The organism is Mesorhizobium sp. WSM3859 (assembly GCF_002295065.1).
Taxonomy (GTDB): Bacteria; Pseudomonadota; Alphaproteobacteria; order Rhizobiales; family Rhizobiaceae; genus Mesorhizobium.
The window spans coordinates 1-55,447 of the sequence record NZ_NSGG01000010.1; the positions used below are offsets into that span (position 1 = coordinate 1).

Below are 55,447 nucleotides of genomic sequence, written 5' to 3' on the forward strand. Positions count from 1 at the left end.
GCGCGAGCCACCACGAAAACGCAAGTTTCAAGCCATGCCAAAGCTATCTTAGCGCATATGCCCTCAAGGGGGAGATTAGCAGTTTCGGCGCCGCCCTCATCCTACGACGTTAGTGACTGGCGAAAGCGGCGGCGATAGCTGATCTCCCCCCTTGCGGGGGAGATGTCCGGCAGGACAGAGGGGGGTGTGACGGATCTCGGCGCTTATTGTGCAGAGCGCTCCTACGCCGCCGCCATAATCTCCGCATAGGTGCTGAAATCGACATTGCCGCCGGACAGCACGACGGCAACAGTTTTGCCGGCGAGGTCGATCTCGCCGGAGGAGAGCGCGGCAAGGGCGACGCAGCCGCCCGGTTCGACCACCAGCTTGAGATGGGCCATGGCGTCGCGCATCGCCTGGGCGACGGCCTCGTCGGAGACGGCTATGGCGCCGGCGAGATTGCGGCGGTTGATCTCGAAGGTGATCAGGCCCGGCTCCGCGGTGAGGATCGCGTCGCAGATCGAGCTGTGGCCGGGTTCGTTCGCGACCCTTTCGCCCTTGGCCAGCGAGCGGCGCGTGTCGTCGAAGTGCTCCGGCTCGACCGCCCAGACTTGGGTGTTCGGCGAGGCGTCCTTGACCGCGACGGAAATGCCGCTCGACAGGCCGCCGCCGCCGCAAGGCACGACGACGGCGTCGAGCGTCACGCCCAGCGCCTTCGCCTGCCGCATCAATTCCAGCCCGATCGTGCCCTGGCCAGCGATGATGGCCGGATCGTCGAAGGGCGGCACCAGCGCCATGCCCTGTTCGATATAGGGGCGCACGACCGTCATGCGGTCATCCTTGAAGCGGTCGAACGGCACCACCTCGGCGCCCATCCTGCGGACATTGCCGATTTTCATCGCCGGCGCGTCGGCCGGCATGGCGATCACCGCCTTGACGCCGAATATCGCGGCCGACGCCGCCACCCCCTGCGCATGGTTGCCGGAGGAGAAGGCGACGACGCCGCGGCTGCGCTCTTCCTCGCTGAGCGACGACAATTTGTTATAGGCGCCGCGGATCTTGAAGGAACCGGTGCGCTGCAGCGTCTCCGGCTTGAACAGGATGCGCACGCCATGGCGCTTGTTGAGCTCGGGCGATTCGATCAGCGGCGTTTCGACGATCAGGCCGGAAAGCCGCGCGGCGGCGGCGCGGATGTCGGAGATGCCGGGCAGGGTGGTCATGGTGTGCCTCGTGATCTGAGCGCGTCTATGTGCACGCAAACCGAGGCGGCGCGCGAACGAAAAAATGTGATGGAGACAAGGTTGGTTGGCAGTTTTGGAAGTTGGCGTTCCTTCGCGCCCCCCTCTGTCCTGCCGGACATCTCCCCCACATGGGGGGAGATCAGACGTCACGCCGGCTTTCGCCAATCTCCCAGGTCGCAAGAATGGGCGGGCGCCGAAACAGCTAATCTCCCCCCTCGTGGGGGAGATGGCCGGCAGGCCAGAGAGGGGTGCTGTCCCGCCGACATATCAGCCGTTCAATGCTCAGCACGCTTGCAAGTTGCTGGCTCCTCCAGGTTTTCCGGAAAGGCTGGCGTTCCTTCACACCCCCCTCTGTCCTGCCGGACATCTCCCCCGCAAGGGGGGAGATTGGCAGCTTCCGCGCCGGCGCCATTCGCAGCAAAGGCCATGCTAGCGATTTTGCCGTGAGAACCTCCTCTGATCCTCCAACGAACCGCCCCCTACCCCAGCAGCGTCGGTGCCCGCTTCTTGCCGCCGAGGTTGCGCCAGGTGTTGAAACGGTGGGTGGCGGCGGCGAAGGATATCTTCATCTGCTGGGAAACCGTGTAGCGCGACTTGCCTTCGTCGAACATGCGGTAGCAGCACTCAGCGCCTTCCTCGGTCAGCTTGCCGTCCGGCGTCTTGTTGTGCGGGTTGGCCGGATCGAATTTCTCGAGCTGTTCTTCGACCAGGCCCTTCAGGCGCTGCAGGTCGGCCTCGATGCTGGCGATGAGATCGAGCACCGGTTTGGCGTCGAATGCGTGCGGCGGTTTCTTCTCCGTCATTGCGTTGGTCTCCTTCGATTTCGGCTGTCGCGTCTATATAGGCTAACATTCGGCAATAATGAAGGGCCGGTCCGATCACGCCCGGTCATCCATTTTCGCGCGCGGCCCGTGGCGTTCGCAATTGACGTTGGGCGCTTGAAACCATAGTTTAGAATTATTCTAAACTAGAGTGATCCCATCATGCTTTCCCGTGTTTTCGGCTTCGGCCGCCGTTCCTTCGATTCGCTGTCGGAGCAGGAAATCCTGGCGCTGGCGATCTCCTCCGAGGAGGATGACGGGCGCATCTACCGCGCCTATGCCGATGGCCTGGCGCAGGACTTTCCGCAATCGGCCAAGGTGTTCGAGGCGATGGCCGAGGAGGAGGACGGCCATCGCGACTCGCTGATCGAGCTTCACCGCAAGCGCTTCGGCGACCGCATTCCGTTGATCCGGCGCGAGCATGTGAGGGGCTATTACGAGCGCAAGCCGGACTGGCTGGTGCGGCCGCTCGGCATCGAGCATGTGCGCCGGCAGGCCGAGGATATGGAGCGGCAGGCCTACCGCTTCTATGTCGAGGCCGCCAAGCGCACCACCGACGCCTCGACGCGCAAATTGCTCGACGATCTCGCTTTGGCCGAGCAAGGCCATGAGAGTTCGGCGCATGAACTGGAGCAGGAGCATGTTCCGGGCGAGGTCAAGGCCGAGGAAGCGAGCGCCGAGCAGCGCCAGTTCATCCTCACCTATGTTCAGCCGGGGCTGGCCGGACTGATGGACGGCTCGGTCTCGACGCTGGCGCCGATCTTCGCTGCCGCTTTCGCAACCCATGCGACATTCCAGACTTTCCTTGTCGGCCTCGCCGCCTCGATCGGCGCCGGCATCTCGATGGGCTTCACCGAAGTGGCCTCCGACGACGGCAAGCTTTCGGGGCGCGGTTCGCCGATCAAGCGCGGCTTGACCGTCGGCATCATGACGACGCTGGGCGGGCTCGGCCACGCGCTGCCCTACCTCATCCCCCATTTCTGGACGGCCACGATCGTCGCCGCGGTGGTTGTGTTTTTCGAGCTCTGGGCGATCGCCTTCATCCAGAACCGCTACATGCAGACGCCGTTCTGGCGCGCCGCCTTCCAGGTGGTGCTGGGCGGCGCGCTGGTGTTCGGGGCGGGGGTGCTGATCGGGAACGCGTAGGCGCCGCGTCCTACTGCGTCAGCACGGTTTGCGACGGGCGCTGGTTATAGTCGCACTTGCCGGTGGTAGTGTAGAAGAAGTCGGCGTTGCTGACATCGGCGGGCACCGGGTTGCCGCCGTCTTCCCAGGCCTGGTAGCCGGTCTGGCCGCAGGGCACCGCGGTGAAGATGTTGACGGTCTGGCCGGTCGCCACCTCCGGCATGTTGGTGTCGCTGGCGCCGATATAGAGCCGGTTCGAGGTGGAGGGATCGTTCGACTTCAGCACCTTCGGATTGCCTGACGGCACATCCATCTCGAGATAGAGCTGGTCCATCTGGCTGACGTCGATCACAGCGCCGGCGCTATTGGCGGGACTGAACGTGCTGGTGCAGGTGGTGTTGAAGTAGATCGTCTTGCCGGTTCTCTTGTCATAGGTGCTGCCGGGGATAGATCCGGCCGGCGGGTTGCTGAAAGCGCTGGTCGAGCCGGTCGTGTTGCATGTCTGCCGCTGGACCTGCGTCTGCGTGCTGCCGTTCACCGTGGAGACGGTGGTGGTTCCGTAGCCCTTCGGCTCGCTCACCGTATAGCTGGTGTTGCCCACCTTGTAGGTATAGTTGAAGGGAACGTAGGTGTAGTCGATCTTCATCAGGTTCTGGGCGCTCGCCTGGGCGAACTTGTTGCCGTAGAGATACATGGTCTTGTTCCAGTAGCCTGACACCTTCGTCACCTTGAAGGTGGACTGCACCAGTGCCGGCGTCTTGCGCACCGCGGAGGCGACGCCGACCTGCACCGTGTTGATGCGGGCGATCTGCATGAAGTTGGTCGGCATCGGATAGCTGGCCGTGGCGCCGAAGGTCGCCGAGCCGTCGGCGGCGACATTGACGCTGGTGAGCGTCGCCGTGCCTTGCCCGCTATTGGCCACATAGGCCTGTTGCAGCGACGTCTGCCGGTCGGCAAAAGCCGTGGTGGTGGGCAGCGTGGTGATCGAGATGATCGCGGCGTCGAGCGCGTTCTGCATGTCGCTGCGGGTCGTCACCGCCGAGGTGTAGTCGACCGAAAAGCCGACTGCCGTCACCAGCGGGATCGTCAGCAGTACCATCATCGGCATGATCGAGCCGTCGCGGCTGGCGAGGAAGCGCCTCGCCGCTCCGGCCACCCCGGCCGGGCTGAACTTTCGGACTGAACTGGGCATGCTTAAGGCCTTCATCATCGCGGCATCGAGCCGGTTTACCATCCGGGCGCGGAGCATGCCCTAAAGCGGTGCACGAATGTTTAAGCGCATTTGAATGTTTTGGGAGCGGGGCGCCATCTTCCCTTCCCCCCTTGTGGGGGAAGGTGGCCGCGCAGCGGCCGGATGAGGGGTGCTCCAGGGAATGCAGACCTCTCACTCCGCTGGAACACCCCTCATCCGTCTCGGCGCTGGCGCGCCGAGCCACCTTCTCCCACAAGGGGAGAAGGAAAAGAGGCTACGCTTGCCCCTCAACCCCGCCCCTGCTAAAGCGCGCCGCATGACGACGCCCCTCGACCACATCCGCAATTTCTCCATCGTCGCCCATATCGACCATGGCAAATCCACGCTTGCCGACCGGCTGATCCAGCTCACCGGCGCGCTGGAGGAGCGCGACATGAAGGAGCAGGTGCTGGACTCGATGGATATCGAGCGCGAGCGCGGCATCACCATCAAGGCCCAGACCGTGAGGCTCAACTACCGCGCCAGGAACGGCGAGGACTATGTGCTGAACCTCATCGACACCCCCGGCCATGTCGACTTCGCCTATGAGGTGTCGCGTTCGCTCGCCGCCTGCGAGGGCTCGCTCTTGGTGGTCGACGCCAGCCAGGGCGTCGAGGCGCAGACGCTGGCGAACGTCTACCAGGCCATCGACAACAACCACGAGATCGTCGTGGTGCTGAACAAGGTCGACCTGCCGGCGGCCGAGCCCGAGCGCATCCGCGAGCAGGTGGAGGAGGTGATCGGCCTCGACGCCTCCAATGCCGTGCTGATCTCGGCCAAGACCGGCCTTGGCGTGCCGGACGTGCTGGAGGCGATCGTCCACCAGCTGCCGCCGCCGCGCGAGGGCGACATCGCGGCGCCCTTGAAGGCGATGCTGGTCGACTCCTGGTACGACGCCTATCTCGGCGTCATCGTGCTGGTCCGCATCATCGACGGCGTGATGAAGAAGGGCCAGACCATCCGCATGATGGGCACCGGCGCGAAATATCTCGTCGAGCGTACCGGCGTGTTCAAGCCGGCCCGCGTCAATGTCGACGAGCTCGGCCCCGGCGAGTTCGGCTTCTTCACCGGCTCGATCAAGGAAGTGGCCGACACCCGCGTCGGCGATACCATCACCGAGGACCGCCGCCCGACGCAAAAGGCGCTGCCCGGCTTCAAGCCGGCGCAGCCGGTGGTGTTCTGCGGCCTGTTCCCGGTCGACGCCGCCGATTTCGAGGATCTGCGCGCCGCCGTCGGCAAGCTTCGCCTCAACGACGCGTCCTTCTCCTATGAAATGGAAACCTCCGCCGCGCTCGGCTTCGGCTATCGCTGCGGCTTCCTCGGCCTGTTGCATCTGGAGATCATCCAGGAGCGGCTGGAGCGCGAGTTCAACCTCGACCTCATCGCCACCGCGCCTTCCGTCGTCTACCGGCTGCTCCTGAACGACGGCACGGTGAAGGAACTGCACAACCCGGCCGACATGCCCGACGTGGTGAAAATCTCGGCGATCGAGGAGCCGTGGATCCGCGCCACCATCCTCACCCCTGACGACTATCTCGGCGGCATCCTAAAACTCTGCCAGGACAGGCGCGGCATCCAGGCCGATCTTTCCTACGTGGGAAAACGCGCCATGCTCACCTACGACCTGCCGCTCAACGAGGTCGTCTTCGATTTCTACGATCGCCTGAAGTCGATCTCCAAGGGCTACGCCTCCTTCGACTATCATTTGACCGACTATCGCGAGGGCGACCTGGTGAAGATGTCGATCCTGGTCAACGAGGAGCCGGTCGACGCGCTCTCCATGCTGGTGCACCGCACGGCAGCCGAAAAGCGCGGCCGCGCCATGTGCGAGAAGCTGAAGGAGCTGATCCCGCACCATCTGTTCAAGATCCCGATCCAGGCCGCGATCGGCGGCAAGGTCATCGCTCGCGAAACCATCTCGGCGCTGCGCAAGGACGTCACCGCCAAATGCTACGGCGGCGACGTGACCCGCAAGCGCAAGCTGCTCGACAAGCAGAAAGAGGGCAAGAAGCGGATGCGGCAGTTCGGCAAGGTGGATATCCCGCAGGAGGCGTTTATCCAGGCGCTGAAGATGGGGGATTGAGAGAGAAACGTGTTCCTGTTATGTTCTGGGTGAAATGAGCTACGACGCCCGCGAAATCGCCAACGTCTTTCTGGATATGGCTGAAGTCAAAGGCCATCGCCTGACGTCTATGGCGTTGCTGAAGATTCTCTACTTCGCGCACGCCTGGCATCTGGCAAAATATAAGGAGCCGCTGGTAGGCCAGAAGTTCGAAGCCTGGAAGCATGGCCCCGTCAATAGGGTCGTTTATGATCAAATCAAGCGATTTGGAGCGGGGCCGATCACAGAACGCTTGCAGAAGTTGGATGTTTCGACTGGCGCTTTTATAGAAGCGAAAGCCGCAATTTACGGAGACCGACTCGTATTTCTGGAGAACGTATTCGCCTATTATTCTGAGTTCCACCCATACAAGCTATCAGATCTAACACACGAGAAAGGCACGCCTTGGGATATCGTGTGGAATGCCGCTGAAAAGAACGCGGTCCCGGGCATGTTGATCCCTGACAAACTGATTCTTGAATGGTTTGAAAAAACCGGAGGAAGGCTCTATCGTTCGGGAGAACAAGGAGCGAACACATGATTCCCCTTACCAATCCCCCGCTTGTCGAAATCCTGCGAGCCGACACTACGAACGTACAGACTGCAGTGCGGTCGCTGCTAGAGTTTTACAACCCGATAGATGGCGGCAAATTCAACTATTTGCGCGCTGTGAAGGCTGTACGGAAAGCATACAAAGGGCTTCATCGGATAGAGCAACTTTTGGCCGCGCCCCTCTCTGTCCAAGAGCGTGTCGGCTACAAGCCCAATCAGGATGTTATCGCTCTCGCAAGCCCTTTGGCGTTTGGTCGAAAGACTCAAGTTTTCGATCTAAACGGCCGCCGCTTTCCTTTCGCTCGGGATAGGTTCGCAACGTATAGAATACCATTCTTCTTCACTGAGGGTGGCGTTGTTAAGCTTTATTTTCTTCAATACAGAAAATCTTTCTTGCTTTCGGAAGATGTCTACTGCGGTATGCTTACGGTGCACAGGAGGTTTCTCCTGGAGCAAGAGTTTTATGGCGAAACCTGCGACGTCGAATACGTTGACTGCTCGTCGGACGAAGAGGGTGGCTCACGAAATCGTAAGACGTATTCTTCGGCGAGTTTGGACATGTGGTCAGAGGAGCGGCTTAGAGATCAACTCGGCATAGTGGCGTCCGCCATGGATGAGATTGAAAAGCGCGATCTGAAAGTGAAACGGATCAGACCACTTCGAGATGCGGAACTGCCACTGTTTGATTGAGAGGCAAGGCCCCTCTCACTCGGTCGAATGAGTTTGTCTCGCCGTGCGAGACGCGCAACGGCCTTCATAACAATTTCATTGGCAAATCCGGCGGGCATCGCGCATGCTTGCCAGAGTGATTTGCGTTTGCCAGTTGGGCGATAGGCGCAGGAGGTATCTATGACTGAGGCACTGAAAAAACTGATTGAAGCCACCAAAACGCTTGATCAGTCAAAGACCGACAAGGAACAGCAACGCCGAAGCTTTGCTTATGGAAACACGAAGTTTGAAAACGAGAGGATAACTCGTGAGATGATCGATAAGCAGGCCGAGCTTTTGAGCAAGAACCTAAAAAGGTAGTTAGCGGCCAAAGGTAATTTATTGTGACTGATTCCGTTCAACGCCACAGCAGGGCTTTTGAAGCTGATCTAATATCAGATCCGGAGCTTAAGGCAGAGGCGGAGGCAAGAAACGGCCTAAAGCAGTATGACTATGGCATTCAGACCGTTCATCAGGCGTTAGAGCGTGGCAACTTCAAGCTTAGGCCCTCCTTGATCCTTGCTCTGCAGCGAGAGGCATTAGCAGGCATCAGTGCCTACGCAGGCAATTTTCGGCCAGCGGGTGTAGAAATAGTTGGCAGCAAGCACAAGCCAGCCGAAGCGCATCTCGTTCCAGAATTGATTGAAGATCTCTGTGACTACGTGAACGAAAATTGGGAGAAAGCAACGGCTATCCATCTGGCGGCCTACATAATGTGGCGGCTTAATTGGGTGCACCCTTTCGCGGATGGAAACGGCAGGACATCGCGCATACTGTCTTACGTCGTATTATGTATCAAAGCGGAGACCGTGTTTCCAGGAACACCAACTATTCCGGAACAAATCGTAGAGAATAGAAATCCATACTTCGATGCGCTGGACGAAGCCGATGCTGCATCCAAGGAAGGGCGTATTGATCTTTCTCGTATGGAGGAATTGCTGTCTGGAATGCTGGCGCGTCAACTAACAAACGCCTATGAGAAAGCCGGCGGCCGAGCTTAGAGTCGCTGGTTCGCAGTCTCCTTTGGACTGTCCCTCTGCCTTCCGCTTTTCGGGCTCCCTGTTTGGCCTTTTGGGCCGCCCCACCTCGTTGTATCCTGCTCCCCGGCTTGGGGAGACACCACATGCGCTCCACCTCAGACACTATCTCCGCGATCGGTCTCGCCATCGGCGGCGTTGGGCATGGCGGGCACGTTCGTTGGCAGCGATGCGCTGCGCGAGACGCTGTGGACCATCGACGGCGTGGGCGTCGTCGTCGCGGCGGCACTCCTCACCATGAAATACCAGCGGCTCGGCAATGATCTCGTCGCGGCCGGCTTCCTCACCTTCCTTGCCGGCGAAAGCCTGCTTCTGGCCGGCAATGCGGCGGGGTTGCAGGCGAGCGTGCCTTCCTATGCCGGCGGCATTGCGCTCTGGGCGGCGGGGCTGGTGATGGTCAGCGCGCAGGCCACTTTCGCGCTGTGGATGCGGCTCACGGCTTTCGTCGCCGCCGCGCTCTTCACCGTCTCGGTCCTGATGATCCTTTGGGGCGCGCCGCTGCTGCCCACCTCGTCGCCGCTGCCGGCGCTCGGCTATCCGTTCCTGGTGCTTACCTTCATCGGCTGGATCTGGACTCTGCTGAAAGCGGAGCGTTGAGTGCCAAGGCCATGGCCGCGCCGCTCGAACTCCGCAACAGCCCGTCGGGAAAGATTTTTCCGGCGCTCGGACCGTTCCTGATCGGCGGCGTCTTCGGTTTCGGCGCGCTGCAGGGCGTGGCCTCGGGCGCGGATGGCGGGCATGTGCTGTGGATCACGCTGCTCGGCGCCGCCTGTCTCGCGCTCGGCGCCTTCATCGCCCGCGGCGCCTTCGACACTTCGGTCAAGGTGATCCTTGACCAGCGCGGTTTCCGCGATAGCCGCGCCGGCGACGTGCTGGTGCCGTGGAGCAAGGTGCGGAGCGTGCGCCTTGCCGCCGGCGGCAAGGGCGCGGCGATGCTCAATTTCGAGCTCACCGGGGAGCCGCCCGACGCGATCAAATATTCCTCCGCCAACGCCTTCGGCCTGATGCCCTTCGGCAGGAACACCGTGCATATGGAGATCTCCTCGCTCGACGTGCGCGGCCAAGACCTTGTGGATGCGGTGAAGAAATTTGCGCCGCATGCGGTGGTAAGGCGCTGATTCTTCCTTCCCCCCTTGTGGGGGAAGGTGGCCGCGAAGCGGTCGGATGAGGGGTGTCCCAGCGGAGTGAGCGTTGGCGATGCACACATCTGTAGCGAACGCCCTTGCCAAGCTGGAGCACCCCTCATCCGTCTCGGCGCTGCGCGCCGATCCACCGCCCGGCCCTTCGCAGGCTCAGCGCTTTCGTCGCTCGGAAAGCCAAGCAATTGGCTTCCCGTCCGCTACGCGGACCGCTCCTCAACCCCCACAAGGGGGAAGGGGAGGTCGCGCCTCGCCTCCACCCATGCTCTACTCCCGTCGGGGACACTCGCCATGATTCGCGCTCTGCTCGCCTTCCTTCTCCTCGCCACGCCAGCCTTCGCCGCCGACATGTCCGTCTTCGTGCGCAACCAGCGTTCCGACGGCGTCGCGCTGGAGCTGTTCAGCCGCGACAGCCAGAAAGTCTGGCCGGGCGGCGACAAGGTCTTTCTCATCCGGCCGAAGACGCGAAAATCCGTGCCGATCTCCTGCGAGCCCGGCGAGCATATCTGCTGGGGCGCCTGGGTGGAGGGCGACGACCAGGTCTCCGCCGGCGTCGGCCCCGACAACGACCAGCCCTGCGACACCTGCTGCTTCATCTGCACCGAGCATTCGACCGAGACGGTGGACCTGGCGGAGTAGGGCTCTTCCCTTCTCCCCTTGTGGGAGAAGGTGGATCGGCGCGAAGCGCCGAGACGGATGAGGGGTGCTCCAGCGGAGTGCGACGCCGGATGTTCAAGTCCACCACATTGGCTAATCTTCCACCATGCCGCACCAACCCGTAACCCCGGCCAAACGCAATTTCGCCCGGTCTATGCGCCGTGAGCCGACAGAAGCGGAAGACCGCTTGTGGCAAGAATTGCGCGGCCGGCGACTCGAAAATATCAAGTTCAAGCGGCAGGTGCCGATTGGTCGTTTTGTGGCGGACTTCCTCTGTGCCGAGGCAAAACTCATCGTCGAAATCGACGGCAGCCAGCATGCGGAGTCGCGCCATGACCAGGAGCGCGACGCCGCATTGAAGGTGAGGGGCTTTCGCGTGCTGCGGTTCTGGAACGATGATGTGCTGAAGGAACTGGATGCGGTGTGCGATACGATTATCGCTTATGTGCGGGACGAGAGTCTGCAGCCTTGGCGGTAGTGGTGCATCGGCTTCTTTGCCAAGCTGGAGCACCCCTCATCCGTCTCGGCGCTGCGCGCCGAGCCACCTTCTCCAACAGGGGGGGAAGGGGAAGTCGCGCCAAATTCCCTCAGCTATTTTCCTCCCCACCCCTTGGCATCGCCCCACGCCATGCCATCATCCACCCATCGGCCGTGGGGGCCGATTCTATCTCGGGGGTTCTCATGTCCATTCTTTCCGCGCGCCGCGTTGCCGCTGCGCTTTCGCTTGCCGTCCTCATCGCGCCCGCCGCCCGTGCCGGCGACGTCACCTTCCAGATCAAGAACAGCCATCCCAACGCCATGCGCGTCGAACTCTACAGCCAGGACCGCGACTATGTCTGGCCGGGCGACGGCAAGGATTTCTATCTCGATGACGGCGAGACCAAGCAATTGCCGATCTCCTGCAACGAGGGCGAGAAGATCTGCTACGGCGCCTGGGTCGACGGCGATGAAAGCACCTATTGGGGCGTCGGCCCCAACAACCAGGAAACCTGCGAGGACTGCTGCTACACCTGCAGCGGCGGGCAAACGGAGGAGATCGACCTGGAGGAGTGAGCGCCTCTTCCCCTTCTCCCCTTGTGGGAGAAGGTGGATCGGCGCGATAGCGCCGAGACGGATGAGGGGTGTTCCAGCGGAGTGAGACGCCGGCTGTTCAAGTCCACAACATTGGCTAATCTCGCGCCATGCCGCATCAACCCGTCACCCCGGCCAAACGCAAATTCGCCCGGTCGATGCGCCGTGAGCCGACAGAGGCGGAAGACCGCCTGTGGCACGAACTGCGCGGCCGGCGACTCGACAATATCAAGTTCAAGCGGCAGGTGCCGATAGGCAGGTTCGTCGCGGATTTCGTCTGCGCCGAGGCTCGGCTCATTGTTGAAATCGATGGCAGCCAGCATGCGGAGTCGCGCCATGACCAGGAGCGCGATGCGGAATTGAAGGCCAGGGGATTTCGCGTGCTGCGGTTCTGGAATGACGACATCCTGAGAGAACTGGATGCGGTCTGCGACACCATTATCGCTTATGTGCGGGACGAGAGTCTGCAGCCCTGGCGGTAGCGAGGCTCAGGCGCTTTGGCCAAGCTGGAGCACCCCTCATCCGTCTCGGCGCTGCGCGCCGAGCCACCTTCTCCCACAAGGGGAGAAGGGGGAGCTTGTCGCTTGACGCCCCTCGCACCTGCGCCCTAAGCCTTGTCTCCACCCCAACAGGAGACCCACCCAAATGGCAGGCACGGTCGAAGGCGAGAAGATCGACGTTTCCTTCAGAGGCAAGCGCTGCATCCATTCGCGCAATTGCGTGCTCGGCAACCCGCATGTCTTCGTGCCCAATGCGCCGGGCGAGTGGATCCATCCGGAGGCGGCCAGTGTCGAGCAGGTGGTGGCGCTGGCGCAGAACTGCCCATCGGGCGCGATCACCTATCATCGCAAGGATGGCGGGCCGCAGGAAAAGCCGCCGGTGGTCAACACGGTGCGCGTCCGCGAAAACGGCCCGCTGGCGGTGCATGCCGAGATCGTGCTGGGTGACGAGACGTTCTTCCGCGCCACGCTCTGCCGCTGCGGCGCCTCGCAGAACAAGCCGTTCTGCGACAACAGCCACATCAAGGCCGGTTTTTCCGCCACCGGCGAGCCGCCGCTGAAGGAAGCGCAGGTGCTGGAGGCGCGGGATGGCCCGCTGACGGTGACGCCCACCGTCAACGGCCCGCTCAAGGTCGAAGGCAATGCCGAGCTCGTCACCGGCACGGGGCATACCATCGCGCGCACCACCAAGGTATTCCTCTGCCGCTGCGGGCATTCGGCGAACAAGCCGTTTTGTGACGGGAGCCATAAAAGGGTGGGGTTTGTGGGGTAGTTAGTTGCGAAGGCCGGCGCGAGGCCCCCCTCTCTGCCCTGCCGGGCATCTCCCCCTCAAGGGGGGAGATTGGCAGCTTCGGCGCCGGCACTCTCCTTGCAACGTTGGCGATTGGCGAAAGCGGCGGCGACATCTGATCTCCCCCCTTGAGGGGGAGATGGCCGGCAGGCCAGAGAGGGGGGCCTCGCGCCGACGTCTCACAACTTGGGTTCCTCGCCCCCGCCAGAGGCGGGGGCGAGGTGTCCGCGAAGCGGACGGAGAGGGGGCCTTCGTAGGGCGCTCCCCTCTCCGTCTCGGCTTTGCCGAGCCACCTCTCCCCACTTCGTGTCACTTCGTGGGGCGAGGAACTTGCGCCCCTTGGCCCACCCCTCTCTTCTTTATCCGCCAGCCCGTATCGGCTAAGGGCTTCGCGACAAAGCCCTTGACCCCGGACTGCCCACTCATGACCGCCAAGCCTCACCCCCTCTTCCTCGGCATCGACACCGGCGGCACCTACACCGATGCGGTGCTGTGGTCGGAGGAGGGCGGGCCTAAGGGAAAAGTTCTGGCCAAGGCGAAGTCGCTGACGACGCGCCACGATCTCGCCGTCGGCATTTCCGGCGCCGTCGACGCGGTGCTTCAGGAATCCGGCACCGACCCGGCCGCCATCAAGCTCGTCTCGATGTCGACGACTTTGGCCACCAACGCGCTGGTCGAGGGCCAGGGCGGACGCGTGGCGCTGGTCATGATCGGCTTTTCCGAGGCAGACCTTGCCCGCGACGGGCTGAAGACGGCGCTCGGCACCGACCCGGTGGTGTTCTGCCCCGGCGGCCATGACGTGCACGGCAATGCCGCCAAGCTCGACCTGTCCGGGCTCAAGGCGGCGCTGCCGGAACTGGGGGGCTCGGTGTCGGGCTTCGCCGTCTGCGCCTATTTCGCCACCCGCAACCCGGCGCATGAGCTAAGCGCGCGGAACCTCATTCGCGACATCACGGGCCTGCCCGTCACCGCCAGCCACGAGCTTTCGGCCAAGCTCGGCGGTCCGCGCCGCGCGCTGACAACGCTGCTCAACGCAAGGCTGATCTCGATGATCGACCGGCTGGTCGCCGCGACCGAAGGGTTTCTCACTAAGCGCGGCATCGCGGCGCCCCTGATGGTGGTGCGCGGCGACGGCGCGCTGGTGTCGGCGGCCTTCGCCCGCCAGCGGCCGATCGAGACCATCCTGTCCGGCCCGGCTGCCTCACTTGTCGGCGCCCGCCACATGACCGGGCTGGACGACGCCATGGTGTCCGATATCGGCGGCACCACGACCGACGTCGCCGTGCTCGATGGCGGCCGCCCGCGCCTCGATCCGGAAGGCGCGACCGTCGGCGGCTTCCGCACCATGGTCGAGGCGGTCGCCATGCGCACCTTCGGCCTTGGCGGCGACTCGGAAGTGGCGCTGGAGGACGGCGCGCTCGATCCAAAAATCCTGCTCGGGCCGCGCCGACTTGTGCCGCTGGCGCTGGCGGGCATGGTGCATGGCGAGGCGGTGACGTCGGAGCTGGAGCGCCAGCTGCGCGCGCCGAATCCCGGCCGCATGGACGGGCGCTTTGCCCTGCGCACCGGCGTGCCGGATCGGCTCGCCGCCGGCCTGACCGCGCCGGAAGCGAAGCTTTACGAGGCGATCGGCACTGTCCCGCTGGCGCTCGACAGGCTGCTCTCGTCGAATGCGCAGAACGCCACGCTGAACCGACTGGTCGCGCGCGGCCTCGTCCACATCTCAGGCTTCACGCCGTCCGACGCCGCCCATGTGCTGGGCAAGCAGGCCAACTGGGACGCCGCCACCGCCCGCCTCGGCGCCGAGCTTTTCGCCCGCCGCCGCGACGGCCGCGGCCAGGCGATCGCCGCGACGCCGGAAGCGATCGCCGAGCGCGTGCTGGTCACGCTCACCCGCTGGTCCGCCGAATACATCCTCGAAACCGCCTTCGCCGAGGACGGCCTGGACGGCGCCGCGACCGTGGCGCACGCGCTGGTGCAGCGCGCGGTCGATGGCCATCCCGGCATCGCCCGCTTCACCGTCGCGCTCGACCGTCCGGTCATCGGCCTCGGCGCCTCGGCGCCGCTGCATTATGCCGGCCTGCCGCCGCTGATCGGCAATGGCTGCATCGTCCCGGAAGACACCGACGTCGCCAACGCGCTCGGCGCCGTGGTCGGCCAGGTGCGCGTCTCGGCCGAAGCCCGCGTCAGCCAGCCCAAGGAAGGCCTGTTCCGCCTCGCCTCCGGCCAGACGGTGCGCGACTTCACCGACGAGGCCAAGGCGATCGAGGCGGCTGAAGCGGACGTGCGGGCGATCGCCGCCGAGCGTGCGAAGGACGCCGGCACCGACAGCGCCGAGATCGACATCGCCACCGAGTTCAAGGTCTCGACCATCGAGGGCCAGCGCATGTTCATCGAAGCGCATGTGGTCGCGGTGGCGTCGGGACGGCCGCGGATTGCGGTGTAGCGCGACTTCCCCCTTCCCCCCTTGTGGGGGAAGGTGTCGCCGAAGGCGACGGATGAGGGGTGCTCCAGGGAAAGCCAGCGTCTCACTCCGCTGGAACACCCCTCATCCGTCTCGGCGCTACGCGCCGATCCACCTTCTCCCACAAGGGGAGAAGGAGAAAGCCGCCGCCTCCCTACATCCTAAGCTGAATTGACCCTCGGCCCCCAAACATGCCAAAGCCCCCGGCAAGCCTACCTATCTGGAGACGTGCAGATGACCGACCGCATCGAGATCGCCGGGTTGCGGATTGCCCGGGAGCTCCATGACTTCGTGGCCGAGGAGGCCGCGCCGGGCACCGGCATCGACCCGGAAAAGTTCTGGCAAGGCTTTTCCGTCATCGTCCACGACCTCGCGCCGAAAAACCGGGCGCTGCTCGCCAAGCGCGACGCCATGCAGGAAAAGCTCGACGGCTGGTATCGCGAAAACGGCGCGCCGATCGACATAGAGCCCTACAAAAACTTCCTGAAGGAGATCGGCTACCTGGTGCCGGAAGGGCCGGCCTTCAGCGTCTGGACCGAGCATGTCGATCCCGAGATCGCCGTCGTCGCCGGGCCGCAGCTCGTCGTGCCGGTGATGAATGCGCGCTATGCGCTCAACGCCGCCAACGCCCGCTGGGGCTCGCTCTATGACGCGCTCTACGGCACCGACGCCATTCCCGAGACGGGAGGCTCCGAGAAGGGCAAGGGTTTCAACCCCGCGCGTGGCACGAAAGTCATCACTTGGGCGAAGGATTTCCTCGACCAGTCCGTGCCGCTGACCACCGGCAAATGGGCCGGCGTCAACGGGCTATCGGTGGCGAACGGCGCGCTGAAGGCGGGCGAGGGCGCCGGCGCCACCACGCTCGCCGACCCGAAGCAGTTCGCCGGCTATCGCGGCGATGCCGAGAATCCGGAAGCCGTGCTCCTGGTCAAGAACGGCCTGCATATCGAGATCGTGATCGACCACGCCAACCAGATCGGCAGGACCGATCCGGCCGGCATCGCCGACGTCATCCTGGAATCGGCCTTGACCACCATCCAGGACTGCGAGGATTCGGTCGCCGCCGTCGATGCCGAGGACAAGGTCGTCGTCTACCGCAACTGGTTCGGCCTGATGAAGGGCGATCTCGCCGAGGAGATCACCAAGGGCGGCAAGACCTTTGTCCGCAAGCTCAATCCCGACCGCCGCTACACCGCACCCAATGGCGGCCAGCTTCTGCTGCCGGGGCGCTCGCTGATGCTGGTGCGCAATGTCGGCCACCTGATGACCAATCCGGCGATCACCGACCGCGAGGGCCATGAGGTGCCGGAAGGCATCATGGATGCCGCCATCACCGCGCTGATCGCGTTGCATGATGTCGGCGAGAACGGCCGCCGCGCCAATTCCCGCGCCGGCTCGATGTATGTGGTGAAGCCGAAGATGCACGGGCCGGAAGAGGTCGCCTTCGCGGTGGAGATCTTCGACCGCGTCGAGGCGCTGCTCGGCATGGCGAAGAACACCATCAAGATGGGCATCATGGACGAGGAGCGGCGCACCACCGTCAACCTCAAGGAAGCAATCCGCGTCGCGAAGGAACGCGTGGTGTTCATCAACACCGGCTTCCTCGACCGCACCGGCGACGAGATCCACACCTCGATGGAAGCCGGCCCGATGATCCGCAAGGGCGACATGAAGCAGGCCGCCTGGATCTCCGCCTACGAGGCCTGGAATGTCGATACGGGCCTGGAATGCGGGCTCGCCGGCCATGCCCAGATCGGCAAGGGCATGTGGGCGATGCCGGATCTGATGGCGGCGATGCTGGTTGAGAAGATCGCCCATCCCAAGGCCGGCGCCAACACCGCCTGGGTGCCGTCGCCGACGGCGGCGACGCTGCACGCCACGCACTATCACAAGGTCGACGTGCACGCAGTCCAAGCGGCGCTGAAGAGCCGGCCGAAGGCGAAGCTCGAGGACATATTGTCGGTGCCGGTCGCCGTGCGGCCGAACTGGACGCCGGACGAGATCCAGCGCGAGCTCGACAACAACGCGCAGGGCATCCTGGGCTATGTCGTGCGCTGGATCGACCAGGGCGTCGGCTGTTCGAAAGTGCCCGATATCAACGATGTCGGCCTGATGGAGGACCGCGCCACGCTGCGCATCTCCTCGCAGCACATCGCCAACTGGCTGCGCCACAAGGTGTGCTCGGAAATCCAGGTCAGGGATTCGCTGCAGCGCATGGCCGCGATCGTCGACCGCCAGAATGTCGGAGACCCGCTCTACCGGCCAATGGCGCCCGACTTCGACAATTCGATCGCCTTTCAGGCCGCCTGCGACCTGGTGTTCAAGGGCACGAGCCAGCCTAACGGCTATACCGAGCCGGTGCTGCATGCACGGCGACTGGAGCTGAAGGCGAAGGGCTGAACGCATCGGATCGAAGCGGGTCGTGTCAAACCGGCCATCTTGGGTGCATCGATCCTCTTTCGTCGGTCGGCGCCGCCCCTCATCCGCCTGCCGGCACCTTCTCCCCGTAAAGTGACGGGGAGAAGGAAGATGACCGCAACCTCGGCGCTCTTTCTGAGGCGCTGGAGATTGGCGAAACCATCGGCGAGGGCCTTTCTTCCCGTCACTATACGGGGAGAAATGCCCGGCAGGGCAATGAGGGGCGGCGCTGCGTGTGGTCGATTTGCAAACCACACCGAAGCCCACGAATGAGATGTCGAGCTGATTGGCGATGGGGCGCGCCCGGCCTGGTTTGCGGGCCGCCGGCAGCGGCACCCTCAAGCGCCCGGGACCTCCCGCGACAGGAACACATCCGTGTGCCTGACATGCGCCGGGGTGTCGCGAAAGGGCGCGCAGGGCCTGAAGCCGAATGCCTCGTACACGGTGATCGCGCTTTCCATATAGAAGGTCGTGTGGATCAGCACCGTGCGGGCCGGGCCTTTGTCGATCTCCGCCAGAACCGCGCCCATCAGCGCGCGGCCTATGCCTTGCCCCCGGAAAGCGGCGTCGACGAAGAACCTGTGAAGTTCCACCATGCCCTCGCCGAACGGATCGAAGGCGAGGCAGCCCGCCGGCAGGCCTCCGGATCTTGCGATGAACGCCATCGCATCCGGCGCGCCGAACTGCGCGGCCAGCTGCGGGCCACTTGTTTCGGGATGGAACAGAGCCCTCAGATCCGCGGCCGAAACGCCATGCGGTGCCGAAGCGTCGACATCCCATTGCGCGAGCCTGCGGCAGAGCCCTGCCAGTGTCTCGAAATCTTCGGCGCTGCGCGCCGGCAGAACTGAAATCATCCCCATGCCCCCGACCAGATCCGCGCCACCGTATCACGGGCGACCTTCGGGCGCGAAACGGCCTTTGCCCAGGGCAAGCAAGTGCGCGCCGATCACATAAATGAGATGTCGAGGTGATCGCCGGCACCTTGACGACCCGCCATCTACCTACTAGTTGGTAGGTAATCCAAACGAGAGAACTCATTATGTCTGCACAAATGAATGATCAAAGCCTGTCTTCAAACGCATGGCTCAAAAGCTACTATTACCTGCGGTTTGCCGTATCGGCGGCCTGGGTCGCGCTGGCCTTCACCGTCGCGAAAGACAGTCCACCACTCGCCGCGGTCATGCTTGTCGCCTATCCCCTGTGGGACGCGCTTGCGAACTATCTCGATGCGCGGCGCAGCGGCGGGCTCGGCCCCAACAGGTCACAACTGCTCAACTTCGTCGTCAGCATCGTCACCGCGATCGCGGTCGCCATCGCGCTTGGCCACAGCATGAAGGCGGTGCTCACGGTCTACGGCGTCTGGGCCGTTTTCTCCGGCGTGTTTCAGCTCCTGACGGCGGCCCGTCGCTGGAAGACCAACGGCGCCCAGTGGGCGATGATCCTGAGCGGCGCCCAATCGGCGCTGGCCGGTCTCTTCTTCGTCAAGATGGCAGGCGGCACCGAGGCCATCGGCATCGCCAACGTCGCGCCCTATGCCGCTTTCGGCGCCTTCTATTTCCTGGTGTCCGCCGTGTGGCTTTCGGTGAGCGATATGCTTCGCAAGTCGCCGCAGGCCGCGCGTTGAGATTTCTTCCGCCGGAGGTTAGAGCAATTCCAGGAAAAGTGTGCGCGGTTAGGCTCGGGGTCTTCGCCGGAGCCTTCCGTCAGGAATTGCGTCAAAACAAGGAGATAGAGCGTTTCGCCGTTTCTGTGAAACGGTGAAACGCTCTAGGCATGTCCATGAACAAGCCTTCGAACACCGCCGATGACATCCTGGCCGCCGCGCGACGCTTCATCGTCGCCGGCGGCTATAACGGGTTCAGCTACGCCGATATCGCCGAGGTGGTCGGTATCCGCAAGGCGAGCATCCATCATCATTTCCCGAGCAAGGTCGATCTCGTGCAGACCCTGGTGAGGCGCTACCTCGAGGATGCAGTGACGGGCATGACGGAGCTCGAGCGCAATGTGCCTGAACCGCCCGAGCTGCTGCGAACCTATGCCGGCTTCTGGGCCCAGTGCATCGAGGACGCGAGCAGGCCGTTTTGCGTATGCGCGTTGCTGGCGAGCGAGCTTCCGGTCCTGCCGCCGGAAGTTGCCGTGGAAGTGCGGGCCTATTTCCAGTTTCTGTCGGGCTGGCTGACAGGCGTGATCGAGCGCGGCGCCGAGCTGGGAACATTGACGATCGCCGCTCCGCCGCGCGTCGAGGCCGAGGCCTTCATGGCGACCGTGCACGGGGCGATGCTTTCCGCGCGGGCGTATGGCGACGTCCTGACCTTCGGCATGATCCTTGCGCCGACCCTGCAGAAGCTGATCCCGGCAACCGATTGACGTGAAATCGGTCAGGGCGGACCCGGCGTGGCTGCGAACGCCTTCCGACTCACGCCGCCTGCGCCATCCGCTCGGCACTCATGCGATAGGAAATCGCTTCGGCGAGATGGATGCGGCCGACGGTCTCGCTGGCGTCGAGGTCGGCCAGCGTGCGCGCCACTTTCAGCACCCGGTGATAGGCCCGCGCCGAAAAGGCGAGCTTCTCGCTGGCGTCCTTGAGCAGCGTCAGGCCGGCGCCATCGGGCCTGGCGATCTCCTCGATGATCGAAGGCGGGCAGTGCGCGTTGGTGGTGGCGCCCGCGCCCAGTTTTTCGAGCCGTTCGCGCTGCATGGCCCGCGCCCGCGCCACGCGCTGCGCCACCGAAGCACTCGTCTCGGCCTTGTCCGGCCGGATCAGGTCGCTCGCCGAGACCGCCGGCACTTCTATCCGAAGGTCGATGCGGTCGAGCAGCGGGCCGGAGATGCGCGCCTGGTATTCGGTGCGGCAGCGGTCGCCGCGCAGGCAGCGATAGCCGGGCTCGCCCGACATGCCGCAGCGGCACGGATTCATCGCCGCCACCAGCTGGATGCGCGCCGGATAGGTGACGCGATGGTTGGCGCGCGCGATCATGCAGTCGCCCGTCTCCAGCGGCTGGCGCAGCGCATCGAGCGTCTGCGGCGTGAACTCCGGAAACTCGTCGAGGAACAGCACGCCATGATGGGCAAGCGACACCTCGCCCGGCCGTACCCTCAGGCCGCCGCCGACCATCGCCGCCATCGAGGCCGAGTGGTGCGGGGCGCGGAACGGCCGCCGGTCGGTGAGCTTGCCCTCGCCGAGCTCGCCGGCGACGGACGCGATCATCGAGACCTCGAGCAGCTCCTTGGGCGCCAGCGGCGGCAGGATCGAGGGCAGCCTTTGCGCCAGCATCGACTTGCCTGAGCCCGGCGGTCCTACCATCAGGAGGTTGTGGCCGCCTGCCGCCGCGACCTCCACCGCCCGCTTGGCGCTTTCCTGGCCCTTGATGTCGGCGAGGTCCGGCAGGTCGCGCGCGGCGAGCTGGATGCCGGCTTCGGGCCGCGACAGCACCTGCGTGCCGCGGAAATGGTTGGCGACGGCGATCAGGCTGCGCGGCGCCAATATGTCGAAATCCTTGCCGGCCCAGGCCGCCTCCGGCCCGCAGGCGAAGGGGCAGATCAGGCCCTTGCCTTCGGCATTGGCGCCGATCGCCGCCGGCAGCGCGCCGGCCACGCCGGCGATCGTGCCGTCGAGCGACAATTCGCCCAGAACCACATAGCCGGCGAGCATATCGCCGGGGATGGCGCCCAGCGCCGCCATCAGGCCGAGCGCGATCGGCAGGTCGTAATGGCTGCCTTCCTTGGGCAGGTCGGCCGGCGCGAGGTTCACCGTCACCTTCTTCGACGGCATCGACAGGCCGGATGCATGCAGCGCCGCCTGCACGCGCTCGCGGCTCTCGGCCACCGCCTTGTCCGGCAGGCCGACGATCTGCATGCCAACCTTGCCCGGCCCGACCATCACCTGGACATCGACCGGCAAGGCCTCGATGCCCTGGAAAGCGACCGTGCGAACCCGCGCCACCATTTGTCCAACACCCCCGGCCTCAACGCGCCCGCATCCACCATCGGGCCGCGAGCGCGTGCAGTCCAGACAACCATAGATTTTCAAAACACGCAAGAACATTACAGGAACATCTATCCACGAAGATGATGGATTTCGGCCAAGGCTCCTTCTGAAGGCCGATGCGCCGCCCTCGGCGACGAGCACTTGAATGCGGTTTTCCGGTGGGCGCCATTCGGTTAAGGTGCGACGGACGCAAAATCGGACCTGGAGAGGCCACGGGGGAATTCGATATGCGCACCGGCTGGCGCGCTATGGGGAGAGCTAAGGCGGATACGGCTCTCTGCGAACTGCGGCAATGTCGATCATCTACTCCCGGAAACGCGTACTCCCCCAGGGTCAGCTGGTGGCGACTCGTTGCTGTTCTTGACTCGTGAAACCGTATGCCTGGCCCGCTGCCGGTTTGCAGGTTTCCCGGGAAGCGTAACCAAGATTCGCCGGATGGCCCGGCGGCAAGCGTGGCCAGCATCCTCGTACTAAGGTCCCCCGATTGAAGGAGAATGGCAAGTCATGGAAACTGCCCAACTGCGATACAATTGGACTGACTCCGACGTCTACGAGGCTTTCATGGGGCGCTGGAGTGAAGAACTGGCAGGGCCATTTCTCGCCCCATGTCAATGTCGCTCCAGGCGACCGCGTACTCGATGTGGCCTGCGGGACAGGTGTGTTGACGAAAGCATTGGCCGAGGCTGGCGCGCATGTGATCGGTGTTGATGCGTCGGAGGGATACTTGGAAGGAGCCCGCCTTCGTCGATCCCACCCCAATATCGCATATGAACACGGCGATGTCCGGTACATGCGGTTCGACGACAACGTATTCGATGCGGCTGTTTGCTCGCTGGCCCTGGACGTTATCCCGGAAATTGAACAGGTAGTTGCAGAGATGAAGCGCGTGACGCGTCCGGGGGGCGTGGTCGCATCGGCTGTAACTCAGTTCTATGGCGGCATGCCTGCATTCGATCTCGTGTACAACATTGGCGCCGTGCTTGAGGCCGAGGTGGCTAAGGTAAGGTCCATGCGGGCGGGGCGGACGCAATTCTGGCCCAACGGTCAGGCGGCGTTGTGGCGGAAGGTCGGCCTCGCCGACGTTGCCGAGGTTCCGGTCGTTGTGGATTGCGAGTATCAGTCCTTCGCGGATTACTGGGCCACGTTCACCGACGGCCCAGGCAGCGTCACAGGCATGTTGATGGCACTTTCGGATGACGCTCGCAGTTCGATCGAGCAGCATGTTCGTGCCGGATATCTGGTTGGCCTACCAGACGGACCCCGGTCATTTCCGATGCTGTTCCGTGTGGTGCGTGGCCGGGTTCCTGCCTGATCCTGGAGGGCGATGGGGCAGCGAGGGTAGAATAGCCGCGTGCTCTCGACCTGTCGAAAGGCGAGCACTCCCTCCGGCAATCCGGGGCTGTTGCCGTCTAAAGCATGTCTCCCGAAGGTGGGAACCGGTTCCGGGATAAAGATATGCGTAAAATAAAAGACCTAAAGCGCATGGAGCGAATCCGAAGGATCGCGACGCGCTTTAAGCGGTGGGGAAGGCATCGACCCTACCTGAAAGCGATCGATCGATTGCGATGTGGGGTGGAAGCCACTCCATGACAGGATATCGGAAAGGCCAAGGCATGGCGATCCGGCGCGAAGACCCGCTTTCCAGAAAAATCTCATTTACAAGGTCTATGAACCGCCGGCGGCCTCGTTCAATCCGTTTCAAAGTTTGCGAACGAATATAAGTCCGCGGGATTCGTCGCTCCTTCAGCGCTAGGACAGCCTCCGCGATGGATCGAGGATCGGGTGGAACTGTAAGCGAATAATCGCCATCCAGATAAAGGTCTCGGCCACCACGGTTCGGGGTCGAGACAACAGGTAGCCCCGCGAGAAGATATTCTGTGCTGGCGAACATTGGTCCCTCCATTTCAGAGAGACAAATTCCCACGGCTGCACGATTTAGATGCATGTTCACATGAGCCGGCGCCAATCGGACAGGCTTGCCGGTGCTGTCAAACTCGTTGATGAACACGTGACCCGGCGCGAGCTCCCTGTGCCATTTATTCGCGCCCTTTCCGACTCCGTCGTGGATGACCCGATTGAATCACGATAAAAGACAAATGCGCAACGCTCGATGCCAAGGGACAAGTCGTGGCGTTTCCACGAAGCCAGTTGCGCATTGTAGATTGCATCAAATTCTACAGGGACGTCCTCGAGGGGCCTGAATATGTGTTCGGAGGTTGCTGAAGTCTTGTTGTGCAGGACGGCGGCCTCACCGGACCGATTCAAGAGATCAGCCTCGGCTTGTGTGTTGGATAGGAAGATTAGCGAGTGACGGGGGTTCCGAACCCTATGCAGAACGGCATAGGTCCGGATCATTTTGACGCTGGAATTGTTTTCGATGGACCAGGTCGGCGAGATGAGAAACCAGGCACGGTGGCTGCGTGGAAGGAAAGGCATATGACTTGCCAATCCGAGGGGCGTAGCAGACATTCCCGAATAGGATATGAACGGATCGTCCGACAGCAAACTTGCCTGAAGAGCAGCTTGCGACTTCGCGGAAGGGTGCCCTTCCCGGAGATAGCGGCGATGACGCAACATTGCCCTGACAATCTCGGATACGGTAGCAGGGCGATACCCGTGCTGTAGAGTCAGCATGCGGCAATCACGCGGCCGACTTCGGCCGCTTCCCCTCCACGCAATCCCAGAACAGGCTGGCGATATCCGCGCCGCCGAAACGCTGCACTTCGCGCACGCCCGTCGGCGAGGTGACGTTGATCTCGGTCATGTAGTCGCCGATCACGTCGATGCCGACCAGGATGAAGCCGCGTTCCCTGAGCGCCGGTCCGATGCGGGCGCAGATCTCGCGCTCGCGCTCCGTCAGCTCGGTTTTTTCGGCGCGGCCGCCGACATGCATGTTGGAGCGCGAATCGTGCTCGGCCGGCACGCGGTTGATGGCGCCCACCGGCTCGCCGTCGATCAGGATGATGCGCTTGTCGCCCTTGCGCACGTCCTTGAGATAGCGCTGCACGATATAGGGCTCGCGGAACAGCTGGCCGAACATCTCGAGCAGCGAGGCAAGATTGCGGTCGGCCTCGTGCAGATGGAAGATGCCGGCGCCGCCATTGCCGTAGAGCGGCTTGACGATGATGTCGCCGAACTCCTTGCGGAAGGCCGCCACCTCTTGAGGATCCTTGGTGATCAGCGTCTCCGGCATCAGGTCGGGGAATTCGGTGACGAAGATCTTTTCCGGGCTGTTGCGCACCCAGGCCGGGTCGTTGACCACCAGCGTCTTCGGATGGATGCGCTCCAATATGTGCGTGGTGGTGATGTAGTTCATGTCGAAGGGCGGATCCTGCCTGAGCAGCACCACGTCCATCTCGGAGAGATCGGTGCGCACCTTCTCGCCCAGCGAATAGTGGTTGCCCTTCTCGTCGCGCACCTGCATCTCCTCGACGCGCGCGAACACCTTGCCGTCCCGCATCGATAGCTGGTCGGGTGTGTAGTGGAAAAGCTTGTGGCCGCGTCGCTGCGCCTCCAGCGACAGCGCGAAGCTGGTGTCGCCTGCGATCGACACGGTGGAGACATGGTCCATCTGGACGGCGATCTTCAGCGGCATTTTTCCTCTCCGGGGAAACTCAGCCGTCGATATAGGGAAATCGGCGGCTCCTGCCAATCGTGCTCGCTTGGTGCAGACGCTCAGAGACCGTTTCGAAACTCGCTCTGGCGAGTCATATGGTGGTGATTTCGAGAACCGGAGCGGAGCGAACATTTGGGTCCGTGAGCACCGGAAGCGCAGAAAACGCCACCAGATGGCCGCCGGAGTAGAATTCCAAACGGTATCAGCGGTCGAAGACCAGCCTTGAATATCCAACGAATGACAGCGTCATGGCGACGATCGAGGCGATGGCGAGCGCCGCCAGCGGCGGCAGGGCCGGCAATGCAAAGAGCAGCGCGCAGTAGACCAGGTAATTGACGATGCTGGTGGCGATGCCGACGCTGCCATAGCGCGCGCCTTCCTGGGCGATGCCACGGCTCGACGGCGCGAAGGTCATATTGCGGTTGATCTGCCAGCTGACGCAGAGCGCGAAGCCGATCGACAGCACGCGCGCCGCGAGCGCACCGAGCGGCGTGGTGGCAAGCAGCAGCCACAGCGCCGCCGCGTCGGCGGCGAAGCCGATACCGCCGGCAAGAGCGAAGCGGAAGAGGCGGCCCACTATGCCACCCACTAGGCCGCCCGCGAGGCCTTGCCAGCTTCGCCCTTCGGCAAGGCCTGCCCGGATACGGCGCGCTCTGCCCGGCCGGAGGAAATCGACAGATAGAAGATGCGCTTCTGCTCGGCCCGGCCGCGCGACACCGAATCGAGGATCAGCCCGGTCATCATGGAGAGCATGGCCAGGAGCAGCATGCCGATCGACAGCACCCAGGTCGGCATGCGCGGCACCAGTCCCGTCTCGGCGAACTCGATGAGCACGGGGATCATCAGACCGATGCTCGCCGCCAGGAAGAACAGCGCGAATGTGCCGAAGAAGCGCAGCGGCTGCGTCTCCTTCATCAGCATGGCGAACATCCAGAGAATCCTGGCGCCGTCGCGGAAGGTCGACAGTTTCGACGACGAGCCCTGCGGGCGGCGGCCATAGTCGAGCGCCATCTCGCTCACCGGCAGTTTCAGCTGCGAGGCATGCACCGACATCTCGGTCTCGATCTCGAAGCCGCCGGACACCGCCGGGAAGCTCTTGACGAAGCGGCGCGAAAACACCCGGTAGCCGGAGAAGATGTCGGTGAAATCGGTCCCGAACAGGCCCTTGTAGAGCCGGTTGAAGATGCGGTTGCCGAAGGCATGGCCGTTGCGGCCGGCATCGTCGGTCACGCCGCGCCTGGTGCCCACCACCATGTCGCAGCGCTCGGTCTGCAGCACGTTGATCAGCTGCGGCGCGTCCTCCGGCGCATAGGTGCCGTCGCCGTCGGCCATCACATAGATGTCGGCCTCGATGTCGGCGAACATGCGCCGCACCACATTGCCTTTGCCCTGGCGCGGCTCGCGCACGACGATGGCGCCGGCGGCCCGGGCCTTCAGCGCCGTGAGGTCCTTGGAATTGTTGTCGTAGACATAGATCGCGGCCGACGGCAGGGTCTCGCGGAAGCGCCGCACGACCTCGCCGATGGTGAGCTCCTCATTGTAGCAAGGCAGGAGCACGGCGATGACCGGCTCGTGGCGGACTGCATGCGGCATGTCTGTCTCCGGACGCCCGACCAGCCTCCGGCCGGCCTGATGCCGGTCCCGTCGAGCCGTTTTACTATTTATTGAAGCCGTTAAGGCTAGGTTTAAACCGATCCTCTCCCGTCAAAGGTCACGGCAATGGGCACAGCCGAGAACGGCGCCGCCTCGTGGAAATCCGACCTCTTGCTGGCGCTGCTTGCCGCCTTGCTCGCGCTCGCCGTCGACGCGTGGACGGGGTTCGGCCCGCTGACCGATGCCGGCGGCGACAACGACAATCTGCTGCGCCTCGTCGAGGTCCGCGATCTGCTTGCCGGACAGGGCTGGTTCGACCTGCACCAGTATCGGATGGGGCTGCAAGGCGGCTTCGTCATGCACTGGTCCAGGCTGGTGGATGCGCCGATCGCCGCGCTCGTGCTTGCCGCCTCGGCGCTCACCGGCAGCAGGCCGCTTGCCGAGGACGTGGCGCAGGTGCTGTGGCCGGCGCTGCTCTTCTGGTCGACCCTGTTCTTCACCGCGCGCGCCGCGCGCAGTTTCGGCGGCGGCGGCGCGGTGCTGCCCGCCGTCCTCATCGGTGGCGCCGGCTATTATTTCGTCGGCATCTATGCGCCGGGCGCGCTCGACCATCATAACGTCCAGCTGATGCTTACCATGGCGAGCCTCGCGCTGCTGCTCGAGGCGCCTGCCTGGCGCCGGGCCGCGCTGTTGTCCGGCCTCTGCGCCGCGCTGACGCTCGCCGTCGGCATGGAAACGGTTCCTTATGTCGCAGCCATCGGTGCTTGCGTGTCGCTGCTGTTCGTTGCCGATCCAGGCGGCGAGCGGGCGATCGCCCGGGATTTCGGCCTCGGCTTCGCCGGCGTCTCGGCTCTTGTCTTCCTCTCCACCATCCCGCCTTCCGCATGGGGCATGGCGCAATGCGACGCCTTTTCGGTCGCGCAATTCGCTGTCGCCGCCATCGCCGGCATCGGGCTGGCGGCGATCGCCTCGGTCGAGCCCGTTGCCCGCAACTGGCGGCGCAGACTGGGGTCGCTGGCCGCGCTGGGTATCGTCCTCGGCGTGGTCGTGGCGGCGCTGTTCCCGCAATGCCTCTCGGCGCCCTATGCCAATCTCGACCCGCGCCTCAAGGAACTGTGGCTCGACCATATCGACGAGGCCCAGTCGCTGTTCACGCTGCTTGTCCACGATCCGGCGCGCGTGGCGGCGCGTTATGCGACGCCGCTGGTCGCGATCACCCTGATGGCGCTGCGCTTGCGGGGCGGCGGCTGGCGGCGGCAGGACAGCCTCGTCGCGGCGCTGCTTGCCGTCTCCTTCGTGGTCGGCGCCTGGCAGCTGCGCGGCACCACCTTCTCGATCGCCTTCGCGGTCATTCCGCTGTCGGCCTGGATTGCGAAATGGCGGGCGCGGGCCGAAGCCGGCTCTTCGCCCGGCGTGGCGCTGCGCCTTGCGGCCGTCTGGCTGGTCTCGATCAACCCGGTCTGGACCGGCGTTGCCGCCGCCGCCTCGGTGGCATTCGAAAAAGTCCCGGCTGCCGCCGACCGCGGCACGACCGACAGGGCCTGCGAGAAGAAGGCCACCTTCGCGCCGCTTGGCGGCATGGCCGGCACCACCGTGCTTGCGATCTCCAATCTCGGCGCGCCGATCCTCGTCTATAGCGGCCACAAGGTCTTCGCCGGCCCCTACCATCGCAACGTCGCCGGCAATCTCCTGGCGCTGGATGCCTTTCTCGGCTCGGCCGATGACGCGCGGCGGATCGTCGAGGCGCATCATGTCGGCCTCGTCGCCATCTGCCCCGGCAATTTCGAGAGCCGGACCCTGACCCAAAAGGCGCCGCAGGGCTTCCTGGCCGGGCTGCTGCGCGGCAGCGTGCCGGACTGGCTTGAGCCGGTCAGCGAAAAGGGCAGCCCGATCGAGCTCTATCGCGTCAGGCAAGCCGGCTAAAAGGCAAGCGACAAGATTCACCGTCCGCGATCGTGCGACCAGAAGCCAACCCGGAAAGTGTATTCGGTACTTCTGTTAGAGATTACGCATAAACGAATATTTGGAAGCGCGTCGGAATTCCTTGTCCAAAGCTGGACAAGCGCCAGCGACGCCAGCAACTCTTGGGTGAAGAAAAACGATTTTCCGATACTTTTCCTAAACGCTTTGCTGCCAGTCTGGCCGAAAATACCGACATAAGAACAGAGGCATGATGCAAACGACGTTTGGCACCGGTCAGCCAGGCAGGGAAAACACGGATCTGGCCTTGACGGATTCGTTGACCGGGCTCGGCAACCATCGTCGCTTCTTCGACAAGGTCGATCGCCTGATCAGCGACCGCGCCGACGACCCCGCGCCCTTCACCGTCGGCATCCTCGACCTCGACGGCTTCAAGCCGATCAACGACCTGTTCGGCCACAAGGCCGGCGACGACATCCTGATCCAGGTGGCGATGCGGCTGCGCGCCTCGATGGACGGCTATTCCACCGTTTGCCGCATCGGCGCCGACGAGTTCGCCTATCTCTACCCAATGGTGTTCTCCGAGGAGCAGGCGGCCGAAAAGTCGCGCATGCTGATCGAGATCCTGTCGGCCCCCTATGATGTCGGCGAGCGCACCGCCAGGCTTTCCGCCTCGGTCGGCTGCTCGCTCTTCTATTCCGGCGACGAGACCACCGAGATCCTCGTCAACAAGGCCGAAACGGCACTCTATCATGCCAAGCGCTCGGGCCGCGGCCGCGTCGTCGTCTACACCCGCGAGATGGAGGAGGCGGCCAAGCGCGTCACTCGGATCGAGCAGGCGCTGCGCCGCGCCGTCTCGGCCGGCGAGGTCGAGCCGCATTTCCAGCCCATCGTCGACCTCAACAGCCGCCGCACCATCGGCTTCGAGACGCTGGCGCGCTGGACCGACCGCGACCTCGGCGTCGTGCCGCCATCCGTCTTCATCCCGATCGCCGAGGAACGCGGCATCATCGGCCCGCTGTCGCAGCTGGTGCTGCGCAAGGCGACGGAAGCGGCGCGCAGCTGGCCGAAGGATCTATTCCTGTCCTTCAACCTGTCGCCCTCGCAACTCGTCGACCAGAACACCGGCCTGCACATCCTCGCCATCCTCGACCGCACCGGCTTCGACCCGCGCCGCCTGGAGATCGAGATCACCGAGACCGGCCTGATGAATGATCCGGCCTCGGCCGAGAAGATCGTCGCGGACCTGCGCCGCGTCGGCATCCGCGTCTCGCTCGACGATTTCGGCACCGGCCAGTCCTCGCTCGGCCGCCTGCGCGAGTTCCATTTCGACAAGCTCAAGATCGACCGCGCCTTCGTCTCCTCCATCCTCGACGACCGGCCCTCGGAGCACATCATCCGCGCCATCCTCGCCATGTGCGAGGGGCTCGGCATGGATGTCGTCGCCGAAGGCATCGAGGACGAGGCCCAAGCCGACCGCCTCGTCCAGTTCGGCTGCGCCGGCGGCCAGGGCTACCTGTTCGGCAAGCCGGCCGATGCCGACGCCACGCTCGGCTATCTGCGCGATTCCTATCGCGGCGCGCTGCACGCCAAGGCGATCTGACCAATTCGCGGCGCCTAACCGCATATGACAGCGCCGGCCCCCTCATCCGGCCGCTTCGCGTCCACCCTCTCCCCGACGGGGAGAAGAGACTGGCGCCGACGTCGGCGATCTCCTCTCCCCTCGGGGAGAGGTCAGCCGAGCGAAGCGGAGGCTGGGTGAGGGGGAGTGCCTCATTTGTCGGACATAAGCTGCCGAATCCGCCTTTTCGCCCTTGCCCCCCGGCCCGGCGTGGCTAGGATGCGCGCCGGCCAAAGGGAGAAGAAATCATGATGCCATCGGCACGGTTCGCCGACCTCGACGGCGCCTCGGTGCTGATCACCGGCGGCGGCTCCGGCATCGGCGCGGCGCTGACCGAAGGTTTTATGCGCCAGGGCTCCAGGGTCGCCTTCATCGACATCGCCGAGAGGCCAAGCACCGCCCTTGCCGGGCGGCTGGAGAAGGAGCTCGGCCGCCGGCCGCTCCACCTCAAGGCCGACCTGCGCGACATCGAGGCGCTGCGCGCCGCCGCGGCCAAGGCGGCTGAGGCGCATGGCGACGTGACGGTGCTGGTCAACAATGCCGCGCTCGACGATCGCCACGCGGTGGAAGACGTCACGGTGGAGTTCTGGGACAACAACCTCGCCATCAACCTGCGGCCGCATTTCTTCACCGCGCAGGCCGTGGCGCCCGGCATGAAGCGCGCCGGCGGCGGCTCGATCATCAACTTCACCTCCACCTCCTATCTGATCAACCATCCCGATATGCCGGCCTACACGGCAGCCAAGGCGGGCATACTCGGCCTGACCAAGGGTCTCGCCGGCAAGCTCGGCGCCGACCGCATCCGCGTCAACGCGGTGGCGCCGGGCTGGGTCATCACCGAACGCCAGCGCGAGCTCTGGGTGACCGACGAGGGCCTCGCCGCCCATGTCGCCAAGCAATGCATCAAGGATGTGATGCAGCCCGACGACATGGTGGGCACGGTATTGTTCCTGGCGTCGGACGCCTCGCGCATGCTGACCGCCCAGATGCTTATCGTCGATGGAGGCTTCCTGTGAGCGCGGCACCCGCGGTCGCCGCGCTCGATTGGGGCACGACGCGGCTCAGGGCCTGGCTGCTCGACAACACCGGCAAGGTGCTTGCCGAGCGGCGGGGCGACGACGGGCTGATCACCGCCCGCGAAAAAGGCTTTGCCAACGTGCTGGAAGGCCACCTTGACGCCATGGGCGCGCCGGACACGCTGCCGGTCATCATCTGCGGCATGGCCGGCTCGCGGCAGGGCTGGATCGAGGCGCCCTATGTCACCGTGCCGGCGCCGATCGGCGCTATCCTGCGCGGCGCCGCCCGCATCGAGGGCTCGCGCCGCGACATCCGCATCGTGCCTGGCCTCGCGCAGCGCCAGGCGGCCGCGCCGGATGTCATGCGTGGCGAGGAGACCCAGCTTGCCGGCGCTGGTTTGCCGGCAAAGGGACGCCACCTCGTCTGCATGCCCGGCACCCATTCGAAATGGGTCGCGGTCGAGGACGGCGCCGTCGAAGGTTTTGGCACCTGGCCGACCGGCGAATTGTTTTCGGTGCTCGCCACGCACTCGATCCTGAAACATTCGCTGGGCGAGCATCCCGCTCCCGTCGCCGCGGACAGCCCGTTCTTCCGGCAATGGTGCGAGCGGGCCCTGGGCGAAGGCGGCGACGTCACCTCGAAACTGTTCGCCATCCGCGCCGCCGGACTGTTGCAGGACCTGCAGCCCGCCGATGCGGCAGCCTGCCTGTCCGGACTGCTGATCGGCGGCGAGATCGCCTCGGCGAGACGACGCTATGGCGCCAGCGAGGCGCCGGTGGTGCTCGTCGCCTCGGGCGCGCTGGCCACGCTTTATGGCGCGGCGCTCAGCCTTGCCGGCCTTGCCTTCCGCAGCGTGGACGCCGATGAAGCGGTGCGCGCCGGCCTCGTCGAGGCCGCGCGCGAGAACGGCATGATTGGAGGCGCTTGATGAGCCAGACCGCACCTTTCCCGAAGCTCAAGCGCGGCCTTGTCGCCATCCTGCGCGGCCTGAAGCCGTCCGAGGCGGTGGCGATCGGCAAGGCGATCCATGACGCCGGCATCGAGGCCATCGAAGTGCCGCTCAATTCGCCGGAGCCGTTCGTCTCCATCGCCGATCTGGTCAAGGCGCTGCCGCAAAGCGCGCTGATCGGCGCCGGCACGGTGCTGACGGCGGCGGATGTCGATGCCTTGCACAAGGCTGGCGGTCGCCTGCTGGTCAGTCCGAACATCGATGCCGAGGTCATGGGCCGCGCCATGCATCATGGCATGGTGACGATGCCCGGCGTATTCACGCCGACCGAGGCCTTCCAGGCGATCCGGCTCGGCGCCTCGGCGCTCAAATTCTTCCCGGCGAGCGTGCTTGGGTCGAGCGGCATCGCGGCGATCCGCGCCGTGCTGCCACCCGCAACCCCGATCGGCGCCGTGGGCGGCGTTTCCGACAAGGATTTTGCCGGCTACAAGGCGGTCGGCGTCAGCGTCTTCGGTCTGGGGTCCAGTCTCTACAAGCCGGGCGCGACGGTCGAGGAGGTGGCGCGGCGCGCCGGTGCCGCCGTCGCCGCCTGGGATGAGGCTTTCGGAGGATGACAATGGACGGCGTTTCGGTTTTTTCCGACCACATCTGCGAGCTCGGCGAAGGCCCGAGCTACGATCCCGCGACCGACAAGCTATTCTGGTTCGACATCGTCAACGGCAAGCTTCTGGAAAAACCGCTCGCCGGCGCGCTGAAGGTGCATGACCTCGGCGTCATGGCCAGCGCCATCGCCGTCATCGACGCCGACCGCCAGCTTATCGCCACCGATATCGGCCTGCAGGTCCGGGACGTGAAAACCGGCAGGCTGACGCTGCACACGCCGATCGAGGCCGACAATCCGGTCACGCGCTCCAACGATTCCCGCGTCCATCCCTGCGGCGCGCTGTGGACCGGCACGATGGGCAAGGGCGAGGAGAAGGGCGCGGGCTCGATCTACTGGTTCTTCAAGGGCGAATTGCGCCGGCTGTTTTCCGGCATCACCGTCTCGAATTCGATCTGTTTTTCCGAGGACGGTACGATCGCCTACTACACCGACACCGCGACCGGGCTTCTGATGCGCGTCGCCTGCGATCCGGCCACCGGCCTGCCGGCCGGCGAAGTGAAGGTGTTCGTCGATCATCGCGCCTCGAAAGGCTATATCGACGGTTCGGTCGTCGACCGCGACGGGGTTCTGTGGAACGCTGTCTGGGGCGGCAAGGCGGTGAAGGCCTATGCGCCGGATGGCACGCTGCTGCGCGAGATCGCCATGCCGGTGACGCAACCGTCCTGCCCGGCTTTCGTCGGCGCCAAGGGCGACCGCCTGGCCGTGACCTCGGCCTGGAGCGGCAAGGACGAAAAACAGCGCGCTCTCGATCCGCAGGCCGGCATGACCTTCCTGCTCGATATCCCGGTCAACGGCCGCTTCGAGCCGCGCGTGCTGATCGCATAAGGCGCTATCAGGCAATCGCCTTAGTCCGGTCGGTTTCCCGCAAGCCGGCCGCTGCGGCCATGCGATGGTAGCGCCTGATTTTTTCCCGGAGCATTCGATGCCGCAGCCGACGCTGATCCTTGTCTACGAGCCGGAAAAGGCCTGTCTCGACCGCCTATCCGCCGACGGATATCCGGTGGATCGTGCCCTGGAAATTTCGTCCTATCTGGCGCAGTCGACCGACCTTGCGCCCGAATTCAACCTGATCGCTGTCGCCTGCGAGAAGCGCGGTCTCGCTTTCAAGCCTGTCGAGCTCGACGACGCGGCGCCGGTTCTGGCGAGAGCCAATCCCGTATCAACGCTGGTCTGGACGCTGACCGACGGCATTGCCTATTTCCGCGGCGGCGCCTCACCAGCACTCGCCCGCCTCAACGGCCTGCGCACCATCGGCGCCGACGATTCGCTGTTCGCGCTCTGCCAGGACAAGCTGCGCTCCGGCGCCGTGCTCGGTGCGCTCGGTCTGCCGGTGCCGCAGGCCGGCCTGGCGCGCAGTGGCGAATGGCTGGTCGAGCCGCCGGCCTCGCCCAAGGGCTGGTTCGTCAAGCCGAACCGGCTCGGCGCCAAGATCGGCATCTGGCCGGATTCGCGCATCGCCGATCTCGGCCATGCGCTGGAGCTTAGCCGGCGCGTTTTTTCGCATTATCGCGACGACGTCGTCGTCCAGCCCTATGTCGCCGGCCGCAACGTGAGGGCGAGCTTCCTTGGGCTGAAGCCCGAAACCGGCGTCGAGGCTTTGGGCATCTTCTTCGTCGATTCCGGCGGCGATTTTCAGACCATGGCCGACTCGATGGCGCTTTATGGCGACACCGGCCAGGCAGCGAAAAATGCGGGAACCTATGCCCAGCCGGAGCTTGAGGCCGTCGGCGCCAGCCAGCCGGAGGCGGATCGGAAAATCCGTGCCATCGCGCGGAAACTGATAAGTGGTCTCGGCCTGAAAGATGTCTTTTCCGTCGACTTCAGGGTCGAGGCCGACGACACCGTCCATCTCATCGAGTTCGAAGTCTGCCCCGGCCTGCCCTGCTTCGATTTCCGCGACTATTGCCGCAGACAATGGGGCGTGAACCTTGCCGATGCGATGGCCGAGACGGCAGCTAACAGGCTGGCGTCGCGGCGTCCATGATTGGCTGAGGCCGGGCAACTTCATCATTCCAGGGCGAAGCAAGGAGCGAAGCGACGTGCGCAGACCCTGGAATCCATGCCGTTACCTCGGCCGTGGGGTGCAGCGGACCAGAATTCTGGACCGTGGCGGCGCGTTGAAGTCACGGAATGGATCCTCGGGTCTTCGCCGCGTCGCTACGCTCCTTGCTCCGCCCGTGGATGACGACGAGATGGGCGGCCGATCTCCAACCTACGCCGGCGCAGACGAACTAAACGCCTTCCACCAGCACGATCTCGCCCTCGGCCACTTTCTGGCGGATGGCGGCGGCGCGCTGGTATTCCGGCGAGTGGTAGCAGTCATGCGCCGTCGCCAGCGATTCGAACTCGATGATGACGTTGCGGGCGCGGCCCGGCCCCTCGGCCTTCTCATGCTCGCCGCCGCGCGCCAGGAATTTCGCGCCGAAGCGGTCGAAGGCGAGCTTCGCGGCGGCGACATAATCCTTGTACCCCTCGGCGTCGCGCACATCGACGCGAGCGATCCAATATCCCTTGGGCATTCTTTTTCTCCTGTTTGTTTTCGCGAAAAGGGCCGATGCTCAGGCCGACTGCATTTCGGCGAGGATCGCCTCGGCCGCGGAGCGGCGGTCCGGCGCCTTGACGATCGGCCTGCCGACCACGAGATGGCTGGCGCCGTTGCGGATCGCCTGCGCCGGCGTCACCACGCGTTTCTGGTCGCCATGGTCGCTGCCCGACGGGCGGATGCCCGGCGTCACCACCGCCATGTCGGGTCCGACGATGCGGCGCACCGCTTCCGCCTCCTCCGCCGAGCAGACGATGCCGCCCATGCCGGCATGCAGCGCCTGTTCGGAGCGCCGGAGCACCAGCGTGTGCGGGTCGTATTCATAGCCGGCGTCGATCATGTCCTGCTCGTCCATCGAGGTCAGCACCGTCACGCCCAGCAGGCACAGATCGCTGCCTTTGGCCGCCTCGACCGCCGCTCTCATGGCTTTTGGATAGGCATGCAGCGTGAGCATCGAAACACCCATCTTGATGATGTTCTCGACGCCCTTGGCCACCGTGTTGTCGATGTCGAGCAGCTTCATGTCGAGGAACACTTTCGTGCCGCCGCTGGCCAGTTCCCGCGCGAAGTCCAGCCCGCCGGCAAAGGCGAGCTGGTAGCCGATCTTGTAGAAGGAAACGGCGCCTTCGAGCTCACGCACCGCCTTCTCGGCCTCGCTCAGCGTCGGCAGGTCGAGCCCGACGATCAGCCTCTCTTGCATGGATTTGGCCTGCATCGTGTCAGCCTCCGCGAAGTTGATCACGCCTCGATCCGGGTGGACAGCATGCGCGAGATTTCCATCAGTGTACGGCATAGGCGCTCCATCGATTGGTGTAGTCTGTCGTCCCTGAATTGTCCGTCCTCGGCGAAGGCCTCATTGGCGCCGGAAACCGAGCATTCGGGCGTGATCACCTCCATCTGGCAGCGCACCAGCACCGCGCGCAGATGATTGATGCAGCGTATGCCGGCGAACTTTCCCTCGGAGGACGAGCAGAGGGCGACGGGTTTGCCGTAAAGCGGCCTGAACGAACGGCTGCCCTCGCGGCGTATCCGGCTCACCCAGTCGATCGAGTTCTTCAGCAGCGGCGGGATCGAGCCATTATATTCAGGCGTCGCGATCAGCAGCCCGTCATGCGCCGCGATCTGGCGGCCGAGCTTGACGGCATTCTCGGGGATACCTTTTTCCTTTTCGAGATCCTCGTCCATGATCGGCAGCGGATAGTCGCCGAGCGAGATGCGCGTCACCTCCGCGCCCTGCATGGCCAATTCCTTCTGCGCCACATCGGCCGTCCGGCCGCTGAACGCGCCGGTCCGGACCGAGCCGGCAAAGACGAGGATTCGTGGGATCACTGCCATTGGCCACCCTTGTTCGGGGACAGGTACAGCCAAGGAGTATTCAAATCAACGCGTCGCGGGGAGAAAACGTCGAAGGATTGGTCGCGACCTACCAACTTCGTCATCCACGGGCGGAGCAGCCGCGAAGCGGCGTCGCGAAGGATCCATTCCGTTACCCCAATCGTAGAGCGCAGCGGAGCAGAATTCTGGATCGTCGCAACGCGTCGAAGTCACGGAATGGATCCTCGGGTCTGCGCCGCGTCGCTTCGCTCCTTGCTCCGCCCGTGGATGACGAAGTGAGGGGCATTTCGGCCAATCGCCAGGACGCTGCCGCCACCCGCGATAAGCGAACACTCTCGCGTAAAAGCTAATGCGCCGCGCGGCGATAGATCCACAGCTGCGTCGGCGGGATATTACGGAAGATGAAATCGAAATGCTCGACCGTATAGTCGCCCCGCCCCGCAGGGATTGGCGACAGCGGGCCGTAGGTCAGCTGCACGATCGGCCGTCCGGCGGGTATGCGGTCGAGCAGGCTTTCGATATAGGCGATGCGCTGGGGGACGGGGAAATTGAGCAGCGGCACGCCGGAGACGACCGAATCGAACACCATGTCGCGCTTGTCGCCGAGGGTGGCGTTGAGATTGAAGGCATCGCCCTCGATCACGTTGACGCCGGGATAGAGCCCGCGCAGATGGCGCACGAAGTCGGTCGAATATTCGACCGCGTAGAGGTTTTCGGGCTTCACGCCCTGGGCGAGGATGGCGCGCGTGATGACGCCGGTGCCGGGCCCCACTTCAAGCACCGGCAGGCCCGATCTCGGATTGACGATCGACGCCATCTTGCGGGCGGTGACGGAGCTGGTGGGAACGATCGAGCCGACCGTTTTCGGCTTGTCGATCCAGCCTTTGAAGAACTTCAGCTCGTCGTCGAATTTTTCGGCCAGCGCTTTGCGCAACCCGGGACTACGTGCCATCAGAGCTCTCCTCAATGCTCGCCCCCGAACCGCTACTTAGCAGGTGGGTGGGACAAGGCAAGGCGTCAAGCTGGCATAAGATGTTGATGACGCTTGGGAAGCGGATCGCCGCTTCCGATGCCGTTCGCAATGCGGGCCATGCCGGTCAGTTTTCGCCGAACGACTCGAAGAAGTCCTTCATGCGAGCGAAAAAGCCGCTCGACTGGGGCGAATTGTCCTTCGAGGAGAGCTGCTCGAACTCTTCCAGCAATTCGCGCTGGCGGCGCGTCAGGTTCTGCGGCGTCTCGACCGCCGTCTGGATGTAGAGGTCGCCGACATTGGGCTGGCGCAGCACCGGCATGCCCTTGCCCTTCAAGCGGAACTGGCGGCCGTTCTGCGTGCCTTCCGGCACTTTCACCTTGGTCTGCGTGCCGTCCAGCGTGGCGACCTCGAAGGAACCGCCAAGGGCGGCCGTCGTCATCGAGATCGGCACCTTGCAATAGAGATCGGCGCCGTCGCGCTGGAAGAATTCGTGCGGCTTGACCGCCAGGAAGATGTAGAGGTCGCCGGACGGTCCGCCGCGCAGGCCGGCCTCGCCCTCATTGGCAAGCCGGATGCGCGTGCCGTCCTCGATGCCGGCCGGAATGTTGACCGACAGCGAGCGCTCCTCGGTGACGCGGCCCTGGCCGGCGCATTTCGGGCATGGATCCTTGATCGTCTGGCCGCGGCCCTGGCATTGCGGGCAGGTCCGCTCGATCGAGAAGAACCCCTGCGTGGCGCGCACCTTGCCGTGGCCGTGGCACATCGAGCAGGTCACCGGCTGGGTGCCGGGCTTGGCGCCGCTGCCGGAGCATTCCGAGCAGGAAATGGAAGCCGGCACGTGGATCTGCGCCGTCTTGCCGGAGAAGGCCTCTTCCAGCGTGATTTCCATGTTGTAGCGCAGGTCGGCGCCGCGCTCGCGGCCGCCCGACGAGCGGCGCTGCCGGCCGCCCATCATGTCGCCGAAAATATCCTCGAAGATGTCGGCGAATCCGCCGGCGCCAAAACCGTGCGCGGCGCCGTTCATGCCGCCCTGCTCGAAGGCGGCGTGGCCGAAGCGATCATAGGCGGCGCGCTTCTGCGGGTCCTTCAGCGTCTCGTAGGCTTCGTTGATTTCCTTGAATTTGTGCTCGCAGGCATGGTCGCCGGGGTTGCGGTCGGGATGGAACTGCATGGCGAGCTTACGAAAAGCGCTCTTGAGCTCCTTGTCGTCGGCGCCTCTTTGCACGCCCAGCGTTTCGTAGAAATCAGCTTTCATTTTTTCCCGCTGTCCGGATGCTCAATGTCTTCAAGCATTGTTGGCGACGTTTGCCGGCATGGCCTTGGATTTAGGAGCGATGTTTCCCGGATGCTAGTGCCAAGCCAGGGTCGCTCCGGGTTTTTCCGTCACTTTTTCGGGCAGGGTTGCAAAAAAGCCCGGCTTGCGCCGGGCTTTTCGCATGATCCGCCGTCAGCCGGCTCAGGCCGACTTCTTCTTGTCGTCGTCTTCGTCGATTTCCTCGAAGTCGGCGTCGACCACGTCCGAATCCTTGGCGGCATCCGCCTTGGCGTCGGCTTCGGCCGCTTCCTTCTGCGACGCCTCGTACATGGCCTGGCCGAGCTTCATCGACACTTCGGCGAGCGACTGCGACTTGGCCTCGATATCGGCCGGGTCGTCGCCTTCGGCGGCGGTCTTCAGCGCGGTGATGGCCTCGGAGATCGCGGTGCGGTCAGCATCCGAGACCTTGTCGCCATAGTCCTTCAGCGACTTCTCGGACGAATGCACCAGCGCCTCGGCCTGATTGCGGGCCTCGACGAGGGCACGGCGCTTCTTGTCGGCCTCGGCATTAGCCTCGGCGTCCTTCACCATCTTCTCGATGTCGGCGTCGGACAGACCGCCCGAAGCCTGGATGCGGATCTGGTGCTCCTTGCCGGTGCCCTTGTCCTTGGCCGAGACGTTGACGATGCCGTTGGCGTCGATGTCGAAGGTGACCTCGATCTGCGGCACGCCGCGCGGCGCCGGCGGGATGCCGACCAGATCGAACTGGCCGAGCAGCTTGTTGTCCGCCGCCATTTCGCGCTCGCCCTGGAAGACACGGATCGTCACCGCCGACTGCGAATCCTCGGCGGTCGAGAAGGTCTGGCTCTTCTTGGTCGGGATCGTCGTGTTTCGCTCGATCAGTCGGGTGAACACGCCACCCAGCGTCTCGATGCCCAGCGACAGCGGCGTCACGTCGAGCAGCAGGACGTCCTTGACATCGCCCTGCAGCACGCCGGCCTGGATGGCGGCGCCGAGCGCGACAACCTCATCCGGGTTGACGCCCTTGTGCGGCTCCTTGCCGAAGAACTGCTTCACGATCTCCTGGATCTTGGGCATGCGGGTCATGCCGCCGACCAGCACCACTTCGTCGATCTCGCCCGCCTTCAGGCCGGCATCCTTGAGCGCCGCCTTGCAGGGCTCGATGGTGCGCTGCACGAGGTCCTCGACCAGGCTTTCGAACTTCGCCCGGGTGAGCTTCATCGTCAGGTGCTTCGGGCCGCTGGCGTCGGCGGTGATGAAGGGCAGGTTGATCTCGGTCTGCGTCGTCGACGAGAGCTCGATCTTGGCCTTCTCGGCCGCTTCCTTCAGGCGCTGCAGCGCGAGCTTGTCGGCCTTGAGGTCGATGCCCTGTTCCTTCTTGAACTCGGCCGCCAGGTATTCGACGAGCCGCATGTCGAAGTCCTCGCCGCCGAGGAAGGTGTCGCCGTTGGTCGACTTCACCTCGAACACGCCGTCGCCGATCTCGAGCACCGAAATATCGAAGGTGCCGCCGCCAAGGTCATAGACGGCGATGGTCTTGCCGTCCTTCTTTTCCAGGCCGTAGGCGAGTGCCGCGGCCGTCGGCTCGTTGATGATGCGCAGCACCTCGAGGCCAGCGATCCTGCCGGCGTCCTTGGTGGCCTGGCGCTGGGCGTCGTTGAAATAGGCCGGAACGGTGATGACCGCCTTCTCGACCTTCTCGCCGAGATAGGCTTCCGCCGTCTCCTTCATCTTCTGCAGGATCATGGCCGAGATCTGGCTGGGCGACTGCTTCTTGCCGCCGGCCTCGACCCAGGCGTCGCCATTGTCGCCCTTGACGATCTTGTAGGGGACAAGCTTCTTGTCCTTCTCCGTCACCGGATCGTCATAGCGGCGGCCGATCAGGCGCTTGACCGCGAAGATGGTGTTTTCAGGATTGGTGACCGCCTGGCGCTTGGCCGGCTGGCCGACGAGACGTTCGCCGTCATTGGATATGGCGACGATGGAAGGCGTCGTGCGCGCGCCTTCAGCATTCTCGATCACCTTGGGGTCCTTGCCATCCATGATGGCGATACAGGAATTGGTGGTGCCGAGATCGATACCGATAACTTTTGCCATTGTTCTAGTCTCTCCTCTAAGCAGGCTCTCAGGACCCTTCAAAAGGCGTTCCGACGAAAGCCCCTGTTCACAAGAAATCCCGCCCCGGTCCCCGCTTTTCGGGGCCGGACGGCTTGGCGCGTATATAAGAACAGCCGACACGGGGCGCAAGCATTCTGCGCAAGCTGTCCATTGTCTCGACAGCGGCAACGAGGCGACCCGCCGCTATTTGCGGCAGAATCGGCGGGAGATCGCACTACCCTGTTGTTCCGAATGGCTTTTTTGGAATCGATGCCGCTGGCGTCGCACAGGTCGGGCATTTGGCGGGGGCAAGGCATCCCTTGGCGGGCGTGACTTTCGGTCGCGAAAGGGGCGGAAAATCAGCCTCCGCCAGTATCTGGAATCTGGCGGCAGGCCCTCGGCGCCCGGCGTGACATAGGTGAAGGTGGCCGTCAGCTCGCCCTTGTTCACCATCTGCAGCCGTCGCGCAAACCGTCAGCGGGTAGCTGCGAACGCCTCTGCGCACAGCGCCTGCAATTTCGCGAAGATGCGGCTGCCGCCGGTGATCACCTGCGTGCCCTGGTCGAGCACCGTCTTCGGATCAGCTCTGAGCACCGTGCCGCCGGCCTCTTCGACCAGCAGCATGCCGGCGAGGCAATCCCAGGCGTTCATATGCTCCTCGACATAGCCAAGCAGCCGGCCGGACGCCGCATAGGCAAGCATCAGCGCTCCGGAAGCATTGCGATAGAAGACGCCGCCCTCCGCCATGATCAGGCTGATGAGCACCGCGACATGCTCGGTCGCGGCGCGGTTGGAAAGCCCGGTGCCGACAGAGCCTTCGGAAAGCGACGCCGCATTGCTGGCCTTGATCGGCTTGCCGTTGAGAAAAGCGCCGCCGCCGAGGCGGCCGTAGAAGGTCTCGTCGGTGGAAGGCTCATGAATGACGCCGACCACCGTCACGCCGTCCCTGGCGCAGGCGATCACCACGCACCAGGCGGGAATGCCGCGCACGAAATTGGCGGTGCCGTCGATCGGGTCGATCACCCAGACATGGCCGGTTGTTCCGGTCACCGCCGCGTGCTCCTCGCCGACGATGCCGTCCTGCGGATAGGCCTCGGCGATCGCCGCGCGGATGAACAGCTCGACCTCGCGGTCGGCCTCTGAGACCAGATCCTGATGGCCCTTGCTCTCGACGGCCAGGTTGTCGAGGTCGCGGAAATATTTCAGCCCCAACTCGCCGGCGCGCCGCGCCAGGTCGATGGCAAAATGCATACGGTCGTCGATCTCTTTGGTCACAGGGAACTCTTGGCTGAGAGGGACATCTGCGCGCCCTTAACAGACCTATATGACAGGCAAAAGTGACTGCGCGATCACGCCGCCTTCGACATCGATTTGTGCACGTCGGCGAGGATCTCGTAGGAACGCACGCGCGCCGCGTGATCGAATATCTGCGCCGTCACCATCAATTCGTCGGCGCCGGTGCGGCGGATGAAGGCGTCGATGCCCTGGCGCACCGTTTCCGGCGACCCGACGACGGCGCAGGACAGCGCCTGGGCAAGCATGGTTTTCGCCATCGGGTCGAGATTGCGGTCGTAATTCTCGACCGGCGGCGGCAATTGCCCGGGCCGGCCGCTGCGCAGGTTGACGAAGGCCTGCTGCAGCGAGCTGAACAAGAGCTTCGCCTCGGCATCCGTCGGCGCGGCGGAAACATTGAGGCCAAGCATGACATAGGGTTTGTCGAGCTGCGCCGAGGGTTGGAACCGCGTGCGATAAACCTCCAGCGCATGGTCGAGCTCGGCCGGCGCGAAATGCGAGGCGAAGGCGTAAGGCAGGCCAAGAAGTGCTGCGAGCTGCGCGCCATAGAGGCTGGAGCCGAGGATCCAGACCGGCACCGTCTGGCCCTCGCCCGGCACGGCGCGGATGCGCTGGCCTTCCTCGGCCGGCTGGAAATAGCCCATCAGCTCGACCACGTCCTGCGGGAAATTGTCGGCGGACTCCAGGTTGCGCCGCAGCGCCCGCGCGGTCAGCATGTCGGTGCCCGGCGCGCGGCCGAGGCCGAGGTCGATGCGGCCGGGAAAAAGTGCGGCCAGCGTGCCGAACTGCTCGGCGATCACCAGCGGCGCGTGGTTGGGCAGCATGATGCCGCCGGCGCCGACACGGATCGTCTTGGTGCCGCCGGCGACATGCGCGATCACCACGGATGTCGCGGCGCTCGCAATGCCCGGCATGTTGTGGTGCTCGGCCAGCCAGTAGCGCCGGTAGCCCAGGCGCTCGGCATGGCGGGCGAGGTCGAGCGAATTGGCGAGCGACTGCGAGGCGGTGCTGCCTTGCGTGATCGGCGACAGGTCGAGAACCGAAAGGGCGGTCATTGGTCAGGTCTCCACGATGCGTTTTTCCTTGAGCCTCGCCTCGAGGGCGGCGCGGTCGGGAATGACGATGGCGAGCTGGTTCTCCAGCACGTCGGCGAGCTCGGCGGCCGTGGCGATCTCGCGCTGCTCGCTGCGGCCGCCGGCATGATGCGTCGACAGCCGGTTGTTGCGCAGCGCATAGCGCCGGTCGGGCAGGGCCAGCGCGGCGACCAGCGTCGACAGGAAATGCGAGCTCGGATGCGTGGACAGGAAATGGCTGGCGACCCGGTAGTCGACCTCATAGGCCTGGCTCAGGTCGAAGCGGTAGAGCATGCGCCATTCCTCGCCGATATTGGCCTGCAGGCGGAACTGGTCACCGGTCTCGACGAGGCGGAAGGTTTCGTGCGGCGTCTGCTGCTCTAGCCCGGCTTCCAAAAGCAGCGGCGCCGTCAGCGTCAGCCCGCCGAAGCCGACATCGGCAATATAAGTGCGGCCGCCGAGCTCGATGCGCAGCAGCATATGGCTGCGCGCCGTGACAGCGTCCTCCGGCTGGCCCCAGAGCACACGGGCGGCAAGTCCGCCGACGGTGAAGCCCAGCGCGTCAAGCGCGTGCATGAAGATCAGATTGTGCTCGAAGCAATAGCCGCCACGACCCTGGCCAAAAATCTTGTCCTGCAGCGAAGCGAGGTCGAGGCCGACGGAAACGCCCATCAAGGCGTCGATGTTCTCGAATGGGATCGCCTGCGGGTGCGCGGCGTGCAGCGCCTTAAGCGTGGCCAGCGAAGCGTCGGCCGGTCCGCCGTAGCCGATGCGGGCAAAATAGCCATCGAGATCGAAGTCGCTCATTAAGGACAGGTCCGGCTTGACCGGTCCGATATAGGCACTGGCCGGCGGTGCCGCAAACAATGGGCGAGGTTTGAGATTGGGCCAGCGTTTCAGGATTTGTGATTGTTTTCGGCGGGCTCTTCCTCGATGGCCATGGACTGCTGGGCGGCCAGGAAATTGCCGACGGGGCTCAGGCTTTCGAAATGGTCGCAGAACACCTTGATGACGACCAGCAGCGGCACCGCCATCAGCGCGCCGACGAATCCCCACAGCCATGACCAGAAGGCGATGGCGATGAAGATCGCCACGGCGTTGATCTCGAGGCGGCGCCCGACCACCATCGGTGTCACGAACTGCCCTTCGACGATGTCGCACACGAGCACGAAGGCCGGCGCGAGCAGCGCATAGGCGATCGTGTCGAAGCTGATCAGCGCGATGACGGCGACGAGCAGGATGGTCATCAGCGCGCCGACATAGGGCAGGAAATTGAGCAGGGCCGCTGTCGCGCCCCAGACCAGGGGATTGGGCATGCCCAGCCCCCACAGGCCGAGCCCGATAACCGTGCCGAGACCCACATTGATGAGGGAGACCGTAAGCAAGTAGTGGGAAATCTCGCGCTCGACGTCATAGACGACGCGCAGTGCCCGCTTCTTCTGGGTCATACTGGTGAAGGACTGAACGATCTTCTCGTAGAACAGCGTGCCGGAGGCGAGAAGGAACAGCGATAGCACGAAGACGATGGTGATCGAGGTCCCGGCTTCCAGGATGTTGCTGGCCGCCGAGGACAGCATGCCGGACGGCGCCACCGCGACCCGCTGCACGCCCGGCTCCTGCGAGGTCTCGGTCAGCGCTTCCAGCTGATGCGCGAGATCCATCGCCCGTTCGAGCGGCCGCCTGAACGGCGCCAGCCGCTCGGTCAACTGCTGGCCGATCGAATAGGAGTTGTTGATGAGGTCGATGACCGGGCCGCTGAGCAGATAGCCGGCGGCGGCGAAAATGACGAGCGACAGCAGCACCAAAAGCGTCGCTGAAACCACTTCCGGCATCCCGTGTTTTCTCAGGAAGCGCACGATCGGCGTCAGCGTCAGCGCCAGCAGGAAGGCAAGCATCACTGGCATGAAGAAGGCGCGGGCGAAATAGAGCGCGGCGGCCGTCATCAGAATGAAGATCCCGATCACCAGCGACCGCATCACGCGCATATCCGCCCTGGCATCGGCACGCGGGTCAGGGCTTTCGGCAGCGCTTGCGCCCGAAGCGATCTGTTCGGCTTTCATCGGTTCCCTTGCAAGCCGCCAGCCGACAATGAATGCATGGCGGCGGGCCTGCGCTCGAAACGCGGGAGTTCCGGGCAAGGTTCCAAGGGCCGGCCTTCCCGGCATCCGAAGGCCGGTTTCGAGCGGCCGCTCGTCAGGCAGCCGGCGCTGGCGCCGCCTTGGCTGTCTCCTTGCGCACGAGCGGCGCCACCTTGGTGCCGTAGAGCTCGATCGCCTTCATGATCTTGGCGTGCGACATGGTGCCGATCGCCATCTGCAGCAGGAAGCGATCGTTGTTGAAGATCCTGTGCTGGACGACGATCTTTTCCGCCACGGCTTCGGGATTGCCGACGAACAGCGCACCGTTCGGGCCGCGGGACTGGTCGAAATGCGCGCGCGAGGTCGGACCCCAGCCGCGCTCGCGGCCGATGCGGTTCATCACCTCGGCCTGCGGTCCGTAGAAGTCATCGGCCGCCTGTTCGGTCGTTTCGGCAATGAAGCCGTGCACGTTGATGCTGGTCGCAAGCGTTGTCGGATCGGTGCCGGCGCGCCGCGCCGCCTCGCGATAGATATCGAACAGCGGCGCGAAGCGCGCCGGCTCGCCGCCGATGATGGCTAAAGCCAGCGGCAGGCCGAGCACACCGGCGCGGGCGGCGGATTGCGGCGTGCCGCCGATGGCGATCCAGATCGGCAGCTTTTCCTGGAACGGACGCGGGTAGACGCCGCGGCCGTTGATCGGCGCGCGCAGCTTGCCCTGCCACGTCACCTTCACCTGGTCGCGGATGGTGAGCAACAGGTCGAGCTTCTCGGCGAAAAGCTCGTCATAGTCTTCCAAATTGTAGCCGAACAGCGGGAAGGATTCGATGAAGGAACCGCGCCCGGCCATGATCTCGGCGCGGCCGTTGGACAGAAGGTCGAGCGTCGCGAACTGCTGGAAGACGCGCACTGGATCGTCGGAGGAGAGCACCGTGACCGCGCTGCTAAGGCGGATCTTCTTCGTGCGCTCGGCCGCGGCGGCAAGCGCCACGACCGGCGCGGAGGCGGCATAGTCGGGGCGGTGATGCTCTCCGAGCCCGAACACGTCGAGACCGACCTGGTCGGCCAGCTCGATTTCCTCGATGAGGTTGCGCAGCCGCTCATGCGGGCCGATGGCGCCGGGACCCGGCTCCGGGCTGACATCGGCGAAAGTGTAGAGACCGAGTTCCATCTGATTGCGTCCTGAAGCTGTTCACGTGGGTTTTTGCCTGTCGGCGCTCTAGGTAGCCGTATGCCTTGCCGCCCGCCAGAGGCGCGATCGGTGAACAGTGCATCGCGCATCGCTGCGCCGTATCCCTGCGGCAACAAGCCCGTTTTTTCATGGCTGGCATACCGTTTTGGCGCTTGAACTCGGCGCTTTCACGCGTATGTAAGCGTCGCGAATAGACTGCAGGGAAGTACACTTGGCTATCTACAGGGAAAAAGACATTTTCGAGCGGCGCAATGCCGCGAACGAGGCAAAGAAGGCGCTGCTCGCGCGCTTCAAGGCAAAGCCGGCGGCGGATGATCCCGCTGTGCTGGCGCGCCAGGCCGAACGCAAGGCAATCCTCGAGGCTCGCGCCATCCGCGAAGCTGAGAAAGCCAGGCTGAAGCAGGAAAAGCTGGCTCGCGAAGCGGCGGAGAAGGCCGAGCGCGCAGCGATTGCCGAAGCGGCACGGCTTGCCGCGGAAGCGGCCGCGGCCGAGGAGGCCAGGCTTCGCGAGGCCGAGGAAGCCGAGCGCATCGCGGTCGAGCTTGCCGACGAGGCCTCGCGCAAAGCTAAGCGCGACGCGCGCTACGCCGCCCGCAAGGCGCGCGTCGGCAGGACGCCTCCGGGCTTCTCCGCCCGCTAGAGCAATTCCAGGAAAAGTGCGTAGCGGTTTTCCGTCCGGAATTGCGCAAGAACCAAAAAGCTTGGAGCGGGTCGGCGATTCTGTGAATCGCTGAACCGCTCTAAGTTCGGGTTCGAATAGGAAATATTCAGGGTCGCCGAAAGCGGCTCTGAACGCGTTTGTGCCTTTGGCGGATGGGCCTCTCAGGCGACCAGCTTCAACCCGACAATGCCGCAGACGATCAGGCCTATGCAGGCCAGCCGGACGACGGTTGCCGGTTCCCCGAGCAGCCAGATGCCGAGCAGCGCCGTGCCGACGGTGCCGATGCCGGTCCATACGGCATAGGCCGTGCCGACAGGCAGCTCCTTCAGCGCTAGGCCGAGCAGGCCGAGGCTGACGATCATCGAGGCGATGGTGAGAAGGGTCGGCAACGGCCTGGAAAAGCCGTCGGTATATTTGAGGCCGATCGCCCAGCCGATCTCGAACAGGCCGGCGACGAAAAGAAAGATCCACGACATCAAAACACTCCGTCATTCCGGCATCGGTCGGGATGCTCGGGTGGCGGGTCGTCCCGGCCGGTTTTCGGGGAAGCGAGGTCGTCCTCGCCGCGTGATATGGGAGTGCCCTGTCTCTCGATCAACAAAACACCGGCAGCATTGTCATGCCGCCGGTTCAGATTGCAGAGAGCCGGATCGACCGAATTCGGCCGCTTACTTTTCCTTGATGCGCATCGCCTTGACCGGCGGCGCCTTCGGAGCCGGGGCCGCGGCGGGCTTCTTGGCGTCCTTCTTCGGCTTGCGGGCTTCCTTGCCTGCCTTCATCGCGCCTTTTGCCATGATTCGCTCCTCCGATTGTGGACGCGCAAGTGAAACAAGAGAAATGCCGGACCGCAAGAGGCGGCGCCGCGCTTGCGAAGCCGCGCGGCCGGATGTCAACCGATTTTCCCTGCAGCGCGCTCCTTCGAGCAGCGCTTCAGCCGACTGAACCTCGGCCCGGCTGGCGCATTGTCTGTGGAGCTACGGCGTGCAGCCCGCTAAGTTCGATGCATCGCAGAGAGGTCAAAAGCCAATGGCAGGGCATGCCGGCTCGAAAAGGGTCATCTACGCCGCGCTTGCCGGCAATTTGGCGATCGCGGTCACCAAATTCGCGGCGGCAGCCTTCACCGGTTCGTCCGCCATGCTGTCGGAAGGCGTCCATTCGCTGGTCGACACGGGCAATGGCGCGCTGCTCCTCTACGGCATGCGTCGCGCCTCGCGGCCGCCCGACCGCACGCATCCGCTCGGCTATGGGCGCGAGCTCTATTTCTGGAGTTTCATCGTCGCGCTCCTGGTGTTCGCGCTCGGCGCCGGCATTTCCTTCTATGAAGGCGTCATCCACATCATGGAGCCCGAACCTGTCGTCAACGCCAGGGTCAACTATATCGTGCTCGGCCTGTCCTTCCTGTTCGAGGGCAGCTCGTGGCTGGTGGCGCTGAGGGAATTCCGCCAGCAGAAGGGCAAGCAGGGCTGGCTGCAGGCCGTGCAGTCGAGCAAGGATCCCAGCGTCTACACGGTGCTGTTCGAGGACAGCGCCGCATTGCTCGGCCTCACCGTCGCCTTCGTCGGTATCCTCTCGGCGCAACTTCTGGAAATGCCGGAACTCGACGGTGTCGGCTCGATCGGCATCGCCATTATCCTCGGCGCGACGGCGATCTTCCTGGCGCGCGAGAGCAAGGGCCTGCTGCTGGGCGAGCCCGCTTCTCCCGAAGTGCAGCGCCAGGTCCTCGCGATCGCCCAGGAGGATCCGGCGGTGCAGCAGGCGAACGGAATCCTGAGCGTTCATGTCGGTCCGGAAGAAATCGTCGCGGGCTTGAGCATTGAATTCGAGGATCATCTCACCGCGCCCGAGATCGAAGCCTGCGTCGAGCGCCTGGAGGCAAGGCTCAAGAAGGAAATGCCGCAAATATCGAGGCTCTTCGTCAAGCCGCAGGCAACTGGCACATGGGAGCGGCGGCGCAAGGCCATGGCCGAGGCTTCGGACGAGGATTAGGGTCAACACAACAGCGAACTTTTGAGGAGAATGCCGATGAAGATCGACGGTGGCTGCCATTGTGGCGCGATCACCTATGAGGCGGAGGTCGACCCGGAAAAGACCTCGATCTGCCACTGTACCGACTGCCAGCAACTGACCGGCACGGCGTTCCGCGTCTCGGTGCGGGTGCCGGAGGAGGATTACCGCATCACCAGAGGCGAGCCGAAGGTCTATATCAAGACCGGATCGAGCGGCGCCAAGCGGGCGCAGGGCTTTTGCGGCGATTGCGGCTCGCATCTCTATGCCACCTCGGTCGGTGACGGGCCGAAGGTCTACGGCATCAGGGTCGGCACGTCGCGCCAACGCGACCAGCTTGTGCCGAGGACGCAATACTGGCACCGCTCGGCGCTGCACTGGCTGCCGGAATTCGAGGGCACGAGGATCGTCGAGGAGCAGTAGATCGAATCTTGGCGATTGGCTGAAGTCTCCTCACCTTCGTCATCCTCGGGCTTGACCCGAGGATCCATTCCGTGACGCCTGCCGAGGAGCGCGGCGGACCAGAATTCTGCACCGCCGCAACGCCTTAATGTCACGGCATGGATTCCAGGGTCTGCGCGCGTCGCTTCGCTCCTTGCTCCGCCCTGGAATGACGAAGCGATGGGCGTTCCGGCCAATCTCCAGGTATTGCGACCTTGCCAGCGAAGGAAGAACTGCTCGTTCCAACATCGGCGTGGAGCGACTACTCGCCGTCCTCGACGACTCGCAGCCTCAACTGGCCCGTCTTGGAGTCCGCCACCCGCGCGCCGCCTTCGGTCTTCGCCGGGCGCTGCTGTTCGGTCTCGCCCTCGGCGAATTCCAGCGCCTCGATCTTCTGGCCGCGCTTGGTGACCTTCGACGTCGAGACCAAAATGTCGTCGATGTCCTTGGCCGCCTGGCCGAAATGCGTCTGCAGCCGGCGCACCCGCTCGTCGACCCTGGCCACATCCTCCATCAGCCGGATGACCTCGCCCTGGATCAGATGCGCCTGCTCGCGCATCCGGGCGTCCTTCAGGATCGCCTGGATGACCTGGATCGACAGCATCAGCAGCGACGGCGAGACGATGACGACGCGGGCGCGGTGCGCCTTCTGCACCACCGCTTCGAAATTCTCGTGGATTTCCGCGAACACCGATTCCGAGGGCACGAACATGAAGGCGGTGTCCTGCGTCTCGCCCTGGATCAGGTATTTTTCCGCGATATCGCGGATATGCACCTCGATGTCGCGCCGGAAGGCCTGTGCCGCCACCTTCTGCATGTCGGCGCCCTCGGCGGCGCGGATGGCGTTCCAGGCCTCCAACGGGAACTTGGCGTCGATGGCAAGCATCGGCGCGCCGTTGGGCATCCGCACCAGGCAGTCGGGCCGGCTGCCATTGCTGAGGCTGGCTTGGAATTCATAGGCGCCGTGCGGCAACCCATCGGCGACGATCGCTTCCATGCGTGATTGGCCGAAGGCGCCGCGCGTCTGCTTGTTGGAGAGGATCGCCTGCAACTGCACGACCTGCCCGGCCAGGGACTGGATATTGCCCTGCGCGGTATCGATCACCGCCAGCCGCTCCTGCAGCTTCGCCAGGCTTTCATGCGTCGACTTGGTCTGCTCGGCCATGGTCTGGCCGATGCGGCCGGTCATGGCGTCGAGTCGCTGCCCGAGCGATTGCGTAAGCTCCGCCTGCCTGGCGCCGAACACGTCGGCGATCGCGCCCATGCGCCCTTGCATCTCGGCCTGCGCCTGCATGATGTCGGCCATCCGCGCCTCTGTATCGCGGGCATGGTCAGCCGCTTCCGCGGCGGCAACCGCGCGCGCCTTGGCCGCGCGCCACAGGGCGATGACGAGCGCGGCGAATAGCACGACGAACAGGACAGCGACGATACCAAGCGCCTGGCCGAGCGTGATCGTGCTGGCGCCGAGCCGCACGACCGGTTGCGAAAGGATGGAGGTCATGTCGTTCATGTGCGCAGCATAACCGATTCGCATCGCCGGCACAGATCAAAACGTGAACATGGAAAAGCTGCCCCCGTTGACGCCTCTCAAGCGAAGTCTTAGGTGAGACGCCATGTCGATAAAGCCGCTCATCATCCTTCCCGATCCCGTCCTGCGCCAGGTTTCCAAGCCGGTGGAGCGCGTCGACGCCGATCTGCGCAACCTCGCCGACGACATGCTGGAGACCATGTATGACGCGCCGGGCATCGGCCTTGCGGCGATCCAGGTCGGCGAGCCTCGGCGGCTGCTGGTGATCGACCTCGCCAAGGAAGGCGAAGAGCCTCAGCCGCATGTCTTCATCAATCCGGAAGTGCTCGAGAGTTCCGACCAGCGTTCCGTCTACGAGGAAGGCTGCCTGTCGATCCCAGACTATTATGCCGAGGTCGAGCGCCCGGCTTCCGTGCGGGTGAAATATCTCGACCGCGACGGCAAATTGCAGGAGATGCAGGCCGAGGGGTTGATGGCAACTTGCCTGCAGCACGAGATCGACCACCTCAACGGCGTGCTGTTCATCGACCACATCTCCAAGCTGAAGCGCGACATGGTGGTGCGCAAGTTCAAGAAGCTCGCCAAGGACAAGGTGCCGGGCAAGATGGTGGGCTGAGGCGATATCCTCCTGGGCCCCGGATTCACTGAAATCAGTCGAAGGTTTCCATGGGCGACACTCCGATCAGCAGCATTCCTGAATCCAGGCGAGAACCGCGGGTTTCCGCATGGGATGCGATCCGCAGCGCCTTTGTGTCTGAAGGCGCGATCGGCGACGAATTTGCCGATATCATGATTGAGATTGAGGCTGAGAGAAAGCGCGACTTCGACGGATTGACCGGGAATTCGTGAACTTTTTGAAAGCAAGCGCCTGAGCGGGCGGTTGAAAAAGGGCAAATCCGTCATGCCGCTTCGCGTCATCTTCATGGGCACGCCGGACTTTTCCGTGCCGACGCTACGCGCTATCGCCGAGGCCGGCCACGAGATCGCGGCCGTCTACACGCAGCCGCCGCGTGCCGCCGGCCGGCGTGGGCTGGAGCTGACGCCGTCGCCGGTGCAGCGCGAGGCGGAGCGGCTGGGGCTCGAAGTGCGCACGCCGACATCGCTCAAGGGTGAGGCGGAGCAGGCGGCTTTCGCCGCCCTGCAGGCCGATGCCGCGGTGGTCGTCGCCTATGGATTGCTGCTGCCGAAAGCCATTCTGGACGCCCCCCGGCTCTGCCTGAACGGCCATGCCTCGCTTTTGCCACGCTGGCGTGGTGCTGCTCCCATCCAGCGTGCCATCATGGCCGGCGATGCCGAAACCGGCATGATGGTCATGAAGATGGAAGAGGGTCTCGATACCGGACCGGTGGCAATGGTTGAAAAATGCGCCATCGCACCCGATATGACGGCCGGCGAATTGCATGACCGCCTGATGGTTCAGGGCGCTTCGCTGATGGTCGAGGCGCTCGCGCAGTTGGGGATAAATTGTCTGACATTTACCCCGCAGGCGACGGAAGGGGTGACCTACGCCCGAAAGATCGATAAATCGGAGACACGCGTAGACTGGACGCGGCCTTCTGGCGAAGTCCACAATCACATTCGCGGCCTCTCGCCCTTCCCGGGCGCGTGGTGCGAGGTCGAAATTGGCGGCCGCATGGAGCGGCTGAAACTGCTTCGCTCGACGCTCTCGGATGGCGTCGGCGAGTCGGGAGGAATTCTCGATGACCGGCTGACGGTCGCCTGCGGATCGGGTGCGGTCAGGCTGGTCGAAGTTCAACGGGCGGGCGGAAAGCCTGCCGCCGCGCAGGAGTTTTTGCGCGGAGCCAAGATCGAAAAAGGAACGAAACTCACATGAGCATGATGTCGATACGCGCGGCGACGCCGCGGGATCGCGAGGCGATCCGCCTCGTCGAAGAGCATGCCTTTGGCCAGCAGGCGGAAGCCGGCCTGGTCGATGCCCTGGTCACCGGCGGCGACGCCGTCGTCGAGCTGGTGGTCGAGGAAGATGGCCAGGTCGTCGGCCACATCCTGTTTTCCAGGCTTTACGTGCAAAATGGCGGCAAGCGCTTCGCGGCCGTCGCGCTGGCGCCGCTGGCGGTCGAGCCCTCTTTCCACGGCACCGGCATCGGCGGCGCGCTGATCCGCGAGGCGCATGTCCGCCTTAAGGAAGCCGGCGAGACGTTGGCCGTGGTGCTGGGCGATCCGACCTATTACGGCCGTTTTGGCTACACCCATGACCGCGCCGCAAAGTTCGACAGCGAGTATCAGGGCGAGGCGCTGCAGGCTCTGGCCTGGGGCGACGCGCCCGAGACCGGCAGGCTGGTCTACGCTTCGGCCTTCACCGCTTTAGCCGCCTAGGCTAAGGCGAAAGCTCAAGCTGGCATGCCGCGTTTTCGGCTCGATATCGAATATGACGGCAGCCAGTTTGCCGGTTGGCAGCATCAGGCCGACCAGCCCTCGGTGCAGCAGGCGATCGAGCGGGCGATCGGGAAGTTTTGCGGCGAAGACCTGAGAATACGGGCCGCTGGCCGCACCGATGCCGGCGTGCACGCTACCGCCCAGGTAGCGCATGTCGATCTCGCCAAAGCGTGGCCGGGCGACAAGGTCCGAGACGCGGTGAATGCCCATTTGCAGGCGGCCGGCGCGCGAATCGCCATCCTCAAGGCGGCAATCGTCGCCGACGATTTCGACGCGCGCTTTTCCGCCACCGGCCGCCACTATCTCTACCGCATCCTCAACCGCCGCGCGCCGGCGGCGCTGGAAAAAGGCAAGGTCTGGTGGGTGCCGAAGCGGCTCGACGCTGAGGTCATGCATGAGGCGGCGAAAGTGCTGCTCGGCAAGCATGACTTCACCACCTTCCGCTCCACCCAGTGCCAGGCAGAAAGCCCGGTCCGCACGCTCGACCGCCTCGATGTCGGCCGCAATGGCGATTTCATCGAGGTGCGGACCTCGGCACGCTCCTTCCTGCACAACCAGGTGCGCTCGATGGTGGGCTCGCTGAGGCGCGTCGGCGACGGTTCCTGGGGCACGGCCGATCTCAAGGCGGCGCTCGAAGCGCGCGATCGTGCTGCCTGCGGCCAGGTCGCGCCGCCGGACGGGCTTTTTCTTGTCGGCGTCGACTATCCGGAAGAGGTCTGAGGTCGGCGCCGATCAGCCGGCGTCGTCCCCGGCGAGTACGTCCGACCAGTTCGCTCCGCCATAGAACAGGCGCAAAATCACGACCCGCTCAGGCTCCACAATGAACGCGACGGCGATCCGGCGTTCAAAGCCGACGACACGAAGGCCCGGCCGCACGTCATCACGGCGCTTACCACGTTCGGAGCCATGCTCGAGACGCTCGCAGAACGCCCGTATTCGACGATCATAGCCGTCCGCAGTGATGGGGCTGCTGGCTTCAGCAACAATGGTGTAGATGCGGTCGAGATCGTCGCCAGCATCAAGCGAGTAGACGACGACTCGGCGCTTCACGGTTTCTTCTGCGAATGGGCCTCGTGGCGCTTGCGCGCACGTTCCGCCATTTCCGCAGGCGAGATGACTTTGTCAGGGTTTGTCATCAACGCATCATAGGTCGGTGCGACTTCCTCGCGGAGCCAGCGTTCCACCGCCGCGTCGCGCTCCTGGAGGGCGCGAAGCCCCGCGCGGATGACTTCGCTCCTGGTCGCGTAGGTGCCCGAGCGGACGAGTTGATCGATGAAGGCGGCTTGCTCCGCCGGCAGGCTGAAGGTGCGTTTTTCGGTGGCGGACATAGCTTGTCTCCACGAGGAGAATGGTATGAA

At 64.3% G+C, this 55,447-nt stretch carries 57 protein-coding genes; 33 read left to right on the top strand and 24 right to left on the bottom strand.

The window, feature by feature from the left end; all coding sequences use genetic code 11:
* Nucleotides 1-221: 221 nt before the first annotated feature.
* On the bottom strand, nt 222-1,199 hold the full coding sequence (locus CK230_RS20525; protein WP_095818977.1) for a threonine/serine dehydratase: 978 nt from the start codon (nt 1,197-1,199) through the stop codon (nt 222-224).
* Between the two features lie 500 nt (nt 1,200-1,699).
* Nucleotides 1,700-2,023, bottom strand: coding sequence for a hypothetical protein (locus tag CK230_RS20535; RefSeq protein WP_095818979.1), 324 nt, complete (start codon nt 2,021-2,023; stop codon nt 1,700-1,702).
* Between the two features lie 180 nt (nt 2,024-2,203).
* Between CK230_RS20535 and mbfA the strand changes: the two genes are divergently transcribed.
* Nucleotides 2,204-3,187, top strand: coding sequence for an iron exporter MbfA (gene mbfA / locus CK230_RS20540; RefSeq protein WP_095818980.1), 984 nt, complete (start codon nt 2,204-2,206; stop codon nt 3,185-3,187).
* Nucleotides 3,188-3,197: 10 nt separating this feature from the next.
* On the opposite strand, the gene CK230_RS20545 is transcribed toward mbfA, so the two are convergent.
* A complete protein-coding gene (locus CK230_RS20545) occupies nt 3,198-4,358 on the bottom strand; it encodes a TadE/TadG family type IV pilus assembly protein (RefSeq protein WP_095819168.1) in 1,161 nt (386 codons plus the stop codon).
* Nucleotides 4,359-4,674: 316 nt separating this feature from the next.
* Between CK230_RS20545 and lepA the strand changes: the two genes are divergently transcribed.
* From lepA to CK230_RS20620, 14 genes are all read left to right on the top strand, one after another.
* Nucleotides 4,675-6,480, top strand: a complete 1,806-nt coding sequence (lepA, locus tag CK230_RS20550) for a translation elongation factor 4 (protein WP_095818981.1) — start codon at nt 4,675-4,677, stop codon at nt 6,478-6,480.
* 34 nt (nt 6,481-6,514) lie between these two features.
* Nucleotides 6,515-7,039, top strand: coding sequence for a type II toxin-antitoxin system antitoxin SocA domain-containing protein (locus CK230_RS20555; protein ID WP_095818982.1), 525 nt, complete (start codon nt 6,515-6,517; stop codon nt 7,037-7,039).
* Nucleotides 7,036-7,740: a hypothetical protein gene (locus CK230_RS20560; RefSeq protein ID WP_095818983.1), complete on the top strand. Its 705-nt coding sequence runs from the start codon at nt 7,036-7,038 to the stop codon at nt 7,738-7,740. Before CK230_RS20555 ends, CK230_RS20560 begins: the two co-directional genes overlap by 4 nt.
* A gap of 159 nt (nt 7,741-7,899) precedes the next feature.
* Nucleotides 7,900-8,079, top strand: coding sequence for a hypothetical protein (locus CK230_RS20565; RefSeq protein ID WP_095818984.1), 180 nt, complete (start codon nt 7,900-7,902; stop codon nt 8,077-8,079).
* A 23-nt stretch (nt 8,080-8,102) separates the two neighbouring features.
* Nucleotides 8,103-8,759, top strand: coding sequence for a Fic family protein (locus CK230_RS20570; RefSeq protein WP_095818985.1), 657 nt, complete (start codon nt 8,103-8,105; stop codon nt 8,757-8,759).
* Between the two features lie 180 nt (nt 8,760-8,939).
* Nucleotides 8,940-9,392 carry a hypothetical protein gene (locus tag CK230_RS33160; protein ID WP_245429993.1) on the top strand — a complete coding sequence of 151 codons (453 nt, stop codon included), beginning with the start codon at nt 8,940-8,942 and terminating at the stop codon, nt 9,390-9,392.
* The gene (locus CK230_RS20580; protein ID WP_095818986.1) at nt 9,389-9,913 is read left to right on the top strand and encodes a hypothetical protein; all 525 of its coding nucleotides are present in this window, start codon (nt 9,389-9,391) and stop codon (nt 9,911-9,913) included. The genes CK230_RS33160 and CK230_RS20580 overlap by 4 nt, the downstream gene beginning before the upstream one ends.
* A 312-nt stretch (nt 9,914-10,225) precedes the next feature.
* Nucleotides 10,226-10,573 carry a hypothetical protein gene (locus CK230_RS20585; protein WP_095818987.1) on the top strand — a complete coding sequence of 116 codons (348 nt, stop codon included), beginning with the start codon at nt 10,226-10,228 and terminating at the stop codon, nt 10,571-10,573.
* A 124-nt stretch (nt 10,574-10,697) separates the two neighbouring features.
* On the top strand, nt 10,698-11,069 hold the full coding sequence (locus CK230_RS20590) for a DUF559 domain-containing protein (protein ID WP_095818988.1): 372 nt from the start codon (nt 10,698-10,700) through the stop codon (nt 11,067-11,069).
* Nucleotides 11,070-11,272: 203 nt separating this feature from the next.
* Entirely contained in the window at nt 11,273-11,644 is a 372-nt protein-coding gene (locus CK230_RS20595; protein WP_095818989.1) for a hypothetical protein, read from the top strand.
* A 128-nt stretch (nt 11,645-11,772) separates the two neighbouring features.
* Nucleotides 11,773-12,144, top strand: a complete 372-nt coding sequence (locus tag CK230_RS20600; protein ID WP_095818990.1) for an endonuclease domain-containing protein — start codon at nt 11,773-11,775, stop codon at nt 12,142-12,144.
* Between the two features lie 163 nt (nt 12,145-12,307).
* A complete protein-coding gene (locus tag CK230_RS20605) occupies nt 12,308-12,934 on the top strand; it encodes a CDGSH iron-sulfur domain-containing protein (protein ID WP_095818991.1) in 627 nt (208 codons plus the stop codon).
* Nucleotides 12,935-13,376: 442 nt separating this feature from the next.
* A complete protein-coding gene (locus CK230_RS20615; protein ID WP_095818992.1) occupies nt 13,377-15,398 on the top strand; it encodes a hydantoinase/oxoprolinase family protein in 2,022 nt (673 codons plus the stop codon).
* A 252-nt stretch (nt 15,399-15,650) separates the two neighbouring features.
* Nucleotides 15,651-17,816 carry a malate synthase G gene (locus CK230_RS20620; RefSeq protein WP_095818993.1) on the top strand — a complete coding sequence of 722 codons (2,166 nt, stop codon included), beginning with the start codon at nt 15,651-15,653 and terminating at the stop codon, nt 17,814-17,816.
* 356 nt (nt 17,817-18,172) lie between these two features.
* On the opposite strand, the gene CK230_RS20625 is transcribed toward CK230_RS20620, so the two are convergent.
* Entirely contained in the window at nt 18,173-18,688 is a 516-nt protein-coding gene (locus CK230_RS20625) for a GNAT family N-acetyltransferase (RefSeq protein WP_095818994.1), read from the bottom strand.
* A gap of 185 nt (nt 18,689-18,873) precedes the next feature.
* Between CK230_RS20625 and CK230_RS20630 the strand changes: the two genes are divergently transcribed.
* A complete protein-coding gene (locus CK230_RS20630) occupies nt 18,874-19,458 on the top strand; it encodes a DUF308 domain-containing protein (RefSeq protein WP_095818995.1) in 585 nt (194 codons plus the stop codon).
* A gap of 155 nt (nt 19,459-19,613) precedes the next feature.
* On the top strand, nt 19,614-20,201 hold the full coding sequence (locus CK230_RS20635; protein ID WP_095819170.1) for a TetR/AcrR family transcriptional regulator: 588 nt from the start codon (nt 19,614-19,616) through the stop codon (nt 20,199-20,201).
* A 49-nt stretch (nt 20,202-20,250) separates the two neighbouring features.
* On the opposite strand, the gene CK230_RS20640 is transcribed toward CK230_RS20635, so the two are convergent.
* On the bottom strand, nt 20,251-21,780 hold the full coding sequence (locus tag CK230_RS20640) for a YifB family Mg chelatase-like AAA ATPase (RefSeq protein ID WP_095818996.1): 1,530 nt from the start codon (nt 21,778-21,780) through the stop codon (nt 20,251-20,253).
* Nucleotides 21,781-22,396: 616 nt separating this feature from the next.
* On the opposite strand from CK230_RS20640, the gene CK230_RS20645 reads away from it, so the two are divergent.
* Nucleotides 22,397-23,134 carry a class I SAM-dependent methyltransferase gene (locus CK230_RS20645; RefSeq protein ID WP_245429994.1) on the top strand — a complete coding sequence of 246 codons (738 nt, stop codon included), beginning with the start codon at nt 22,397-22,399 and terminating at the stop codon, nt 23,132-23,134.
* A 1,329-nt stretch (nt 23,135-24,463) separates the two neighbouring features.
* Here the strand turns inward: CK230_RS20645 and gshB are convergent.
* From gshB to CK230_RS20660, 3 genes are all read right to left on the bottom strand, one after another.
* The gene (gene gshB, locus CK230_RS20650) at nt 24,464-25,417 is read right to left on the bottom strand and encodes a glutathione synthase (protein WP_095818997.1); all 954 of its coding nucleotides are present in this window, start codon (nt 25,415-25,417) and stop codon (nt 24,464-24,466) included.
* Between the two features lie 223 nt (nt 25,418-25,640).
* On the bottom strand, nt 25,641-26,015 hold the full coding sequence (locus CK230_RS20655; protein ID WP_095818998.1) for a GtrA family protein: 375 nt from the start codon (nt 26,013-26,015) through the stop codon (nt 25,641-25,643).
* Between the two features lie 11 nt (nt 26,016-26,026).
* On the bottom strand, nt 26,027-27,031 hold the full coding sequence (locus CK230_RS20660; RefSeq protein WP_095818999.1) for a glycosyltransferase: 1,005 nt from the start codon (nt 27,029-27,031) through the stop codon (nt 26,027-26,029).
* Between the two features lie 126 nt (nt 27,032-27,157).
* Between CK230_RS20660 and CK230_RS20665 the strand changes: the two genes are divergently transcribed.
* The 7 genes from CK230_RS20665 (at nt 27,158) to CK230_RS20695 (ending at nt 35,186) form a co-directional block, all read left to right on the top strand.
* Nucleotides 27,158-28,954 carry a polysaccharide biosynthesis protein GtrA gene (locus CK230_RS20665; protein ID WP_095819000.1) on the top strand — a complete coding sequence of 599 codons (1,797 nt, stop codon included), beginning with the start codon at nt 27,158-27,160 and terminating at the stop codon, nt 28,952-28,954.
* 250 nt (nt 28,955-29,204) lie between these two features.
* Nucleotides 29,205-30,554, top strand: coding sequence for an EAL domain-containing protein (locus CK230_RS20670; protein WP_095819171.1), 1,350 nt, complete (start codon nt 29,205-29,207; stop codon nt 30,552-30,554).
* A gap of 266 nt (nt 30,555-30,820) precedes the next feature.
* The gene (locus CK230_RS20675; protein WP_095819001.1) at nt 30,821-31,588 is read left to right on the top strand and encodes an SDR family oxidoreductase; all 768 of its coding nucleotides are present in this window, start codon (nt 30,821-30,823) and stop codon (nt 31,586-31,588) included.
* Nucleotides 31,585-32,517, top strand: a complete 933-nt coding sequence (locus CK230_RS20680) for a 2-dehydro-3-deoxygalactonokinase (RefSeq protein ID WP_095819002.1) — start codon at nt 31,585-31,587, stop codon at nt 32,515-32,517. The genes CK230_RS20675 and CK230_RS20680 overlap by 4 nt, the downstream gene beginning before the upstream one ends.
* A complete protein-coding gene (locus tag CK230_RS20685) occupies nt 32,517-33,152 on the top strand; it encodes a 2-dehydro-3-deoxy-6-phosphogalactonate aldolase (RefSeq protein ID WP_095819003.1) in 636 nt (211 codons plus the stop codon). Before CK230_RS20680 ends, CK230_RS20685 begins: the two co-directional genes overlap by 1 nt.
* Nucleotides 33,149-34,027: an SMP-30/gluconolactonase/LRE family protein gene (locus tag CK230_RS20690; RefSeq protein ID WP_095819004.1), complete on the top strand. Its 879-nt coding sequence runs from the start codon at nt 33,149-33,151 to the stop codon at nt 34,025-34,027. The genes CK230_RS20685 and CK230_RS20690 overlap by 4 nt, the downstream gene beginning before the upstream one ends.
* Before the next feature lie 97 nt (nt 34,028-34,124).
* Nucleotides 34,125-35,186: a D-alanine:D-lactate ligase-like protein gene (locus CK230_RS20695; RefSeq protein ID WP_095819172.1), complete on the top strand. Its 1,062-nt coding sequence runs from the start codon at nt 34,125-34,127 to the stop codon at nt 35,184-35,186.
* A gap of 247 nt (nt 35,187-35,433) precedes the next feature.
* On the opposite strand, the gene CK230_RS20700 is transcribed toward CK230_RS20695, so the two are convergent.
* The 11 genes from CK230_RS20700 to CK230_RS20750 form a co-directional block, all read right to left on the bottom strand.
* Nucleotides 35,434-35,721, bottom strand: a complete 288-nt coding sequence (locus tag CK230_RS20700) for a DUF1330 domain-containing protein (protein WP_095819005.1) — start codon at nt 35,719-35,721, stop codon at nt 35,434-35,436.
* Nucleotides 35,722-35,760: 39 nt separating this feature from the next.
* Entirely contained in the window at nt 35,761-36,459 is a 699-nt protein-coding gene (gene pyrF, locus CK230_RS20705; RefSeq protein WP_095819173.1) for an orotidine-5'-phosphate decarboxylase, read from the bottom strand.
* 23 nt (nt 36,460-36,482) lie between these two features.
* On the bottom strand, nt 36,483-37,079 hold the full coding sequence (locus CK230_RS20710; protein WP_095819006.1) for an NADPH-dependent FMN reductase: 597 nt from the start codon (nt 37,077-37,079) through the stop codon (nt 36,483-36,485).
* Nucleotides 37,080-37,425: 346 nt separating this feature from the next.
* Entirely contained in the window at nt 37,426-38,031 is a 606-nt protein-coding gene (pmtA, locus tag CK230_RS20715; RefSeq protein WP_095819007.1) for a phospholipid N-methyltransferase PmtA, read from the bottom strand.
* A 145-nt stretch (nt 38,032-38,176) separates the two neighbouring features.
* The gene (gene dnaJ, locus CK230_RS20720; RefSeq protein ID WP_095819008.1) at nt 38,177-39,307 is read right to left on the bottom strand and encodes a molecular chaperone DnaJ; all 1,131 of its coding nucleotides are present in this window, start codon (nt 39,305-39,307) and stop codon (nt 38,177-38,179) included.
* 201 nt (nt 39,308-39,508) lie between these two features.
* A complete protein-coding gene (gene dnaK / locus CK230_RS20725; protein ID WP_095819009.1) occupies nt 39,509-41,425 on the bottom strand; it encodes a molecular chaperone DnaK in 1,917 nt (638 codons plus the stop codon).
* Nucleotides 41,426-41,899: 474 nt separating this feature from the next.
* On the bottom strand, nt 41,900-42,700 hold the full coding sequence (locus CK230_RS20730; protein WP_095819010.1) for an inositol monophosphatase family protein: 801 nt from the start codon (nt 42,698-42,700) through the stop codon (nt 41,900-41,902).
* Between the two features lie 74 nt (nt 42,701-42,774).
* Nucleotides 42,775-43,773 carry an LLM class flavin-dependent oxidoreductase gene (locus CK230_RS20735; RefSeq protein ID WP_095819011.1) on the bottom strand — a complete coding sequence of 333 codons (999 nt, stop codon included), beginning with the start codon at nt 43,771-43,773 and terminating at the stop codon, nt 42,775-42,777.
* Between the two features lie 3 nt (nt 43,774-43,776).
* Nucleotides 43,777-44,598: an arylamine N-acetyltransferase gene (locus CK230_RS20740; protein ID WP_095819174.1), complete on the bottom strand. Its 822-nt coding sequence runs from the start codon at nt 44,596-44,598 to the stop codon at nt 43,777-43,779.
* Between the two features lie 89 nt (nt 44,599-44,687).
* Nucleotides 44,688-45,851, bottom strand: a complete 1,164-nt coding sequence (locus CK230_RS20745; protein ID WP_095819012.1) for an AI-2E family transporter — start codon at nt 45,849-45,851, stop codon at nt 44,688-44,690.
* Nucleotides 45,852-45,984: 133 nt separating this feature from the next.
* Nucleotides 45,985-47,037 carry an LLM class flavin-dependent oxidoreductase gene (locus tag CK230_RS20750; RefSeq protein ID WP_095819013.1) on the bottom strand — a complete coding sequence of 351 codons (1,053 nt, stop codon included), beginning with the start codon at nt 47,035-47,037 and terminating at the stop codon, nt 45,985-45,987.
* A 232-nt stretch (nt 47,038-47,269) separates the two neighbouring features.
* On the opposite strand from CK230_RS20750, the gene CK230_RS20755 reads away from it, so the two are divergent.
* Nucleotides 47,270-47,698, top strand: a complete 429-nt coding sequence (locus tag CK230_RS20755) for a DUF6481 family protein (RefSeq protein ID WP_095819014.1) — start codon at nt 47,270-47,272, stop codon at nt 47,696-47,698.
* Nucleotides 47,699-47,880: 182 nt separating this feature from the next.
* On the opposite strand, the gene sugE is transcribed toward CK230_RS20755, so the two are convergent.
* Nucleotides 47,881-48,195: a quaternary ammonium compound efflux SMR transporter SugE gene (sugE, locus tag CK230_RS20760; protein WP_095819015.1), complete on the bottom strand. Its 315-nt coding sequence runs from the start codon at nt 48,193-48,195 to the stop codon at nt 47,881-47,883.
* Between the two features lie 192 nt (nt 48,196-48,387).
* Nucleotides 48,388-48,513: a hypothetical protein gene (locus CK230_RS34025; protein ID WP_095819016.1), complete on the bottom strand. Its 126-nt coding sequence runs from the start codon at nt 48,511-48,513 to the stop codon at nt 48,388-48,390.
* Between the two features lie 232 nt (nt 48,514-48,745).
* Here CK230_RS34025 and CK230_RS20770 point away from each other — a divergent pair, with 232 nt between their 5' ends.
* Both CK230_RS20770 and CK230_RS20775 read left to right on the top strand, forming a co-directional pair.
* Nucleotides 48,746-49,705 carry a cation diffusion facilitator family transporter gene (locus CK230_RS20770; protein WP_095819017.1) on the top strand — a complete coding sequence of 320 codons (960 nt, stop codon included), beginning with the start codon at nt 48,746-48,748 and terminating at the stop codon, nt 49,703-49,705.
* Nucleotides 49,706-49,741: 36 nt separating this feature from the next.
* Entirely contained in the window at nt 49,742-50,146 is a 405-nt protein-coding gene (locus CK230_RS20775) for a GFA family protein (protein WP_095819018.1), read from the top strand.
* 280 nt (nt 50,147-50,426) lie between these two features.
* Here the strand turns inward: CK230_RS20775 and CK230_RS20780 are convergent, their stop codons facing one another.
* Nucleotides 50,427-51,674, bottom strand: a complete 1,248-nt coding sequence (locus CK230_RS20780; protein ID WP_095819175.1) for a DNA recombination protein RmuC — start codon at nt 51,672-51,674, stop codon at nt 50,427-50,429.
* 103 nt (nt 51,675-51,777) lie between these two features.
* On the opposite strand from CK230_RS20780, the gene def reads away from it, so the two are divergent.
* From def to truA, 5 genes are read left to right on the top strand one after another with little or no spacing between them, the layout of a single operon-like run.
* Nucleotides 51,778-52,308 (top strand): peptide deformylase, encoded by a 531-nt coding sequence (gene def / locus CK230_RS20785; RefSeq protein ID WP_095819019.1) that lies wholly within the window; start codon nt 51,778-51,780, stop codon nt 52,306-52,308.
* A 50-nt stretch (nt 52,309-52,358) separates the two neighbouring features.
* Nucleotides 52,359-52,541, top strand: a complete 183-nt coding sequence (locus tag CK230_RS20790; RefSeq protein ID WP_245429995.1) for a hypothetical protein — start codon at nt 52,359-52,361, stop codon at nt 52,539-52,541.
* 52 nt (nt 52,542-52,593) lie between these two features.
* A complete protein-coding gene (fmt, locus tag CK230_RS20795) occupies nt 52,594-53,526 on the top strand; it encodes a methionyl-tRNA formyltransferase (RefSeq protein ID WP_095819176.1) in 933 nt (310 codons plus the stop codon).
* A complete protein-coding gene (locus CK230_RS20800; RefSeq protein ID WP_095819020.1) occupies nt 53,523-54,029 on the top strand; it encodes an N-acetyltransferase in 507 nt (168 codons plus the stop codon). The genes fmt and CK230_RS20800 overlap by 4 nt, the downstream gene beginning before the upstream one ends.
* A 24-nt stretch (nt 54,030-54,053) precedes the next feature.
* Nucleotides 54,054-54,809, top strand: coding sequence for a tRNA pseudouridine(38-40) synthase TruA (gene truA / locus CK230_RS20805; protein ID WP_095819021.1), 756 nt, complete (start codon nt 54,054-54,056; stop codon nt 54,807-54,809).
* Between the two features lie 12 nt (nt 54,810-54,821).
* Here the strand turns inward: truA and CK230_RS20810 are convergent, their stop codons facing one another.
* Both CK230_RS20810 and CK230_RS20815 read right to left on the bottom strand, forming a co-directional pair.
* A complete protein-coding gene (locus tag CK230_RS20810) occupies nt 54,822-55,139 on the bottom strand; it encodes a type II toxin-antitoxin system RelE/ParE family toxin (protein ID WP_095819022.1) in 318 nt (105 codons plus the stop codon).
* The gene (locus CK230_RS20815) at nt 55,136-55,417 is read right to left on the bottom strand and encodes a type II toxin-antitoxin system ParD family antitoxin (protein ID WP_095819023.1); all 282 of its coding nucleotides are present in this window, start codon (nt 55,415-55,417) and stop codon (nt 55,136-55,138) included. Before CK230_RS20815 ends, CK230_RS20810 begins: the two co-directional genes overlap by 4 nt.
* Nucleotides 55,418-55,447 lie beyond the last annotated feature (30 nt).

Excerpts from the sequence above, each read along its gene's own strand:
- CK230_RS20710 (WP_095819006.1), bottom strand. The coding sequence starts at position 37,079 with ATGGCAGTGATCCCACGAATCCTCGTCTTTGCCGGCTCGGTCCGGACC.
- CK230_RS20775 (WP_095819018.1), top strand. The coding sequence starts at position 49,742 with ATGAAGATCGACGGTGGCTGCCATTGTGGCGCGATCACCTATGAGGCG.
- fmt (WP_095819176.1), top strand. The coding sequence starts at position 52,594 with ATGCCGCTTCGCGTCATCTTCATGGGCACGCCGGACTTTTCCGTGCCG.
- CK230_RS20605 (WP_095818991.1), top strand. The coding sequence starts at position 12,308 with ATGGCAGGCACGGTCGAAGGCGAGAAGATCGACGTTTCCTTCAGAGGC.
- dnaK (WP_095819009.1), bottom strand. The coding sequence starts at position 41,425 with ATGGCAAAAGTTATCGGTATCGATCTCGGCACCACCAATTCCTGTATC.
- CK230_RS20695 (WP_095819172.1), top strand. The coding sequence starts at position 34,125 with ATGCCGCAGCCGACGCTGATCCTTGTCTACGAGCCGGAAAAGGCCTGT.
- CK230_RS20595 (WP_095818989.1), top strand. The coding sequence starts at position 11,273 with ATGTCCATTCTTTCCGCGCGCCGCGTTGCCGCTGCGCTTTCGCTTGCC.
- pyrF (WP_095819173.1), bottom strand. The coding sequence starts at position 36,459 with ATGCAGGCCAAATCCATGCAAGAGAGGCTGATCGTCGGGCTCGACCTG.
- dnaJ (WP_095819008.1), bottom strand. The coding sequence starts at position 39,307 with ATGAAAGCTGATTTCTACGAAACGCTGGGCGTGCAAAGAGGCGCCGAC.
- CK230_RS20750 (WP_095819013.1), bottom strand. The coding sequence starts at position 47,037 with ATGGAACTCGGTCTCTACACTTTCGCCGATGTCAGCCCGGAGCCGGGT.
- CK230_RS20735 (WP_095819011.1), bottom strand. The coding sequence starts at position 43,773 with ATGACCGCCCTTTCGGTTCTCGACCTGTCGCCGATCACGCAAGGCAGC.
- CK230_RS20685 (WP_095819003.1), top strand. The coding sequence starts at position 32,517 with ATGAGCCAGACCGCACCTTTCCCGAAGCTCAAGCGCGGCCTTGTCGCC.
- mbfA (WP_095818980.1), top strand. The coding sequence starts at position 2,204 with ATGCTTTCCCGTGTTTTCGGCTTCGGCCGCCGTTCCTTCGATTCGCTG.
- CK230_RS20770 (WP_095819017.1), top strand. The coding sequence starts at position 48,746 with ATGGCAGGGCATGCCGGCTCGAAAAGGGTCATCTACGCCGCGCTTGCC.
- CK230_RS20640 (WP_095818996.1), bottom strand. The coding sequence starts at position 21,780 with ATGGTGGCGCGGGTTCGCACGGTCGCTTTCCAGGGCATCGAGGCCTTG.
- CK230_RS20815 (WP_095819023.1), bottom strand. The coding sequence starts at position 55,417 with ATGTCCGCCACCGAAAAACGCACCTTCAGCCTGCCGGCGGAGCAAGCC.
- CK230_RS20635 (WP_095819170.1), top strand. The coding sequence starts at position 19,614 with ATGAACAAGCCTTCGAACACCGCCGATGACATCCTGGCCGCCGCGCGA.
- CK230_RS20555 (WP_095818982.1), top strand. The coding sequence starts at position 6,515 with ATGAGCTACGACGCCCGCGAAATCGCCAACGTCTTTCTGGATATGGCT.
- CK230_RS20625 (WP_095818994.1), bottom strand. The coding sequence starts at position 18,688 with ATGATTTCAGTTCTGCCGGCGCGCAGCGCCGAAGATTTCGAGACACTG.
- CK230_RS20745 (WP_095819012.1), bottom strand. The coding sequence starts at position 45,851 with ATGAAAGCCGAACAGATCGCTTCGGGCGCAAGCGCTGCCGAAAGCCCT.
- CK230_RS20665 (WP_095819000.1), top strand. The coding sequence starts at position 27,158 with ATGGGCACAGCCGAGAACGGCGCCGCCTCGTGGAAATCCGACCTCTTG.
- CK230_RS20690 (WP_095819004.1), top strand. The coding sequence starts at position 33,149 with ATGACAATGGACGGCGTTTCGGTTTTTTCCGACCACATCTGCGAGCTC.
- CK230_RS20675 (WP_095819001.1), top strand. The coding sequence starts at position 30,821 with ATGATGCCATCGGCACGGTTCGCCGACCTCGACGGCGCCTCGGTGCTG.
- sugE (WP_095819015.1), bottom strand. The coding sequence starts at position 48,195 with ATGTCGTGGATCTTTCTTTTCGTCGCCGGCCTGTTCGAGATCGGCTGG.
- CK230_RS20560 (WP_095818983.1), top strand. The coding sequence starts at position 7,036 with ATGATTCCCCTTACCAATCCCCCGCTTGTCGAAATCCTGCGAGCCGAC.
- CK230_RS20615 (WP_095818992.1), top strand. The coding sequence starts at position 13,377 with ATGACCGCCAAGCCTCACCCCCTCTTCCTCGGCATCGACACCGGCGGC.
- CK230_RS20740 (WP_095819174.1), bottom strand. The coding sequence starts at position 44,598 with ATGAGCGACTTCGATCTCGATGGCTATTTTGCCCGCATCGGCTACGGC.
- CK230_RS20670 (WP_095819171.1), top strand. The coding sequence starts at position 29,205 with ATGCAAACGACGTTTGGCACCGGTCAGCCAGGCAGGGAAAACACGGAT.
- CK230_RS20565 (WP_095818984.1), top strand. The coding sequence starts at position 7,900 with ATGACTGAGGCACTGAAAAAACTGATTGAAGCCACCAAAACGCTTGAT.
- CK230_RS34025 (WP_095819016.1), bottom strand. The coding sequence starts at position 48,513 with ATGGCAAAAGGCGCGATGAAGGCAGGCAAGGAAGCCCGCAAGCCGAAG.
- CK230_RS20585 (WP_095818987.1), top strand. The coding sequence starts at position 10,226 with ATGATTCGCGCTCTGCTCGCCTTCCTTCTCCTCGCCACGCCAGCCTTC.
- CK230_RS20700 (WP_095819005.1), bottom strand. The coding sequence starts at position 35,721 with ATGCCCAAGGGATATTGGATCGCTCGCGTCGATGTGCGCGACGCCGAG.
- CK230_RS20620 (WP_095818993.1), top strand. The coding sequence starts at position 15,651 with ATGACCGACCGCATCGAGATCGCCGGGTTGCGGATTGCCCGGGAGCTC.
- CK230_RS20800 (WP_095819020.1), top strand. The coding sequence starts at position 53,523 with ATGAGCATGATGTCGATACGCGCGGCGACGCCGCGGGATCGCGAGGCG.
- CK230_RS20790 (WP_245429995.1), top strand. The coding sequence starts at position 52,359 with ATGGGCGACACTCCGATCAGCAGCATTCCTGAATCCAGGCGAGAACCG.
- CK230_RS20545 (WP_095819168.1), bottom strand. The coding sequence starts at position 4,358 with ATGCCCAGTTCAGTCCGAAAGTTCAGCCCGGCCGGGGTGGCCGGAGCG.
- CK230_RS33160 (WP_245429993.1), top strand. The coding sequence starts at position 8,940 with ATGGCGGGCACGTTCGTTGGCAGCGATGCGCTGCGCGAGACGCTGTGG.
- lepA (WP_095818981.1), top strand. The coding sequence starts at position 4,675 with ATGACGACGCCCCTCGACCACATCCGCAATTTCTCCATCGTCGCCCAT.
- CK230_RS20525 (WP_095818977.1), bottom strand. The coding sequence starts at position 1,199 with ATGACCACCCTGCCCGGCATCTCCGACATCCGCGCCGCCGCCGCGCGG.
- gshB (WP_095818997.1), bottom strand. The coding sequence starts at position 25,417 with ATGCCGCTGAAGATCGCCGTCCAGATGGACCATGTCTCCACCGTGTCG.
- truA (WP_095819021.1), top strand. The coding sequence starts at position 54,054 with ATGCCGCGTTTTCGGCTCGATATCGAATATGACGGCAGCCAGTTTGCC.
- CK230_RS20600 (WP_095818990.1), top strand. The coding sequence starts at position 11,773 with ATGCCGCATCAACCCGTCACCCCGGCCAAACGCAAATTCGCCCGGTCG.
- def (WP_095819019.1), top strand. The coding sequence starts at position 51,778 with ATGTCGATAAAGCCGCTCATCATCCTTCCCGATCCCGTCCTGCGCCAG.
- pmtA (WP_095819007.1), bottom strand. The coding sequence starts at position 38,031 with ATGGCACGTAGTCCCGGGTTGCGCAAAGCGCTGGCCGAAAAATTCGAC.
- CK230_RS20535 (WP_095818979.1), bottom strand. The coding sequence starts at position 2,023 with ATGACGGAGAAGAAACCGCCGCACGCATTCGACGCCAAACCGGTGCTC.
- CK230_RS20630 (WP_095818995.1), top strand. The coding sequence starts at position 18,874 with ATGTCTGCACAAATGAATGATCAAAGCCTGTCTTCAAACGCATGGCTC.
- CK230_RS20590 (WP_095818988.1), top strand. The coding sequence starts at position 10,698 with ATGCCGCACCAACCCGTAACCCCGGCCAAACGCAATTTCGCCCGGTCT.
- CK230_RS20780 (WP_095819175.1), bottom strand. The coding sequence starts at position 51,674 with ATGAACGACATGACCTCCATCCTTTCGCAACCGGTCGTGCGGCTCGGC.
- CK230_RS20660 (WP_095818999.1), bottom strand. The coding sequence starts at position 27,031 with ATGCCGCATGCAGTCCGCCACGAGCCGGTCATCGCCGTGCTCCTGCCT.